This is a genomic window from Telluria mixta, assembly GCF_029223865.1.
Lineage (GTDB): Bacteria > Pseudomonadota > Gammaproteobacteria > Burkholderiales > Burkholderiaceae_D > Telluria > Telluria mixta.
The window spans coordinates 6231566-6288876 of sequence record NZ_CP119520.1 but is presented as its reverse complement, the minus strand read 5'-3'; the positions used below and the strand labels follow the sequence as shown (position 1 = coordinate 6288876).

The 57311-nt window shown below is 66.4% G+C and carries 48 protein-coding genes, 1 tRNA gene and 1 pseudogene (2 of these 50 running past the window's edge); 26 read left to right on the top strand and 24 right to left on the bottom strand.

Annotated features, from left to right (window positions below; all coding sequences use genetic code 11):
• On the bottom strand, window positions 1-242 hold the 5' end (the start) of the coding sequence (locus tag P0M04_RS27690) for a hypothetical protein (RefSeq protein WP_259451131.1). The gene continues 979 nt to the left of window position 1, outside the view; only the first 242 of its 1221 coding nucleotides appear in the window; the start codon lies at window positions 240-242; its stop codon lies beyond the left edge, outside the window.
• Between the two features lie 173 nt (window positions 243-415).
• Here P0M04_RS27690 and P0M04_RS27685 point away from each other — a divergent pair, with 173 nt between their 5' ends.
• The 9 genes and pseudogenes from P0M04_RS27685 to P0M04_RS27645 all read left to right on the top strand — a co-directional run bounded on the left by P0M04_RS27685 (window position 416) and on the right by P0M04_RS27645 (window position 15390).
• Window positions 416-1681, top strand: a complete 1266-nt coding sequence (locus P0M04_RS27685; protein ID WP_259451132.1) for a lipoprotein-releasing ABC transporter permease subunit — start codon at window positions 416-418, stop codon at window positions 1679-1681.
• 1 nt (window position 1682) lies between these two features.
• Window positions 1683-2369, top strand: a complete 687-nt coding sequence (gene lolD, locus P0M04_RS27680; protein ID WP_371877355.1) for a lipoprotein-releasing ABC transporter ATP-binding protein LolD — start codon at window positions 1683-1685, stop codon at window positions 2367-2369.
• A gap of 6 nt (window positions 2370-2375) precedes the next feature.
• Entirely contained in the window at window positions 2376-3176 is an 801-nt protein-coding gene (locus P0M04_RS27675) for a TatD family hydrolase (protein ID WP_259451134.1), read from the top strand.
• A gap of 159 nt (window positions 3177-3335) precedes the next feature.
• Window positions 3336-6248, top strand: a complete 2913-nt coding sequence (locus P0M04_RS27670; RefSeq protein ID WP_259451135.1) for a type VI secretion system Vgr family protein — start codon at window positions 3336-3338, stop codon at window positions 6246-6248.
• Window positions 6249-6290: 42 nt separating this feature from the next.
• Window positions 6291-7961, top strand: a complete 1671-nt coding sequence (locus P0M04_RS27665) for an esterase/lipase family protein (RefSeq protein ID WP_259451136.1) — start codon at window positions 6291-6293, stop codon at window positions 7959-7961.
• Window positions 7958-8857: pseudogene (locus P0M04_RS32975) on the top strand (T6SS immunity protein Tli4 family protein); the annotation flags it as partial. The gene P0M04_RS27665 and the pseudogene P0M04_RS32975, both read left to right, overlap by 4 nt.
• Window positions 8858-8964: 107 nt before the next feature.
• Complete coding sequence (locus P0M04_RS27655; RefSeq protein WP_281042117.1) at window positions 8965-9696, top strand: hypothetical protein; 732 nt, start codon at window positions 8965-8967, stop codon at window positions 9694-9696.
• Window positions 9697-9946: 250 nt separating this feature from the next.
• On the top strand, window positions 9947-12898 hold the full coding sequence (locus P0M04_RS27650) for a TonB-dependent receptor plug domain-containing protein (RefSeq protein WP_259451138.1): 2952 nt from the start codon (window positions 9947-9949) through the stop codon (window positions 12896-12898).
• A gap of 125 nt (window positions 12899-13023) precedes the next feature.
• Window positions 13024-15390 carry a DNA internalization-related competence protein ComEC/Rec2 gene (locus P0M04_RS27645; protein WP_259451139.1) on the top strand — a complete coding sequence of 789 codons (2367 nt, stop codon included), beginning with the start codon at window positions 13024-13026 and terminating at the stop codon, window positions 15388-15390.
• Here the strand turns inward: P0M04_RS27645 and P0M04_RS27640 are convergent, their stop codons facing one another.
• A complete protein-coding gene (locus P0M04_RS27640) occupies window positions 15391-16866 on the bottom strand; it encodes a sensor histidine kinase (protein ID WP_259451140.1) in 1476 nt (491 codons plus the stop codon).
• A 2-nt stretch (window positions 16867-16868) separates the two neighbouring features.
• Window positions 16869-17555 carry a response regulator transcription factor gene (locus tag P0M04_RS27635; RefSeq protein WP_259451141.1) on the bottom strand — a complete coding sequence of 229 codons (687 nt, stop codon included), beginning with the start codon at window positions 17553-17555 and terminating at the stop codon, window positions 16869-16871.
• A 134-nt stretch (window positions 17556-17689) separates the two neighbouring features.
• Between P0M04_RS27635 and P0M04_RS27630 the strand changes: the two genes are divergently transcribed.
• The 3 genes from P0M04_RS27630 to dcd all read left to right on the top strand — a co-directional run bounded on the left by P0M04_RS27630 (window position 17690) and on the right by dcd (window position 19714).
• Complete coding sequence (locus P0M04_RS27630; RefSeq protein WP_259451142.1) at window positions 17690-18181, top strand: Spy/CpxP family protein refolding chaperone; 492 nt, start codon at window positions 17690-17692, stop codon at window positions 18179-18181.
• 83 nt (window positions 18182-18264) lie between these two features.
• Entirely contained in the window at window positions 18265-19101 is an 837-nt protein-coding gene (locus P0M04_RS27625) for an alpha/beta fold hydrolase (protein WP_259451143.1), read from the top strand.
• A 46-nt stretch (window positions 19102-19147) separates the two neighbouring features.
• A complete protein-coding gene (gene dcd / locus P0M04_RS27620) occupies window positions 19148-19714 on the top strand; it encodes a dCTP deaminase (protein WP_259451144.1) in 567 nt (188 codons plus the stop codon).
• A 54-nt stretch (window positions 19715-19768) separates the two neighbouring features.
• Here dcd and P0M04_RS27615 read toward each other — a convergent pair whose 3' ends face one another.
• Window positions 19769-22024, bottom strand: a complete 2256-nt coding sequence (locus tag P0M04_RS27615) for an arginine/lysine/ornithine decarboxylase (RefSeq protein ID WP_259451145.1) — start codon at window positions 22022-22024, stop codon at window positions 19769-19771.
• A gap of 267 nt (window positions 22025-22291) precedes the next feature.
• Between P0M04_RS27615 and P0M04_RS27610 the strand changes: the two genes are divergently transcribed.
• The gene (locus P0M04_RS27610) at window positions 22292-22795 is read left to right on the top strand and encodes an Rv1443c family protein (protein WP_259451146.1); all 504 of its coding nucleotides are present in this window, start codon (window positions 22292-22294) and stop codon (window positions 22793-22795) included.
• Here the strand turns inward: P0M04_RS27610 and P0M04_RS27605 are convergent.
• The 12 genes from P0M04_RS27605 to wrbA all read right to left on the bottom strand — a co-directional run bounded on the left by P0M04_RS27605 (window position 22751) and on the right by wrbA (window position 36362).
• Window positions 22751-23365 carry a DUF4337 domain-containing protein gene (locus P0M04_RS27605; protein WP_259451147.1) on the bottom strand — a complete coding sequence of 205 codons (615 nt, stop codon included), beginning with the start codon at window positions 23363-23365 and terminating at the stop codon, window positions 22751-22753. The genes P0M04_RS27610 and P0M04_RS27605 overlap by 45 nt on opposite strands.
• Before the next feature lie 4 nt (window positions 23366-23369).
• Entirely contained in the window at window positions 23370-23858 is a 489-nt protein-coding gene (locus tag P0M04_RS27600) for a dihydrofolate reductase (protein ID WP_259451148.1), read from the bottom strand.
• A 14-nt stretch (window positions 23859-23872) separates the two neighbouring features.
• Entirely contained in the window at window positions 23873-24667 is a 795-nt protein-coding gene (thyA, locus tag P0M04_RS27595) for a thymidylate synthase (RefSeq protein WP_259451149.1), read from the bottom strand.
• A gap of 39 nt (window positions 24668-24706) precedes the next feature.
• The gene (locus P0M04_RS27590) at window positions 24707-25801 is read right to left on the bottom strand and encodes a threonine aldolase family protein (protein WP_259451150.1); all 1095 of its coding nucleotides are present in this window, start codon (window positions 25799-25801) and stop codon (window positions 24707-24709) included.
• A 52-nt stretch (window positions 25802-25853) separates the two neighbouring features.
• Window positions 25854-27866 (bottom strand): methyl-accepting chemotaxis protein, encoded by a 2013-nt coding sequence (locus P0M04_RS27585; protein WP_259451151.1) that lies wholly within the window; start codon window positions 27864-27866, stop codon window positions 25854-25856.
• A 154-nt stretch (window positions 27867-28020) separates the two neighbouring features.
• Entirely contained in the window at window positions 28021-29844 is a 1824-nt protein-coding gene (locus P0M04_RS27580) for an ABC transporter transmembrane domain-containing protein (protein ID WP_259451152.1), read from the bottom strand.
• A gap of 39 nt (window positions 29845-29883) precedes the next feature.
• Complete coding sequence (locus P0M04_RS27575) at window positions 29884-30951, bottom strand: lipocalin-like domain-containing protein (RefSeq protein WP_259451153.1); 1068 nt, start codon at window positions 30949-30951, stop codon at window positions 29884-29886.
• Window positions 30951-33512, bottom strand: a complete 2562-nt coding sequence (locus P0M04_RS27570) for an FtsX-like permease family protein (protein ID WP_259451154.1) — start codon at window positions 33510-33512, stop codon at window positions 30951-30953. Before P0M04_RS27570 ends, P0M04_RS27575 begins: the two co-directional genes overlap by 1 nt.
• The gene (locus P0M04_RS27565) at window positions 33500-33934 is read right to left on the bottom strand and encodes a DUF4124 domain-containing protein (RefSeq protein WP_259451155.1); all 435 of its coding nucleotides are present in this window, start codon (window positions 33932-33934) and stop codon (window positions 33500-33502) included. The genes P0M04_RS27570 and P0M04_RS27565 overlap by 13 nt, the downstream gene beginning before the upstream one ends.
• 12 nt (window positions 33935-33946) lie before the next feature.
• Window positions 33947-35356 (bottom strand): FAD-binding oxidoreductase, encoded by a 1410-nt coding sequence (locus P0M04_RS27560; protein ID WP_259451156.1) that lies wholly within the window; start codon window positions 35354-35356, stop codon window positions 33947-33949.
• Window positions 35349-35747: a DUF2069 domain-containing protein gene (locus P0M04_RS27555; protein ID WP_259451157.1), complete on the bottom strand. Its 399-nt coding sequence runs from the start codon at window positions 35745-35747 to the stop codon at window positions 35349-35351. The genes P0M04_RS27560 and P0M04_RS27555 overlap by 8 nt, the downstream gene beginning before the upstream one ends.
• 3 nt (window positions 35748-35750) lie before the next feature.
• Window positions 35751-36362 carry an NAD(P)H:quinone oxidoreductase gene (wrbA, locus tag P0M04_RS27550; protein ID WP_259451158.1) on the bottom strand — a complete coding sequence of 204 codons (612 nt, stop codon included), beginning with the start codon at window positions 36360-36362 and terminating at the stop codon, window positions 35751-35753.
• A 56-nt stretch (window positions 36363-36418) separates the two neighbouring features.
• Between wrbA and P0M04_RS27545 the strand changes: the two genes are divergently transcribed.
• On the top strand, window positions 36419-37783 hold the full coding sequence (locus P0M04_RS27545) for a YihY family inner membrane protein (protein ID WP_259451159.1): 1365 nt from the start codon (window positions 36419-36421) through the stop codon (window positions 37781-37783).
• On the opposite strand, the gene P0M04_RS27540 is transcribed toward P0M04_RS27545, so the two are convergent.
• The 3 genes from P0M04_RS27540 to P0M04_RS27530 are packed head-to-tail and all read right to left on the bottom strand — an operon-like array spanning window position 37773 to window position 40034.
• A complete protein-coding gene (locus P0M04_RS27540; RefSeq protein ID WP_259451160.1) occupies window positions 37773-38081 on the bottom strand; it encodes an Mpo1-like protein in 309 nt (102 codons plus the stop codon). The two genes, P0M04_RS27545 and P0M04_RS27540, sit on opposite strands and share 11 nt — an antisense overlap.
• Before the next feature lie 44 nt (window positions 38082-38125).
• Window positions 38126-38929 (bottom strand): alpha/beta fold hydrolase, encoded by an 804-nt coding sequence (locus P0M04_RS27535; RefSeq protein WP_259451161.1) that lies wholly within the window; start codon window positions 38927-38929, stop codon window positions 38126-38128.
• Window position 38930: 1 nt separating this feature from the next.
• Window positions 38931-40034 (bottom strand): PLP-dependent transferase, encoded by a 1104-nt coding sequence (locus P0M04_RS27530; protein WP_259451162.1) that lies wholly within the window; start codon window positions 40032-40034, stop codon window positions 38931-38933.
• Window positions 40035-40224: 190 nt separating this feature from the next.
• Here P0M04_RS27530 and P0M04_RS27525 point away from each other — a divergent pair, with 190 nt between their 5' ends.
• Window positions 40225-40680: a CBS domain-containing protein gene (locus P0M04_RS27525; protein WP_259451163.1), complete on the top strand. Its 456-nt coding sequence runs from the start codon at window positions 40225-40227 to the stop codon at window positions 40678-40680.
• Between the two features lie 9 nt (window positions 40681-40689).
• On the opposite strand, the gene P0M04_RS27520 is transcribed toward P0M04_RS27525, so the two are convergent.
• Window positions 40690-42933 (bottom strand): GGDEF/EAL domain-containing response regulator, encoded by a 2244-nt coding sequence (locus tag P0M04_RS27520; protein ID WP_259451164.1) that lies wholly within the window; start codon window positions 42931-42933, stop codon window positions 40690-40692.
• A gap of 176 nt (window positions 42934-43109) precedes the next feature.
• Between P0M04_RS27520 and aroC the strand changes: the two genes are divergently transcribed.
• Complete coding sequence (gene aroC, locus P0M04_RS27515) at window positions 43110-44204, top strand: chorismate synthase (RefSeq protein WP_259451165.1); 1095 nt, start codon at window positions 43110-43112, stop codon at window positions 44202-44204.
• Between the two features lie 57 nt (window positions 44205-44261).
• Here the strand turns inward: aroC and P0M04_RS27510 are convergent, their stop codons facing one another.
• Together P0M04_RS27510 and P0M04_RS27505 are read right to left on the bottom strand one after the other, a co-directional pair.
• Entirely contained in the window at window positions 44262-45755 is a 1494-nt protein-coding gene (locus tag P0M04_RS27510) for an HDOD domain-containing protein (RefSeq protein WP_259451166.1), read from the bottom strand.
• A complete protein-coding gene (locus tag P0M04_RS27505; protein ID WP_371877356.1) occupies window positions 45752-47485 on the bottom strand; it encodes a putative bifunctional diguanylate cyclase/phosphodiesterase in 1734 nt (577 codons plus the stop codon). The genes P0M04_RS27510 and P0M04_RS27505 overlap by 4 nt, the downstream gene beginning before the upstream one ends.
• A gap of 331 nt (window positions 47486-47816) precedes the next feature.
• On the opposite strand from P0M04_RS27505, the gene P0M04_RS27500 reads away from it, so the two are divergent.
• The 4 genes from P0M04_RS27500 to P0M04_RS27485 all read left to right on the top strand — a co-directional run bounded on the left by P0M04_RS27500 (window position 47817) and on the right by P0M04_RS27485 (window position 51166).
• Entirely contained in the window at window positions 47817-49523 is a 1707-nt protein-coding gene (locus P0M04_RS27500; RefSeq protein WP_259451167.1) for an isovaleryl-CoA dehydrogenase, read from the top strand.
• A gap of 107 nt (window positions 49524-49630) precedes the next feature.
• Window positions 49631-50281 (top strand): uracil phosphoribosyltransferase, encoded by a 651-nt coding sequence (gene upp, locus P0M04_RS27495; RefSeq protein ID WP_259451168.1) that lies wholly within the window; start codon window positions 49631-49633, stop codon window positions 50279-50281.
• A 10-nt stretch (window positions 50282-50291) separates the two neighbouring features.
• Entirely contained in the window at window positions 50292-50666 is a 375-nt protein-coding gene (locus tag P0M04_RS27490; protein ID WP_259451169.1) for an Hpt domain-containing protein, read from the top strand.
• A 296-nt stretch (window positions 50667-50962) separates the two neighbouring features.
• Window positions 50963-51166 carry a cold-shock protein gene (locus P0M04_RS27485; protein WP_036166698.1) on the top strand — a complete coding sequence of 68 codons (204 nt, stop codon included), beginning with the start codon at window positions 50963-50965 and terminating at the stop codon, window positions 51164-51166.
• Window positions 51167-51238: 72 nt separating this feature from the next.
• On the opposite strand, the gene P0M04_RS27480 is transcribed toward P0M04_RS27485, so the two are convergent.
• The gene (locus tag P0M04_RS27480; protein ID WP_259451170.1) at window positions 51239-52147 is read right to left on the bottom strand and encodes a LysR family transcriptional regulator; all 909 of its coding nucleotides are present in this window, start codon (window positions 52145-52147) and stop codon (window positions 51239-51241) included.
• A gap of 173 nt (window positions 52148-52320) precedes the next feature.
• Between P0M04_RS27480 and aceB the strand changes: the two genes are divergently transcribed.
• Window positions 52321-53910, top strand: a complete 1590-nt coding sequence (gene aceB / locus P0M04_RS27475) for a malate synthase A (protein ID WP_259451171.1) — start codon at window positions 52321-52323, stop codon at window positions 53908-53910.
• Window positions 53911-53990: 80 nt separating this feature from the next.
• Here aceB and gloB read toward each other — a convergent pair whose 3' ends face one another.
• Entirely contained in the window at window positions 53991-54788 is a 798-nt protein-coding gene (gene gloB, locus P0M04_RS27470) for a hydroxyacylglutathione hydrolase (protein ID WP_259451172.1), read from the bottom strand.
• Window positions 54789-54811: 23 nt separating this feature from the next.
• Between gloB and P0M04_RS27465 the strand changes: the two genes are divergently transcribed.
• The 5 genes from P0M04_RS27465 to P0M04_RS27445 all read left to right on the top strand — a co-directional run.
• Window positions 54812-55597, top strand: a complete 786-nt coding sequence (locus P0M04_RS27465) for a class I SAM-dependent methyltransferase (protein WP_259451173.1) — start codon at window positions 54812-54814, stop codon at window positions 55595-55597.
• Window positions 55598-55624: 27 nt separating this feature from the next.
• On the top strand, window positions 55625-56065 hold the full coding sequence (rnhA, locus tag P0M04_RS27460) for a ribonuclease HI (protein WP_259451174.1): 441 nt from the start codon (window positions 55625-55627) through the stop codon (window positions 56063-56065).
• Window positions 56066-56125: 60 nt separating this feature from the next.
• Entirely contained in the window at window positions 56126-56833 is a 708-nt protein-coding gene (gene dnaQ, locus P0M04_RS27455) for a DNA polymerase III subunit epsilon (protein WP_258852107.1), read from the top strand.
• A gap of 70 nt (window positions 56834-56903) precedes the next feature.
• A tRNA-Val gene (locus P0M04_RS27450) sits at window positions 56904-56978 on the top strand.
• Window positions 56979-57130: 152 nt separating this feature from the next.
• Window positions 57131-57311 carry the 5' end (the start) of an AMP-binding protein gene (locus tag P0M04_RS27445; protein WP_259451175.1) on the top strand. It continues 1436 nt past the right edge of the window, so the window shows 181 of its 1617 coding nt (coding positions 1-181); its start codon is at window positions 57131-57133; its stop codon lies beyond the right edge, outside the window.

Here is a 57311-nt window from a genome sequence, read left to right as displayed (position 1 = left end):
GTGGCCTGGTGCTGTTCGACCCGCCTCACGTCGGCCAGCGGCTGGCGCAGCGCCATGTTGCAGCGCGCGGCCATGTGCGAGAAGCGCACGGACTCCAGCTCGATGCCGTTCATGAGGATGATGCGCATGCGGGTAAAGGCATCGTCGTCCAGCTTGCTGATCGGATTGCGCACCATGTCGCGCCACGTGGTGTGCTGCCGGTCGAGCGGCGTGCCCTTCGAATCGAAGACGGAAAATGCCATGGTGAGCCTCCTGTCTGCGTTCGATAGTCTTGCAGTGCCCGGAGTTCCGGCCATTTTATGGTGTGTGCAAGATAGAAAAAGTACTTCCAATTGTGACAACGCCCCACACGGATGAGCGTTGTGTGGCAAACTGCGGAACCCTAGCGTTTACCCAGGAACTTACCCCGGAGCCCATGAGCCTCATCCACAAACTGCCGTACGAATGGCTGGTCGGTTTGCGCTATACGCGCGCCGGCAAGCGCAGCAGCCGCAACAGCTTCATTTCCTTCATCTCGCTGATTTCCGTGTCCGGCATCGCCCTTGGCGTGGCCGCCCTGATCGTCGTGCTGTCGGTGATGAACGGGTTCCAGAAGGAGGTCACGGACCGCATGCTGTCCGTGCTGGCCCACATCGAAGTGTTCGACGCGAGCGGCTCCATGCCGAACTGGCGCCAGGCCGAGCAGGAAGCTTTCCGCAACCCGGCCGTGCGCGGCGCCGCGCCGTTCGTCGAGACGCAGGGCCTGCTGGTGCGCGAGGACACGATGAAGCCGGCCATCATCCGCGGCATCCTGCCGTCGGAAGAGCACAAGGTATCGGACGTGGCGAAGCAGATCCGCCAGGGCAGCATCGACAGCCTCAAGTCCGGCGAGTACAACATCGTCATCGGCTACGCGCTGGCACGCTCGCTCGGCGTGGGCATCGGCGACAAGGTCAACATGCTGCTGGCGCAGGGCCAGACGACGCCGGCCGGCATGGTGCCGCGCTCGCGCGTGTTCACCGTCAGCGGCATCTTCGAGGCCGGCCACTACGAATTCGATTCGGCGCTCGCCTTCATCAACATCGAGGATGCGCAGCGCATGGTGCGCATCGACGCGCCGAACGGCCTGCGCCTGCGCATCGCCGACATGCACCAGGCCCCGTTCGTGGCGCAGGAACTCAAGCGCAGCATGTCCGGCGAACTGATGATGCGCGACTGGTCGCAGCTGAACGCCAACTGGTTCGCCGCCGTGCAGACGGAAAAGCGCATGATGTTCATCATCCTCACCTTGATCATCGCCGTGGCCGCGTTCAACCTCGTCTCGACGCTCGTCATGACGGTGACCGACAAGCAGCCCGACATCGCCATCCTCCGTACCCTCGGCGCATCGCCGCGCTCGATCACGAAGATCTTCATGATCCAGGGCGCCCTCGTCGGCATCATGGGCACGGCCGCCGGCGTGGGCCTCGGCGTGCTGGTGGCGCTGAACATCGACGTCATCGTGCCGTTCATCGAACGCCTGCTGGGCGTGCAGTTCCTGTCCAAGGACATTTATCTGATCAGCGAAATCCCGTCCGACCTGCGCTGGCCGGACGTCTTCAAAATCGGCGGCGTCTCGGTGCTGCTGGCCTTCGTCGCGACCATCTACCCCAGCTGGTCCGCGTCGCGCGTGAAACCGGCGGAGGCACTCCGCTATGAATGACATGAATGTGAATACATCCGTACTGGCCTGCCGCAACGTCGCCAAGACCTTCCGCCAGGGCGATTACTCGGTCCAGGTGCTGGACCATATCGATTTCTCCATCGCCCGCGGCGAGCGCGTGGCCATCGTGGGCGCGTCCGGTTCCGGCAAGTCGACCCTGCTGCATATCCTGGGCGGGCTGGACACCCCCAGCACGGGCAGCGTCACCCTGCAGGGCGAGGACTTCGCGACGCTGTCGGAGACGCGCCGCGGCGAGCTGCGCAACCGCTCGCTCGGCTTCGTCTACCAGTTTCACCACCTGCTGCCCGAGTTCACGGCGCTGGACAACGTCGCGATGCCCCTGCTGATCCGCCGTGTGAAGCGCGCGGATGCCGTCGCGCGCGCCGAGGCGATCCTGGCACGCGTGGGCCTGACGAAGCGCGCCATCCACCGGCCGGGCGAACTGTCCGGCGGCGAGCGCCAGCGCGTGGCCCTGGCCCGCGCCCTCGTCACGGAACCGGCCTGCGTGCTCGCCGATGAACCGACCGGTAACCTCGACCACTCGACGGCGCAGGGCATCTTTGACCTGATGCTCGAACTGGCGAAGACGCTCGGCACCGCCTTCGTCATCGTCACGCACGACCCGGAACTGGCGCGCCGCTGCGACCGCGTGCTGCGCATGACGGAGCACGGCCTGCAGCCGGCCTGATCTTCCATGTGGATCGACACCCACTGCCACCTCGATGCGCACGAATTCGGCGCCGAGTCGACGGACATCGCCCGGCGCGCGGAGGAACTCGGGGTCGGCATGATCGTGATACCGGCTGTCGCACGGGATAACTTCGACGTCGTGCGCAAGCTCGCCGGCGGCCTGCCCAACGCCAGCTACGCGCTGGGCATCCATCCGATCTACGTACCGCAGGCCACGGACGACGACCTCGCCGAACTGCGGCGCCAGGTCGAGGCGTCGTTGTCGGATCCGCGTTTCGTCGCCATCGGCGAGATTGGCCTCGACTTCTTCATTCCGATGCTGTGCGAGCCGGCGATGCGCGAGAAGCAGGAGCGCTTCCTGCGCGAGCAGCTGCGCATCGCGCGCGATTTCGATCTGCCCGTCCTGACGCACGTGCGTCGCTCGCAGGACCAGGTGCTGAAGCACGTGCGCCAGATCCGGCCCGCGGGCGGCATCGCGCACGCGTTCAACGGCAGCTTCCAGCAGGCGAAGGCCTTCATCGACGCGGGCTTCCACCTCGGCTTCGGCGGCGCCATGACCTTTACGCGCGCCCTGCAGATCCGGCGGCTGGCGGTGGACCTGCCGCTGGAATCCATCGTGCTGGAGACGGACGCGCCGGACATCTCGCCCGCGTGGGTCCACCCGGGCCGCAACAGTCCGGAGCAATTGCCCGCGATCGGTGCCGCGCTGGCCGAGATGCGCGCGCTCGATCCGGATGCCGTGCGCGCGGCCACGCATGCGAATGCGCTGGCGACAATGCCGCGCCTGGCCGCGCTGCTGGGCTGATGCCGGACTGGTGCCGGGCTGACTAAGCGGCGCGCATGAAGCACATGGGTCGTACCCGGCCCTCATGACGGCGCGACCGCGCCTGTCGTCTCCCGGTTCCATCGTGTCGCGCCAGCCCGTCGTGCGCACCCGCGCGGCGCGCCGCGTGGGACCATCCACATGCTCCGAAGTTCGCTCCTGTACACCCTGACGCACGTTAATCTCGCGCCGGTTGAAGCATGGAAGAATCCATTCTCGTGCCGCAGCTGCGGCGTGTTCACGGGAGAGACAGTGGAAAGCGCGAGCGAGTTCCTGCGGGTTCTGCAGCACGAAAAAGTCCTGAGCACCGCGCACCGGCCGTTGCGCCTGCGCCTGGCCCACGGCGGCCAGCTTGCGGAGGACGTGCTGCTGCCCCAGCGGGTCGTGGGCCACGAGGCGATCTGCGGCGGCATCGACTACCGCGTCGCCTGCGTCGCCAGCAGCCCGCACATCGCGCTGAAGGACCTGATCGCGCTGCCGGCCGAACTGCAGTTCGTCACCGACCGCGGACAACTGCGCAGCGTATGCGGCATCGTCACCGAGGCACGCGCGGGCGATGCGGACGGCGGCCTGGCCGGCTACGAGCTCGTCCTGCGCGACGTGTTCGCCGTGATGGAAAAGCGCACCAACAGCCGCGTGTTCCGCTACCAGAACGAACTGGAGATCGTGCGGGTGCTGTGCGACGAATGGCGCCAGTCGAACACGGTGCTGGCCAATGCGTTCGAGCTCGAACTGGATCCGCTGTTCGACATGCGCCAGTTCCCGCCGCGCGAACAGACCATGCAGTACAACGAATCGGATGCCGCCTTCGTGCGCCGCCTGCTCAAGCGGCGCGGCATCGCCTGGGTGTTCCGGCCGGGCCGCAGCCGCGGCAGCCCCGTCGACCCGGCACACGACCGCACGCCCGCGCACACGCTGGTGCTGTTCAACGACCCGAACGGCCTGCCGCAGAACGCGGCCGGGACCGTGCGCTACCACCGCGACAGCATGGCGGACGGCCGCGACACCATCACCTCGTGGCGCGCCGCCCGCCGCCTGCAGCCGGGTGTCGCGACACGCCACAGCTGGGATTACAAGAACCCCGACGCCGCGCAATTCATGACGGCCACCGCGCGCAGCAACGTCGACCAGGGCGCGAGCGGCAACACGCTTGCCGCGTCGCTGGACGACTACCTGATCGAGATGCCGCACGCCGGCAACGACGTCGAAGACCACTGGCGCCTGGGCCACGTGCGCATGAGCCGCCACGAATTCGAATCGAAGTGCTTCCAGGCGGAGGGCAGCGTACGCGACTTCTGCGCCGGCCAGTATTTTTCGCTCGACGGCCATCCGGAGGTCGACACGCACCCCGCCGCGGAGCGCGATTTCGTGATCACGGAACTGCATGTCGTGGCCGACAACAACCTGCCACGGGACCTTGACCGCCACGCCAGGCAGGTGTCGGCGGACGCGGCCTTAAGCGCGCTCCCGGCCCCGCGCGCGGGCGACGGGCAGGCACGCGTGCGCGTAACCTTTTCCGCCGTTCGGCGCGGCATTCCGATCGTCCCCGCCTACGACCCGCGCACGGACCTGCCGCAGCCGCAGCTGCAGAGTGCCATCGTCGTCGGGCCGGCCGGCGAGGACGTCCATTGCGACGCGCTGGGGCGCGTAAAAATCCGCTTCCCGGGCATGCGCGCCGCCGACCACCGCCACGCGCACGGCGCCGGCGCGTCCGACTCGCCGGCCGATTCGGCCTGGGTGCGCGTGGCGTCCAACTGGGCCGGGAACGGCAACGGCAGCCAGCAGCAGGCCGGCGCTTTATCCCTGCCGCGCGTCGGTTCCGAAGTACTGGTGGCCTTCCTCGGCGGCGACCCGGACCGCCCCATCATCCTCGCGCAGCTGTACAACCAGCGTACGGCGCCGCCCGCATTCAGCCAGGCGGGGGCGTTGCCGGGCAACCGGTACGTGTCCGGCACGCGTACGCACGAGATCCAGGGTGCGCGCGGCAACCAGCTGCGCTTCGACGACACGCGCGGCGAGATCAGCGCGCAACTGGCGAGCGACCACGGCACGTCGGAACTGAACCTCGGCTGGCTGACGCGCCCGCGCGCCGACGGCACCGGCACGCCGCGCGGGGAGGGCGCCGAGCTGCGCAGCGACCTGTCGGTCGCCGTGCGCGGGGCCCAAGGGGTGCTGATCAGCGCCGAGGCGAGTCCGCAGGGAGATGGCGGCCAACTCGACCGCGCCGGCCTCGCGGGCCTGGCCGACGTCATGCAGGGCATCCTTGACGAAGTGGGCAAGCTGGCGGCCGTCCACACGGACGACGAACCGACCGGCAAGCGTCTCGCCGTCCTCGTCGACAAGCTGAAACGCTGGCATGCGGGCAGCAATGTCGCGGAAGGCGCCGCCGGCGGCGGCGAGCCGATCCTGGCCGCGACGGCGCCGAACGGCATCATCGTCGCCAGCAACGACAACCTGGCACTGGGCGCGAGCGGCAAGGTGGACGTCGTCAGCGCGGGCGATGCCGAAGTCGCGGCCGGCGCCAACATCTTCGTGCGCGCCGCCCGTCGCCTGAGCCTGTTCGCCCACGAGCTGGGCGTGCGCCTCGTCGCGGGCCGCGGCGACATCGTCGTGCACACGCACGTGGGCAATATCCAGATCAAGTCGGCGGGCCGCATCAGCCTGATCGCCGCCGAACGCATCGAACTGGAAGCGCCGGCCGTGAAGATCATCGCGCCGGGCGCGCAGACCGACTGGGCGGACGGCACGGTCACCCAGCAGACGAGCGGCCGCCAGGTGTTCAAGGCGACGGAGCACGACCTGGTCGGACCAGGCGGCGCGACACCGGAAGGCGTGCGCATGCCGACGTCGCACCTGCGCACGGACGAATACGTGGTGCTGCGGCACCAGCAGACCGGCAAGCCGGTCCCGAACCAACGCTACAAGGCGACGTTCGAAGACGGCCGCACCGTCACCGGACGCACCGACGAACAGGGCCGGACGTCATTGCTGATCGGCGAAATGATCGGCGACGTGGACATGGCCTTCCTCCCCGACGACGACCCGGCCCGCTGACCCCGGGCTTGACGCAAACTCGACCCAGACCACGGAGCGCGCATGGCAGACCCGACCCGCCCCTTGCCGAACCTCGTCCCGCAGCCCGACGGCAGCTGGACCGGCCGGACCGTCCTGACCCCGACCTCGTTCACGACACGCGGGCTGTTCACGTTGCCGCCGTCGAAGGTCATTCCCGTCATCGTCGTGCCCGGGATCATGGGGAGCAATCTACGGGCGGCGACGAGTCCGGCGAAGCGGGCGAATGCGGTGTTGAATCCGGGTGAGGAAGCGTGGCGGGCGCCGAACGGTGCCATCAGTGGTATTACCGAGGCACGTTTATGGAAGGGGCGCAAGCCGGCTACCCGTCAGCAGATCCTGGACGGGAACACGTTGGAGGTCGATAAGCGTGGAGAAATCCATCTGCCGCTGGAGGCCCGAAACTACGGTATGACCGAGGGTGAAGTGCGGGATCGTTGGTGGGGCGAGGTGCATTGGGATTCGTACGGCAAGTTGCTGTATGGCCTGCATGTCGGCCTCAATCATACGTTCGAGATGGATCCAATCGACAACGTACGTGTCATCTGCAGCCATTGGAAGGACGTAATGAAGTGCGATCCGGCGAAATGGGGCGTGCGCGGCATCGATAAGGTCACGGAGCCGGAGCTGGAAAAGCATGCCGCCTATTACTATCCGGTTTATGCGTGCGGTTATAACTGGCTGGAATCGTGTGAGGACTCGGCCGCCTGGTTACGCCAGCGCATTGAACGCATCATCGCGTTTTGGACCGAGCGCAAGCGGGAATGCCGAAAAGTCATCCTCGTCACACATTCGATGGGTGGTCTCGTCGCCCGCGCTTGTGCAAAGCAAATTCCGGACACCATCCTGGGCGTCATCCACGGCGCCATGCCCGCTCTGGGCGCGCCCGTATGTTATCGGCGGATCGCCTGTGGTACCGAAAAATGGAGCCCAAGTAATGGTGGAATCGACAATAAAAAAGCTGAGTATGTCGCGGAAATTCTTGGCGAGCGTCCTGAATCGACGATGCCGGTCATGGCACGGTCACCGGGCGCTCTTGAGTTGTTGCCCAATCATTTGTACCCCCAGCCGTGGCTGCATATCTGTATGGTCAGCCGGGTCAATAACAAGGACGTACCGCGAGATGTTGTGCATTTACCCGTTGGGAATCCATACGAATTTTATCGTGACATGAAGTCCTGGTACCGATTGATCGACCCGGCGTTAGCCGACCCGGTCGGAAAACACCGCGAGGAAGATCAAGGGGTCGTCGAAGTCATCAGAAAAGCTGTCGCAAAGGCTGAGCATTTTCATCGCAATGTCCTGGATGCCTACTACCATCCAAACACCTATGCTTTTTACGGTGCCGATTCCGATCACCTGTCTTTCGGTGCAGTGCGTTGGGTAGCGCGCGATGCCGCCTCCGGTGCGGTGTTTACCGAAACGAACTTGCGTGGCGCATCTCAGACGGGTTATGGGCCTGCAGGTGGGCGCCGCGTGCGTGTGGAGGGACGCACCGATCTGCATTTTGTGCCGGCACGACAGGATGTTGCCGGGGACGGCACTGTGCCACATCAATCCGGCACTGGCCCACGTGGAAAAGTCGCACAGCTTTTCGATATTCGTGGCTTCGATCATCAGGGCGCGTTCAATCATGACGTTACCCTGCTGTTGACTCACCATCTTATCGTCAAGCTTGTACAGAAGATGCCATGACGCGAACGGGGACGCGCGGATGGCAAAAGCTCATCGTTTTGGTTGCAGCTTTGGCCTGTGCCGGAACATGGGCTGCCAGCCAAGTCCGCAGTATGCGGGACAGATCCGAGGTGGCGAAGATGACAGAGCAGATGAAGACGGTATGCATCGGGCGGTTTCTGATCGATATTCCGGCCCAGGCAGAGATCACCGTCTCCCGCGAGAGAATGGCCGGGTTCGAGATCCAGACCGTCGAAGAAGATGATGCCGCGTTCCAGAAACGGGTTGCCGAGCGTGAGGCAGATATCGACTCGCGCGGCCGCGAGCAGGACCACGAAGTAGGCATCGTCGATGCGCGTGATCTGCGCGTGCCGAACATGGTGGGACGTGTCTTCGTCTACGGGCGCAGCCGGGGTTACGTGATGGAGGGAGACCGCCGCGTGGACATGGAGTCGGTCGCCGTCGAAGCCCATGGACACATGAACGGGCTGAGTTTTTCACTCTCTGCGACAGAATCGAGTGAAGCAAGGGCCAGGACCGCGGAAGCGCTGTTGGCGCGGCTGCGCGTGCGTGGTGAAGGCGAAATACCTTCCGTCCCTGGCTTCTGTATCCGGCGCGCCGTCTTTGCGGATCCTTTACCTGCGCACAAGACCGAGCACATCGCCATGCATATTGGTTTCGCCGACCATCCGGACGTGGCCTTGGCGTTTGCCAGCTTTCCTGGTGGAGATACAAGTCGCAGTTTGCTGACCCGTTATCGTGATATGGATGCGGAGGCGAGTCCTGATGAGATGTTGCGAGTGTCAAGGCTACGATCGGGAAAGCGCACGATCAACGACCTCGCGGGTGAAGAAGTGCTCGAGCGCGTCCACGAGATGAATTTCGCGACGACATACGGCTTTGTGTGGGAAACCCAAGGTATGCCGGACGACCCGCAACAGCCATTCTTGTCGCTCGAACTTCACGGGGGATCAGCCCGCGCCCAGGTGGCAAGCCGATCGATACAAGCCTGCATGAAGACGCCGTGCTTTCGCTCTGGGATAGCATCTCGTCCAGCATCCGCCTGCGCAAGTCCGATCCGCCGCCGCCGACCGATCCGGCGCCGGAACCGCCCGGACCCAGGCTGGGTGCATTGGCGACGGCCGGAGAGGTCTGTCCACAGTCAGGCTGGTGGAAATGCCGCGAAGGCGGTCCCGGCGTGGACGTACAGGGCGGCTCGGTCCAGTGGATTCGCAAAGGCGACCGCATGCCGCAGGCACTGCTGCTACCACGACAGACGCTGTGGCAAAAGCTGCGCGGACTCCAGCCCAGCATCGAACCGTCGCAGCCGACCACGTGGAGGCTTGTCGACAAGCGGCTGCGTCCTCGTACGCCAACCCTGGTCACGCTTGCCCCGCCAGGGCCGGTCAGTGTCGCGCTGGAAGGCGACATCGCTCCCGTCCAGGTCGCGGCTCCCGGCACGAACGTCCGGACCGGTGAAGTCTGTCCGGCGAGCGGCTGGTGGCGCTGCGGCGAGACGCATGCGCTCGACGGGACGCGCTGGTTCCCGCGCGGGAGCACGCTGCCGGCCGCGACCTTCCAGGTACCGGTGGGCATGTTCGGTCGTTCCGCCGGTCCGGAAGTGATCCAGCGACGCAGTACGTGGCAACTGATGCGCATCGCCGAGGCGGAACGTGTCGCACTTCTCGTCGAGTCCGTACAGGAAGGACAGCCCGAGCCCGGGCCGTCGCCATTGGGGCCGTCGACGCTCGCCTGAGCCTTCGTTACTGGTGGCGTACGCCGGTATTTTATAAATGAAATCCATTTCATGCTGGCTGCATCCGTATGGGAGCGGAGAGAAACGGCGCTTCGTTACGATAGTCACGGAAGCGCGCGTCGGTTTTTTATAAATGATGTCCATTTATGTATCGGAGGCCGAAAAAAAGGAATTGGCTGGTAGCTTGTAACATCCCTAGGATGATTTTTCACACTCTTCAAGGTGTGATAAAAATCATAACGGAGATCTCATGACCATTCGACCCGCCAGGCGCAGCGAGGCCCAGCCTCCACGACCATTTCCTTTGAAGCTGTCCACCGCAGCATTGCTCGGAGCAGGCCTGATCAGCGCTGCAACCGTCTGCGCGCAGGAAGCAGCGCCCACCCCCAAGTCCGTCGACAATGTGGTGACGGTGACCGGTTCGCGCATCGCGGCGCGTGGCTTCAACCAGCCCACGCCGACGACCACGCTGACGGCCGACGACATCGAAAAATCGGCCGAGCCGAACATCTTCAACACCATCGCCCAGCTGCCTGCGCTGCAAGGCAGCACGGGCAGTCAGGTGCTGACGTACAGCACATCGAGCGGCCAACAGGGCCTGAGCGCGTTCAGCCTGCGCGGCCTGGGCGCGTTCCGCACGCTGACGCTGCTCGACGGCCAGCGCGTGGTGCCGGCCAACGTCACCGGCGTCACCGACATCAGCCAGTTTCCACAATTGCTGGTCAAGCGCGTCGACGTGGTCACCGGCGGCGCGTCGGCCTCGTATGGCTCGGATGCAGTCGGCGGCGTCGTCAACTTCATCACGGACAAGAAATTCAAGGGCTTCAAGGCCAATATCGAGGGTGGCGAGACCACCTACCACGATGACAGGAACGTCACGCTGCAGGCGGCATGGGGCCGCGGCTTCCTGGACGACAGGCTGCATGTCGTGGTCAGTGTGGAGCGCAGCAAGGAGGACGGCATACCGCCCAATGGGTTCGGCGCCGGCCCGGGCCCGAACGGCCGCACCGCCTTCAAGGCGCCCGCCTTTCAGACGCGCCCGTTTGCCCAGACCACCGACGGCAAACCGCAGATCTACGACATTCGTAACGCCCAGAATTACCAGTACAACCGCTACGGCCTGATTACCTCCGGCCCGCTGCAAGGCACGGCCTTCGGCGATGGCGGCGTGCCATACAAGTTCAACTACGGTTCCAACGGCGTGCCCGACGGTAAGGGCGGCGTGAGCGGCTGTATCAGCCCGTTCTGCGTGGGTGGCGACCTGTCCGGCGTGTCGGCCAATACCACGACCCTGGCCTCGGAGCTCGAGCGCGAGAACGCGTATACCCGTATCGGCTATGCGATCAATGACGACCATGAGATCTACATGACGATCAACGCGGCCGAGGTCAATTCGCAGAACCAGCCCAATGGCGGCGCGCCGAAAAACGCCAACCTGACCATCCAGTGCGACAACCCGTTCCTGCCCGCCTCGATCGCGGCAGCCTGCGCGGCCAACAACATCACCAGCTTCCAGTACGGCACCGGCAACGCCAATCTGCCGAAATACATCAGCGTCGAGCCGACCCGTCGCATGGCGCGCTATGTCATCGGCGCCGACGGCCGCTTCGATGCCGGCGGTACGACATGGTCGTACAACGGCTACTACCAGCGCGGGATCAACCGCACCGACCTGTACGTCAACAACATCACGCTGACGCCGCGCTATAACGCCGCGATCGACGCCATCCGTCTGCCCGACGGCAGCATCGTCTGCCGCAACGTCGTCGCGCGCAATTCGGGTTGCCAGCCCCTCAACATCATCGGCAACGTCCCGCAGAGCACCGGTGCGCTGGCCTATGTGATGCCGCCGAACGGCCCGGAGCAGCACGCCCGCCAGACCCAGGACGTGGCCAGCTTCAACGTCAGCGGCGAGCCGCTCGCGTTGTGGGCAGGTCCGCTGGCCGTCGCCACCGGTCTCGAGTACCGCAGGGAGGCCTATACCGTGCGCGCTGACCCGTACGGCAACGGCGTCACGGCGGACAGCCCGAATTCGCCTGCCTACCCGGCCGATCCGCTGCTGAACACCTCGTCCGGCGCGAACTGGTTCGCAGGCAATTACCACAACGGTTCGGGCGCCTACTCCGTGCGCGAAGCGTACCTGGAAGTCAACCTGCCCGTGTTCAAGTCGGCCGGGCTCGGCGAAGCCAACTTGAACGTGGCGGGACGCGGCACCAGCTACAGCACCGCCGGCAACGCCAAGACCTGGAAGATCGGGGGCACGTGGAAAACCGGTATCGACGGGGTGCGCCTGCGCGCCGTGACCTCGCGCGACGTGCGTGCGCCCAATCTGAGCGAACTGTTCGCGCCGGTCGTGATCACCAACAACGTTGTGAACCACAAAGGCACGACCTTGACGGTGCAGCAGCAGGTGACCGGCAACCCCGCGCTCAAGCCGGAGGTCGCGCGCAGCACGGAGCTGGGCATCGTCCTCGCGCAACCACGCTGGGCGCCGGGTTTCAGCGCCTCATTCGACTATTACACGATCAAGGTGAACGGCGTCATATCGACGCTGGGCCTCCAGCAGGAGGTCGACCTGTGCGACGCCGGTCACCAGGACCTGTGCGCGGCCATGGTGCTCGACAGCCCCGTGCCGACGAATAACTACGTGCGCCTGCAGCAATTCAACCTGGCTTCGCTCAAGCTCAAGGGATACGACATCGAGACCACGTACCGCGGCAGCATGGCCAACCTGGGACTGCCCGGCATGTTCACGCTGCGCGCGCTGGCCACGCATACGATCGACAACATCACCGACTCGGGCGTGCCCGGCACGATTCCGACGCAGGGGGCGGGCGTCAACATGGGCACCACGCCGCGCTGGAAGCTGCTGGCCTCGCAGGGCTGGTCGTCGGACAGCGGCAGCCTGACGCTGAGCGAGCGCTGGATCAGCAACGGTGTCTACAGCAATGAGTACATCGAGTGCCAGACCAACTGTCCGGTCTCGACGCCAATCCACCAGACCATCGACAACAACCACATGAAGGGCGTGTTGTATCTCGACCTGGGCGCGACCTACAAGGTTGCGGAAAACGTCATGGCCTATGCCAAGATCGACAACGTGGCCAACCGCAACGCGCCGACCTCGGGCAATGGCATCAACCCGTCGCTGTACGACCTGTTCGGCCGCATGTATCGCGGTGGGGTGCGTTTGACGTTCTAAGTCGGGTGGCGGCGCCGCAGCGCTCTTCAGCTGTGGCAGCTCAACAGAGGGTGTGGTAGCGTCGCTTCAGCCGTCCGCGCTGCGTAAGATATACGCTGGACAGTGCCAGACGAAAGGCAGGCGCCATGCGGATCGCGATATGCAGCTTTGTCGCCGGCGTCGCGTGGCTGCAATGCCGGGCTGCGCTTCCAACATGGAGTGCACTGGCATTCGGGGCGGCCTTGCTGCTGGCCTGCCTCGTGGTTCGTCGACCGCGGCGGCGGATCCCTCTGTTGATTGCCGGCGGCGCACTGTTGGGTTTTGGCTGGGCGGCGTTCCTCGCGCACGGCACGCTCGCGGACCGGTTGGCCGCAGTGGACGAGGGACGCGACGTCACCCTGGTCGGCACCATCGATAATCTGCCGTATCGCTTCGAAGGTGGCGTGCGCTTCAATTTCGTGGTCGAGCGAGTCATCGGTGTCACGATCAAGGTGCCGCGGCGCGTAGCGCTTTCCTGGTATTCGGGCTTGCGCAACAAGGTTGCCGCGGTCGGCGATGTCCAGCCGGGCCAGCGCTGGCAGCTGACGGTGCGCCTGCAGCGCCCCCACGGCAATGCGAATCCGGGCGGCTTCGACTACGAGGCATGGCTGCTGGAGCAGGGCGTGCGCGCCACCGGCTACGTGCGCGCCGACGACGGCAACGGGCAGCTGGATGCGTTCGTGGCGAGTCCCGGCGCGGTCGTCGAGCGTGTGCGTGCGGCGCTGCGTGCGCGCATCCAGGCGGCGCTCGCGGGGCGCACGTACGCGGGCGTGATCGTGGCGCTCGTGATTGGCGACCAGCGCGGCATCGACCAGGCCGACTGGCAGGTGTTCAACCGCACCGGGATCGGCCACCTCATCTCGATTTCGGGCCTGCACATCACGATGATCGCGGGGCTCGCCGCGTGGGCCGTGTCGGCCCTGTGGCGCCGCTCGTTCTTCACCGATGCGCGCCTGCCGCTGCGGCTGCCGGCGCAGAAGGTCGCGGCGTTGACCGGAGCCATCGTCGCCTTGCTGTATGTGCTGCTGGCGGGCTTCGGCGTGCCGGCGCAGCGTACCCTGTACATGCTGTCCGTCGTCGCGCTGGCGTTGTGGATGGGGCGTCTCGCCGCGGTGTCGCACGTGTTGTGCGCGGCGCTCGGCGTGGTCGTGCTGCTCGATCCGTGGGCCGTGCTGTGGCCGGGGTTCTGGCTGTCGTTCGGCGCCGTCGCCGCCATCCTGTTCGCGGGACATGGCCGCATCGGACCGCCACCCGCCGGTCCACGCGGTGCGCTGCTTCTGGCGGGACGGACGCAATGGGCCGTCACGGCGGGGCTCGTGCCGTTGACGCTGCTGTTGTTCGGCCAGGTGTCGATCGTGAGCCCGGTCGCGAATGCGGTGGCGATCCCGCTCGTCAGCTTCGTCGTGACGCCGCTCGCGCTGGCCGGCAGCCTGGTCCCGGGACCGCCGGGCGACTGGCTGCTCCTGCTCGCGCACTGGACCGTGGAGATGCTCGCGTGGCTGCTGCGCCAGATGGCGGCATGGCCCGGTGCCGTGTGGCGCGCGCCGGCACCGCAGGCGTGGGTGTTCGCGCTGGGCCTTGGCGGCACATTGTGGCTGCTGATGCCGCGCGGCTGGCCGCATCGCTGGGCGGGTGCCGTCGCGCTGTTGCCGATGCTGCTGCAACTGCCGGACCATCCGCCTGTGGGAGGCTTTCGCGTGACGGCATTCGACGTGGGGCAGGGTATGGCGCTGCTCGTCGAAACGGAACGGCACCGCCTGCTGTACGACACCGGCCCCGCCTACGCGCCCGGCGCGGATGGCGGCAGCCGTGTGATCCTTCCGTACCTGAGGATGCGGGGCATCGGCGCGCTCGACGGCATCGTCGTCAGCCACGGCGACACCGACCATTCTGGTGGCGCGCTGGCGGTGCTGGAGGGCGTCGATGCGGGTTGGCTCGCGTCGTCGCTGCCCGCGGATCACGCGATCGTCCGCGCAGCGCGCCGCCACGTGCGCTGCGGCGCGGGCCAGCACTGGGAGTGGGACGGCATCACGTTCGACATGCTGCATCCGACGCCGGCCAGCTATGACGACGGGCACCTGAAGACGAACGCGCGCAGCTGCACGCTCCGCATCAGCAATGGCCGGCGCACGGTGCTGCTGGCGGGCGACATCGAGGCGGCGCAGGAAGCGGCGCTCCTCGAGCGCGCGCCCGACCGCCTGCGCGCGGACGTGCTACTCGCACCGCACCACGGCAGCGGCACGTCGTCCACGCTGGCGTTCCTGCAGGCGGTGCGGCCCGGCATCGCAGTCTTCCAGGTCGGGTACCGCAACCGCTACCACCACCCCAAGCCCGAGGTCTACGCACGCTACGGGGCGATCGGTGTCGAGCGGCTGCGGACCGACGAAGCGGGCGCGCTGACGCTGGACTTCGACACGGACGTGGCGTGGCGCAGCTACCGCACGGCGCACGCGCGCTACTGGTACGTACGCTGATCAGCCCGCGCGCGGCAGCGTGATCGTGACGCGCAACCCGCCGTCGGGCCGGTTGGCGGCCGAGATCCGCCCGCCATGCGTCTCCACGACCCGCTTGGCGATCGCGAGACCGAGCCCGTGGCCATCGACGTTGTTGCGCGTCGGGTTGGAGCGGAAGAACGGTTCGAACACGTCGCCCAGGTGTTCCGGCGCGATGCCAGGGCCCTTGTCGAGGACTTCGATGTGAACGAGGTCGCCGTCCGGATGCAGGCAGACGTTCACGGGCCCGCCGGCGCCGTGCTTGACGGCGTTGCGCACGATGTTTTCGACGGCGCTCCACAACAGGTCCGGTGCGCCGTGTACCGTGACCGGTTCCGGCGCGTCGACGTCGACCACCGCGCCGGCTTCGAAGCGGGCATCGTCGGCGATCTGGTCGACCATCTCCACGAGGTCGACGGGCTCCGTCGCCGGCAGAGTCGTAGACGCTTCCAGTCGGGACAACGTCAGCAGTTCGCCGACGAGGCGGTCCATGCGCACGCTTTCCCGTTCGATGCGTTCGAGCGACGCCTGCAGGCGGTCCGGCTGCTGGTGCGCGAGGCCGATGGCGGCCTGCAGGCGCGCGAGCGGGGAGCGCAGTTCGTGCGAGACGTCGTGCAGCAGGCGGCGCTGGCCGTCCATCAGGGCGCGCAGCTGGGCGCTCATGCGGTCGAAGTCGTGGCCCAGTTCCGCGAGTTCGTCGCCGATCAGGCGCGGCGCCGCGTGGGCGAACCTGGGCGCCAGGTCGCCCGCGGCGGCGGCGTCGAAGGCGCGCTGCAGGGCGCGGATCGGACGCGAGAAATACCAGGCGAGGAGGGCAGCGAACAGCAGGCTGGCCAAGGTCGCGGCGACGATCGGCAGCCAGGGGCCCACGTGGCGGCTGAATTCCGGCGGCAGGCCGAACCAGCCGCCACCCGGGCCGCCAGGGCCGCCAGGGCCGCCGGGGCCGCCGTCCATGCGCGCGCCCGGGCCGCCGTCGCCCGGTCCGCCAACCGGCGGTCCGAAGCCAGGCCCGGTGCCGAAGCCGCGTGGGCCGGGACCGTCCGTGCCCGGCATATGCCATGCGCGCGATGCGAAAGCAGTGTAGCGGCGACCATCGGCGCTCGTCATGTGGGCGACGGCATGCGTGCGGCCGTCGCCGTTCAGGTTACGCTCGACTTCCTCGCGCAGCTTGGCGGGCACGGGCCGGTCGAGCAGCTCATGGCCCTGCTCGTCGAGCACGTACAAATGCATGCGGCGGCTGCCGGCGGCCAGGTCGCGCAACGCGTCGATGCCGCCGTGCTTCAGCGTCGCGGCGGCTGCGTCCAGCATGATCGTGGCGGGCGGACTCTTGTCGAGCGTGGGTTCGCCGCCGCGCTGGCGCGCCTGGTCGCGCAGCCACAAGGTGCCGCCGACACCGATCGTGGCGGCCACCTGGGCCAGCAGGATGGACAGGAAAAACTTCCAGAACAGCCGGCCCATCGCTACTCGCGGATCAGCTGGTAGCCGAGACGGTAGACGGTCTGCAGGCAGGAACGCCCGTCGGACAGCGTGCCCAGTTTGTGGCGCAGGCTCGAGAGGTGGACGTCGATGTTGCGGTCGAAGCGGGCCAGCGGGCGGCCCAGTCCCTGCTCGGACAGGTCGTTCTTGCTGACCGGGCGGCCGGCGTTGCGGGCGAGGACTTCGAGCAGGTTGAATTCGGTGCTGGTCAGCTCCAGCGGCCGACCTTCCCACGTGGCGCGGCGCTGCTCCGGCAGCATCGTGAGCTTGCCGACGGTGAGCGTGATGCCGGGGCCGTCGTTGGGCGAGCTTTGCGTGCGGCGCAGGATGGCGCGGACGCGGGCAGTCAGTTCGCGCGGGGTGCAGGGCTTCGTGACGTAGTCGTCGGCGCCCAGTTCGAGGCCGAGGATACGGTCGGCGTCGTCGCCGCGGCCCGTCAGCATCAGGATCGGCATGCGGCTGGCGGCGCGGATGCGGCGCAGCGTCTCGATGCCGTTCATGCGGGGCATCATCACGTCGAGAATGGCGATGGCGTACTGGCCGGACAGCGCTTCGCGCGCGCCGGTCTCGCCGTCGTGGGCGCAGGCGACACGAAAGCCTTCCTGTTCCAGGTATTCGGCAAACATGCCGACCAGTTCGGTGTCGTCGTCGATAAGCAGGACTTGGTTCATGCTCGCATCTTAGCGCAGGGCGGCCGTGCCGACCATGCGGGCCGGGCCTCTTTACGTCGTTTTACACGGCGATAACACTCCTTAACATCGAGACAACCGAGAATGGCGTCTCCGAACAAAAAAGGATGATACTCATGAAATTCTCGAGCCTTTCCGCGGCGGCCGTGCTGCTCGCCGCCTGCCTCGCCACCCCGGCTTTCGCGACCGGCGAGCCGGATGCGCCGCCGGCGGCCGGCCAGCGCGGTCCCGGTGGCGACCACGAACGCGGCCCGGACGGCCACGGCCCGGGCATGCCCTTCGGCCACGTCCCGCTGCACCGCCTGAAGCTGACGGAAGCCCAGCAGGACAAGGTGTTCGCGATCATGCACGCCCAGGAACCGCAGCGCCGCGACTACGACAAGGCGATCCGCAAGGCGCACGAGGCCTTGCGCGACCTGGGCCGGGCCGACAAGTTCGACGACGCCAGGGCCGGGGCACTGTCGCGCGATCTCGGCCAGGCCGTCGCCGCCCAGGCGCTGCTGCAGGCTCGAACGGACGCGCAGATCCAGGCCGTGCTGACGCCGGAGCAGCGGGAGCAGCTGCGCCAGCACCGTATGCGCGGGCATGACGCGAGCGAGCGGCCGTAGGCGTTTCCCTCTAACTACTTGGAGATAATGACATTACAATGGGTTTTGTCTTTACTACGCGCAGCCGCGTCATCCCATTCCCGATGTCCAAGCCATTACTCCATTTCACCCACGGGAACAGCTACCCCTCCGGTTCGTACGGCCGCCTGCTGGACGATTTACGACGCGACTTCGACGTGCGCACGACGGACATGCTGGGCCACGATCCACGCTTTCCCGTGCGCGACAACTGGCATACGCTGATCGACGAATTGATCGCCCAGCTGGAAACGTACGGCCGGCCGGCGATCCTCGTCGGTCACTCGCTGGGCGGCGCGGTCAGCATGCTGGCGGCGCACCGGCGGCCAGACCTGGCGCGCTGCGTGGTGATGCTGGATTCGCCCGTCGTCGCGGGCTGGCGTGCGTGGGTATGGCGCATCGCGAAGCTGCTCGGGCTGCGCATGCGCTTGTCCCCCGGCAACGTGGCCCAGCGGCGGCGCAACGTGTGGCCGTCGCGCGCGGCCGCGTTCGAGCATTTCATGGCGAAGCCCGTGTTCCAGGCGTGGGCGCCGGGTGCGCTGGACGACTATCTCGACCATGGCCTGGTCCCGCAACCGGACGGCGTCCGGCTGCGTTTCGACCGCGACGTCGAAGCCGCGATCTACAGCACGCTGCCGCACGACATGGACCGGGTACTGCGCGACCCGTTCCCCGTGCCGGTCGGCTTCATTGCGGGCACCGATTCCACGGAGCTGCGCCAGGCGGGCCTGGACGGCACGCGCCGGCTGGTCGGCGACAATCTCGTCACGATAGCAGGCACGCACCTCTATCCGATGGAGAAGCCGGCACTGACGGCGCAGCTGACACGCGAGATGATCGCGCGGCTGCTGGCGCAAGGCGAAGAAAAAAAGGCCGGTCGTCCGGCGGCGCTTTTCGCGTAAAATTGCGGGATTCATATCCCCATTTTTTTGGAAAAGAAGCCCAGCGATGAGTATCAAGAGCGACAAATGGATCCGCCGGATGGCGGAAGAACACGGCATGATCGAACCGTTCTCGCCGAAACAGGTGCGCGAGACGGACGGCCGCAAGATCATTTCGTGGGGCACGTCCTCGTACGGCTACGACATCCGCTGCGCCGACGAATTCAAGGTGTTCACGAACATCAACAGCACGATCGTCGATCCGAAGAACTTCGATTCGAATTCGTTCGTCGACGTGAAGAGCGACGTGTGCATCATCCCGCCGAACTCCTTTGCACTGGCCCGCACGATCGAGTACTTCAGGATCCCGCGCAACGTGCTGACCGTCTGCCTGGGCAAATCGACGTACGCCCGCTGCGGCATCATCGTCAACGTGACGCCGTTCGAGCCGGAATGGGAAGGCTACGTGACGCTGGAATTCTCGAACACGACGCCGCTGCCGGCCAAGATCTATGCGGGCGAAGGCTGCGCGCAGGTGCTGTTCTTCGAGAGCGACGAGGTCTGCGAAACGTCGTACAAGGACCGCGGCGGCAAGTACCAGGGGCAGCATGGCGTGACGCTGCCGAAGGCCTGATGTGTTGAAGACGTAAAAAAAGGAGGCCGCGGCCTCCTTTTTTTTCACGTTGCGTCAGTCCTGCTTTACGCAATCCACGAAATACCCCAGCTTCCCATCGATCTCGCGCTTGACGAGACCATGCACGTCGGTCTCGAAGCCCGGGAACCGTTCGTTGAAGTCGCGTGCGAAGCGCAGGTAGTCGACGATGGTCTTGTTGAAGCGCTCGCCCGGGATCAAGAGCGGGATGCCCGGCGGGTAAGGCGTCAGCAGGATCGCGGTGATGCGGCCCTCCAGGTCCTCGATCGCCACGCGCTCGATCTCGCGGTGCGCCATCTTCGCGAAAGCGTCCGACGGCTTCATGGCCGGAATCATGTCCGACAAATACATCTCGGTCGTCAGGCGAGCGACGTCGCGCGATTTGTAGAAGTCGTGGATCTGCTGGCACAGGTCGCGCAGGCCCCACGATTCGTAGCGCGGGTTCGCGGCCGAGAACTCGGGCATGACGCGCCACATCGGCTGGTTACGGTCGTAGTCGTCCTTGAACTGCTGCAGGGCGGTGACGAGCGTGTTCCAGCGGCCCTTGGTGATGCCGATCGTGAACATGATGAAGAACGAGTACAGGCCGCACTTCTCGATGATCACGCCGTGCTCGGCGAGGTACTTGGTGACGATCGATGCCGGAATGCCGGAGGTGCCGAACGAGCCGTCCAGCGACAGGCCCGGCGTGACGACCGTCGCCTTGATCGGGTCGAGCATGTTGAAGCCCGGCGCCAGCTTGCCGAAGCCATGCCAGTCGTCTTCCGCGTGGATCATCCAGTCGGCCTGCGTGCCGATGCCTTCCTCGCTCGTCACCTGCGGGCCCCAGACCTTGAACCACCAGTCCTGGCCCCATTCCTCGTCGACCTTCTGCATGGCGCGGCGGAAGTCCAGCGCTTCGTAGATCGATTCCTCGACGAGGGCCGTGCCGCCCGGCGCTTCCATCATCGCGGCGGCGACGTCGCACGAGGCGATGATCGAGTACTGCGGCGACGTCGACGTGTGCATCAGGTACGCTTCGTTGAACGCGTCCTGGTCGAGCGCGACGGTCTCGGATTCGCGCACGAGCACCTGCGAGGCCTGCGACAGGCCCGCCAGCAGCTTGTGCGTCGACTGCGTCGAGAAGATCATCGACTGCTTCGCGCGCGGGCGGTCGCGGCCGATCGCGTGCATGTTGCGGTAGAAGTCGTGGAACGTCGCGTGCGGCAGCCAGGCTTCGTCGAAGTGCAGCGTGTCGATCTCGCCGTCCAGCAGTTCGCGCAGCGTCTCGACGTTGTAGACGACGCCGTCGTAGGTCGATTGCGTGATCGTCAGGATGCGCGGCTTCTTGTTTTTCGCTTCGCGGGCGAAAGGGTTGGCCTCGATCTTCCGGCGGATCGACTCCGGCGAGAATTCTTCCAGCGGGATCGGGCCGATGATGCCGAGGTTGTTCCGGGTCGGCATCAGGAACACGGGGATCGCGCCGCACATGATGATCGAGTGCAGGATCGATTTATGGCAGTTGCGGTCGACGACGACGATGTCGCCCGGTGCCACGGTCGAATGCCATACCATCTTGTTCGACGTCGACGTGCCGTTGGTGACGAAGTAGCAGTGGTCGGCGTTGTAGATGCGCGCGGCGTTGCGCTCCGATTTGGCCACGGGACCCGTGTGGTCGAGCAGCTGGCCCAGTTCCTCGACGGCGTTGCAGACGTCGGCGCGCAGCATGTTCTCGCCAAAGAACTGGTGGAACATCTGGCCGATCGGCGACTTCAGGAACGCGACGCCGCCCGAGTGGCCGGGGCAGTGCCAGGAGTAGGAGCCGTCGTTCGCGTAGTTGACGAGCGCGCGGAAGAACGGCGGCGCCAGGCTGTCCAGGTAGGCTTTCGCTTCGCGGATGATGTGGCGCGCGACGAATTCCGGCGTGTCCTCGAACATGTGGATGAAGCCGTGCAGCTCCTTCAGGATGTCGTTCGGGATGTGCCGGCTCGTGCGGGTCTCGCCGTAGATGTAGATCGGGATGTCCGAGTTCTTGTGGCGGATCTCCTGCACGAACGCGCGCAGGCCGCTCAATGCGAAATTGGTCTCCTCGATGGTGCCGCCGCCGAATTCCTCGTCGTCGATCGACAGCACGAAGGCCGAAGCGCGCGACTGCTGCTGGGCGAACTGCGACAGGTCGCCATAGCTGGTCAGCCCGAGCACTTCCATGCCTTCTTTTTCCATCGCGGCGGCAAGCGCGCGAATGCCGAGACCGGACGTGTTCTCGGAACGGAAATCCTCGTCAATGATGACGATTGGGAAACGAAATTTCATGGACAGCTCCAAAGCGAAGCGCCGTGCGCGCCGTCTTCCGGAAAGTGGAAGGCGGCCGGGCACGGCACCGGAAAAATGAAGAAGCGGATTTTCGCAGAAATCGCGGGGTCCCGTGCAAAAATTTTTAATAGGTTAGCCACACGGGGCAGATTGTGGCGCACTCTTGTGTAAACAAGAAGACGGATGGTCGCTACGTTAATGGACTAACGGAAGCGGGCACGTGCAGGGCGTAGAGTCGAGCATGCCCCTTTCACCGTTGAGGTCACCATGTCCACCGTCCGCGTCCAGCTGGAAAGCAACGTCCCCCGTTCACCCGCAGAGCTGTGGGACTGGAGCACGTCGGTGCGCGGCGTCGAGGCCGAGATGGGGCCGGTGCTGAAGCTCGATTTTCCGAAGGGGATGACGCACATCCCGCGCGACGGCAGCGGGCTCGGTCGGCCGCTGGGCAACTGCCGCTTCCTGCTGTTCGGTGTCGTGCCGGTCGATCTGTCGCGGCTGACCTTCACGGAGATGGAGCCGGGCCGCCGCTTCGTCGAGCAGTCGCCGCTGCTGTCGATGAAGAGCTGGCGGCACGAACGTATCCTCACGCCCGGCCCGGACGGCACGCGCATCGTCGACCGCCTGGAGTTCACGCCGCGCTTCGCGGGCCCCGTCGTCGGCTGGATCATCGAGCGCTTCTTCCGCCACCGCCACGCGGTGCTGAAGAAGCAGTACCGGGAGCGCCGCTCAGTGGCCAGAGGCGAACAGGGCGCCCAGGGGATCCACGTGTAGCCACGCGAACGCGCCCAGCGCGAAGCCGACGATCGCGACGACGTAGGTGATCGACAGCAGCCAGCGCCGGCGCGTCAGCAGGGTGATGGCGGCCAGCGAAATGGCGATCTGCTCGGCCGTCGTCGCCAGCGCCCACTGGTGGTGGGTGTGCAGCGCGCGTTCCGACTTTTCGTTCCATTCGTCCGACTGGGCCTCGTACTTCTCGGCCTCTTTCTTGATGCCCGCCTTTTCCGATTCGTACCGCGCGACGTCGGCCTTGTACTTCGCCTGCATCTGCGCGTCCACACCCGGCAGGCTCGTCGCGAGTTCGGCCAGGTTCTGCTTGCTCGACTTGGCCTGGTAGTAGTTCCAGGAATTCGCGGCCGTCGTCTTGGCGATGGCCGCGTTGTTCTTGAAGAGGGCCGCGTCGTTCTGCGTGGCGCCGCCGAGGTAGCCGAACAGCGCGCCGACGGTGGCCAGGATGGCCGTCATCACCGCGATGTTGTTCGAGAAGGAATCGCTGCCGTGCTGGGCGGCGTGTTCGACCGCGTGATCGTGCGGCCCGTGTACGTGAAAACCGTGTCCGGACATGGTGTTACTTGACTTTGTCGTAGGTGACGATGGCGTAGTCGACGCCCGCCGTCGGTGAGTGCAGGGGTTCGTTCGCGACGGCGGCCCACTGCGCGCTGTCGATCTCCGGGAAGAACGTGTCGCAGCGGTAGACCTTGTCGATGTGCGTGACGATCAACCGGTCGGCGATGCGCATCGCCTCCGCGAAGATCTGCGCGCCGCCGATGATGCTGGCCGAGTCGTTGCCGACGAGGGCCACGGCGTCGTCCAGCGAATGGACGACGTCCACGCCGTCATGGTGCCAGTCGGAGTTGCGCGTGACGACGATGTTGCGGCGGCCCGGCAGCGGACGGCCGATCGATTCGAACGTCTTGCGGCCCATGATGATCGGGTGGCCGAGGGTCACGCGCTTGAAATGCGCGAGGTCCTCGGGCAGGTGCCAGGGCAGCTGGTTGTCGACGCCGATGCCGCGATTGGCATCCATCGCGACGACGAGGGACAGATGATGAGCCATGCGAACCTCCTTGCTTACACCGCGACCGGCGCCTTGATGGCCGGGTGCGGATCGTAGCCGACGATCTCGAAATCTTCGAATTTATAATCGAACAGCGAGTCCGGCTTGCGCTTGATGACCAGCTTCGGCAGCGGGCGTTCCTCGCGCGACAATTGGAGCTCGACCTGTTCCATGTGGTTCGAATACAGGTGGCAGTCGCCGCCGGTCCAGACGAAGTCGCCCACGTCCAGGCCGGCCTGCTGCGCCATCATGTGCGTGAGCAGCGCGTAGGACGCGATGTTGAACGGGACGCCGAGGAAGATGTCGGCGCTGCGCTGGTACAGCTGGCACGACAGCTTGCCGTCCGCGACGTAGAACTGGAACAGCGCGTGGCACGGGGGCAGCTTCATCTTCGGCACGTCGGCCACGTTCCAGGCCGAGACGATCATGCGGCGCGAATCCGGGTTGTTCCTGATCTGGTCCATGACCTGCGTGATCTGGTCGATGTGCTCGCCAGCCGGCGTGGGCCAGCTGCGCCACTGGTAGCCGTAGATGGGACCGAGCTCGCCGTCCGCGTCCGCCCACTCGTCCCAGATCGAGACGCCGTTTTCCTTCAGGTACGCAATGTTGGTGGAGCCGGCGAGGAACCAGATCAGTTCATGGATGATCGACCGCAGGTGCAGCTTCTTCGTGGTCACCAGCGGGAAACCGTCCTGCATGTTGAAGCGCATCTGGTGGCCGAACACGGAGCGGGTGCCGGTGCCGGTGCGGTCGGTTTTGACCGTGCCATGGTCCAGCACATGGCGCATCAGGTCGAGGTATTGGCGCATCGGTGTGGCTCGAATGGAAAGATTGAAAACCCGCGCATTTTACCCGATGCCGCGCTCCACCGCCGCTGCCAGCAGCGCCACCGCTTCGCGCACGCGGCCGTCGGGCGTGACCTGCAGGTTGTCGCCCACGTACAGCTCGAAGAACGAGGTGTCCGGCAGCACGCCGTGATTGACGCGGTTGAACGGCCAGATGCCGTGGTCGCGCGCCAGTTCGCGCCGGATCTCCAGCGCGCGCTCGCGGCTCACGGGCAGGTGGATGTGCAGCATGTTGGCCTGCGGCCGGGCGGGGTTCGTGCGCAGAACCGGGTGGTCGCGCAGCACGTCGAACAGGAAGCGTGTGCGCTCGAAGTACGCGGGCATCGCGGCCAGCCTCTGCTCGAACTGCATCGCGGCCGCGACGACGTACGGCGAGCGATGGATCACGTTGCCGCCCTGGCGCTTGAACCATTCGGCGGCCTGCGCGACGAATTCGCGGCTGCCGGCCAGCATGGCGCCACCGAGGCCGCCGATGCCCTTGTACAGCGACGTGTAGACGGTGTCGAAGCCCGCCGCGATCTCGGCCACCGGACGGCCATAGCCGGCCGCCGCTTCCCACAGGCGCGCGCCGTCCATGTGCAGGTGGATGCCGCGCGCGCGGCAGTGCGCCTTGATGTCCTGCAGGTCGTCCCAGGACGACAGCTGGCCGCCGATCTCGCGCATCGGAATCTCGAGCGCGACGGCGGACAGGCGGTCGGGGATGCCCACGATGTCGGCGGCCGTCCACGGGCGATACGGCTCGCCCGTGCGCAGCGCGTCGAAATGACCCAGCAGCTGGTAGTTCGAGCGCTCGTGGACGAAGATGTGCGCGGTCGGATGCAGCGCCACGGGGGCGCGCCCGCGCGCGTCGGCGGCGAGCCGGAGGGTGGTGACTTGCGCAAGCGTGCCGCTGATGCAGAAGACGGCGGCCTCGAAGCCGAGCAGTTCGGCCACGCGGGCCTCGAAGCCCTGGATCAGCGCGCCGTCGCCATACGTGTCGTGGGCGATGCCGTTGGCGTCGCACCAGGCGGCCATCGCGGCGAACATTTCCGCTGGAGGGCGGGCGCGGTGGCCGGGGAAGACGGTGGTGCAGCGGGCGAGCAGTTCGGTGTCGGTCAAGGGAGGCTCCAGTGTAGAGTCATATTACTCTACACCGAAGCCGCCCGTTCCGTCAGTACTGCGGGAGGGCAGGGCGGCCGGAAGCCTGCTGTTGGTCGAGCTTGAACAGGCGCACCGAGCGTGCCAGCTGGTCGGCCTGTTCCTGCATGGCCTGGGCGGCCGCGCTGGCTTCCTCGACGAGGGCCGCGTTCTGCTGGGTGACCTGGTCCATCTCGCCGATCGAGCGGTTGATGTGCTCGATGCCGCTGCTCTGCGCCGCGTTCGCGGTGCTGATGCGGGCCATGATGGCCGTGACTTTTTCCGCGCTGGCCAGCACTTCGTTCATCGTGACGCCCGCTTCCTGCACGATGCGGCTGCCCGCATCGACTTCGGCCGTCGAGGCGACGATCAGGCCCTTGATCTCCTTTGCCGCGGCGGCGCTACGCTGGGCAAGGTTGCGCACCTCGGTGGCGACGACGGCGAAGCCGCGGCCCTGTTCGCCGGCGCGGGCGGCTTCCACCGCCGCGTTCAGCGCGAGGATATTGGTCTGGAACGCGATGCCGTCGATGACGCCGATGATGTCGCCGATCTTGCCAGACGACGCCTTGATCGTGTCCATCGTATCGATCACTTCGCGCACCATGCGGCCGCCTTCCTGCGCCACCATCGACGTGTTGACGGCCAGCTGGTTCGCTTCGCGGGCGTCGCCGGCGTTGCGGCGCACGGTCTCCGTCAGGTCCTGCATCGAGTTCGCGGTGGAGGCCAGGTTCACGGCCTGCTGTTCCGTGCGCGAGCACAGGTCCAGGTTGCCGCTCGAGATTTCTCCGGACGCGTTGGCGATCTGCTCGGCGCCGCTGCGCACCTGGCCGACCACGTTCGACAGGCTGCCGCTGATGTTGTTCATCGCTTCGGCCAGCAGGCCGATCTCGTCGCTGCGGTCGACGGCCATGCGCACCGTGAGGTCGCCCTCGGCGATGCGCACGGCGGCGTCGCGGGCCCGCACGAGCGGACGGGTGACCGTGCGCTTCATCACCGTGTGCAGGATCGCCGCGAAGATCGCCAGCGCCGCGAGGCCGATGCCGATGTAGCGGTTGCGCAGGTGCGCCGCTTCCTTGGTGATCTCGTCCTCGTACGTGCCGCCGGCGATCATCCAGTTCCAGTCCTTGAACAGCGTGTAGGCGGCCACCTTCGTGCGCGGGCTCGTCTCGCCGGCTTCGGCGTTCATCCACGGATAGGTGATCAGGCCGTGCTTCGTTTCCAGCATCTCCCTGATGAACTCGCGGCCGCTGGCGTCCTTGCTGGCGAGGATGTTCCTGCCCTGCTTGACCGGGTGGACGATCAGGTCGCCGTAGGTCTTGCCCTGGGTCGCGTCGAGGACGTAGTAATAGCCGGTGTCGCCCACCTTCATCTTCTTGATGCGGTCGCGCAGCGCGGTGATGTTGGCGTCGACGTCGAGGCCGATGTACAGGATGCCGATCACCTTGCCGGATGCGTCGCGGATCGGTTCATAGTCGGTCATGAACTGCTTGCCGAACAGCTTCACCAGGCCGACGTAGGGCTTGCCGGCGCGGATTGCGGCATAGGCGGGGCTCTCGTGGGCGAGGATCGTGCCCACGGCGCGGTCGCCGTTTTCCTTCTTGACGGAGGTGCTGACGCGGACGAAGTCGTCGCCGCTGGCCACGAAGATCGTCGCGTTGCCGCCGGTCTGGTGCGTGAAGCGGTCGGGGAGGGTGAAGTCGAGGTTCAGAGGCTTGCCGTTCGATTTCAGCGTGGGCACCTGCTTGTCGCCGACGGCAACAATCGTATCGGCGTCCAGCGTGAACTCACCTTCGAAATGCGTGGCGAAGATGCGGCCGAAGCTCGTCGCCTGGCTCTTCATCACGTTGTCGAACATCTCGACGGCGTTGACGACGCTCTGCAGTTCCGAGTTGACGTTGGCGATGGCGCGGGCATGCAGCATCGACGACGTGGTCCACGTGATGGTGAAGACGAGGGCGGCGAGGATGACGGAGACGAGGGCGAACGTGAAGGCGGTGATCTTGGAGCCGACAGTCCAGTTCGCGATGCTGAACGATTTCTTGTTCATGGAAATAGGGATAAGCTGACGTTGCGCTATGGTACGTCAGGTATCCCATGGGAAACAAAACTGTGTCGTGTTCCCGATGTGTTCATGCAACAAATCCTTGCCGGGATGGCATGAATCGTTGTGTAAATAAGCTCGGCGTTGTCGCCCCGCTAACTCAATGTTCCACGTGGACGTTGTGGAACTGTAAAGCGGCCAGGTTCGCATAAATGCCGCCCAGCGCCACCAGCGACGCATGCGTGCCCGTCTCGACGATACGCCCGTCCTCCATCACGATGATGCGGTCGGCCCGCTGCACGGTGGCCAGGCGGTGCGCGATGATGAGGGTCGTGCGGCCCACCATCGCGGCCTCCAGGGCGCGCTGGACGAGGCGTTCCGACTCCGCGTCGAGGGCGCTCGTCGCTTCGTCCAGCAGCAGAAGCGGGGGATTCTTGAGGAGTGCCCGCGCGATGGCGATGCGCTGGCGCTGGCCGCCCGAGAGCCGCACGCCGCGTTCGCCCAGGTAGGACTGGTAGCCCTGCGGCAGGCGCTCGATGAATTCGTGGGCCGCGGCCAGCTTCGCGGCGGCGACCACTTCCGCGTCCGTCGCGTCGGCGCGGCCGTAGCGGATGTTTTCCAGCGCGTTGGCCGAGAAGATCACGGTGTCCTGCGGGACGATGCCGATGGCGCCGCGCAGCACGTGCAGGTCGAGGTCGCGGATGTCCACGCCGTCGAGGCGGATGCTGCCGGCCTGCGGGTCGTAGAAGCGCAGCAGCAGCTGGAACAGGGTCGTCTTGCCGGCGCCGGACGGGCCGACGACGGCCACCGTCTCGCCGGGTTTGACATCGAGGTTCACGTGGTCCAGTGCCGCGGTCTCGGGCCGCGACGGGTACGAGAACTGCACGTTCGCGAGCTGGAGCGCCGCGCCGCCGGCCGTCCGGTTCGGCAGCGGGGTCGGGTGGGCCGGGTTGCGGATGTCGGAGCGCACGGCGAGCAGTTCCAGCAGGCGCTCGGTGGCGCCGGCGGCGCGCTGCGCCTCGCCCATCACTTCGGACAGGGCGCCGATGGCGCCGGACACGATCGACGCATACAGGATGAACTGGCCCAGGTCGCCGCCCGTCATGCTGCCTTCCAGGACGGCGTGCGCGCCCAGCCACAGCACGAACACGATGGCCCCGAACACGAGCGCGATCGCGAGCATCGTGAGGACGGCGCGGGCGCGGATGCGGCGCATCGCCGTCGCGAACGCGCTTTCGACGGAGGACCCGAAGCGCTGCGCCTCGATCTTTTCGTGGGTGAAGGCCTGCACGGTCGGCATGGCGTTGAGGATCTCGCCGGCGATGGCCGACGCGTCGGCGATGCGGTCCTGCGAGTCGCGCGACAGCTTGCGTACGCGCCGGCCGAACAGCACGATCGGCACGACGACCAGCACGAGCAGGCCGAGGATGATCGACGTGAGCTTCGCGCTCGTCACGAACAGCATCGCGAGGCCGCCGACGAACAGCAGCGTATTGCGCAGCGCGAGCGAGATGCTCGTGCCGACGACGGTCTGGATCAGGGTCGTGTCGGTGGTGAGGCGCGACAGGACTTCGCCCGTGCGCGTCGTCTCGAAGAATTCGGGGCTCTGTTCGACGACGTGGCCGTAGACGGCGCTGCGGATGTCGGCCGTCACGCGTTCGCCCAGCCACGACACCGTGTAGTAGCGCGCCGCCGTCGCGACCGCAAGGACGGCGGCGACGCCGAACAGCGCGAGGAAGGTGGCGTTGACGCTGGCCGCGTTCGAGGCACCGCCCCTGGCCCCGAAGCCGTGGTCGATCATCTGCTTGAACGCGGCGGGGATCGCGAGCGTGGCGCCGGCCGCGACGAGCAGGGCGATGCCGGCGAACAGGAACTGGCGGCGGTACGGCCGCAGGAAGGGCAGCAGCCCTTTCAATGCGGCCAGGGCGCCCTTGCGCGAGGTGGAGTCGTTGGATGGGGTGTCGCTGGTGGAACCGTTGCTCATGTCGTCTTCGTTGTTCGTCGTTCGTATTCTTCTGGGTGCTTACAGTTTCATGGCCGATACGTAGCCGGTCAGCTCGAGGTAGCCCCGTCCGGCGGGGCGGCCGTCGCGCTGCACGGTCACGGCGCCTTCCCAGTACACGGCGCCGGTCGACCGGCGCGAATCCAGTTCCTGGTCCGGCTGCAGCGGCTCGATGCGCCATTGGGTCGTCCCGGTCGTCAGCAGCGTCGCCACCGGGTAGGCGGCGTTCGTGCGGGGCGATGTCCAGGTCCGCTGCGGTGCGAAGCGGACCTGGTCGGGACCGTATTGTGTCGTCGTGCCGGCACCGTCGCGCCAGGTCGCGTGGGCCCACAGTGTACTACCATCCTTCGCGCGGATCCGGAAGGCCATCAGCGCGCCTCCGTCGTCGAGGTTCACGCCGGTCCAGTCCCAGCCTGCCGCATTCGTATCGAGTACCTGGCTGGACCATTCGTGGTCGAGCCATGCGGTGCCCGTCACGGCCTGTTTGCGCCCGGCCCGCACGACGTCGCCGTCGACTTGCAGGTGCGGCTCGCTGTAGTAATAACTGGCGTGGCCCGCCTGCGATCCCTTTTGCGAAAAGCCCGCGACGCCCTGCAGCAGCACCGGTTGCGTGGGCGCGAGCCGCAAGGTGAACGACAGCTCGCCGGACCGCACGACGACGCGGTAGCGGCCGTCGGGCTCGCGCCGCATGCTCCAGTCGTCCAGCTTGACGTCCGTCGTCCCCGTGTTCGCATAGGCGAGGCCGAAGCCGGCGCGGGCGCTTTTCTGGTCGTGTACGAGGTGGCCCAGCGCAGGGTCGGACAGCGCCGCGTGGCCGATGATCAGCTGCTTCGCCGCGAACGCGCTCGGGTTGGCGGGATCCGTCTCCGTGCGGCTGCGGAAGAACGTGACCTGGAAACCGAGCGGCTTGCCGTCCGGTGTTTTCAGCCAGCCGGTCGCGTACCACCATTCCGTGCGGTAGTCCGGATGGGCGCCGTAATCGGCTGGGAAGGCCAGGGTGCGTCCCGGCGTGACCGGTGCGAACACGGGCGGCCCAGCGTGGACGCACGCCGCGACGAGCCACAGCAGTAGGATGCGCAACATGGTCATCACCAGTCCTCCCGCACGGCCCGCACCGGCCCGCCGGACAAGGCGTAGCGCCCCGACACGAGCGCCGTCGCGACGGACGCCGCCACGAGCACGGCCGCGACGCTGCCCAGCAAAGGCCACGGCAGGTGCAGCTGCATCGTCCAGTGGAACGATTGCGGATTCACGACGTAGACGAGGATCAGGCTGATGACGAGGCCGAGCACGAATCCCGTGACCACGCCGAGTGCCGTCAGCGCGCCGCCCTCGACGGCGAGGATGCCCAGCACCTGCCAGCGCGTGACGCCCACGTGGCGCAGCATGCCGAATTCCTTCGCGCGCGCCAGCGTCTGTGCGGAGAAGGTAGCCGCCACGCCGGACAGGCCGATGGCGATGGCGATCGCTTCCAGCAGATAGGTCACGGCGAAGCTGCGGTCGAAGATTCTCAGACTCATGGCGCGGATGTCGCCGGGCCGGGCCAGTTGGAGCGCGGCGCCGAACGGCAGCTTGCGGAGCGCGGCCTCGACGTGTGCGACGTCGGCACCGGGCGCGGCCCACAGCGCAGCATCCGTGACGGTCGCGTCGCCCGTCAGCGCGCGATAGTCGTTCAGGAGCACGACGGCGGAACCGGTCTGGTTGGCGTAGTCGCGCCACACGCCGGCGATGAAGAACGGTTGCGGGCGGCCGCCCAGCGGCAGGTTCAGGGTCTCGCCGGCCTTCACGCGGTACAGGTCCGTCATCGCTTCCGACACCCATACGGGACGGGCGCCGGCGGGCACCGGGGCCGAGTCGCCGACGAGGGCCAGCATGCGGCCCGGATCGGCGGCATCGAGGTCGCGCGCGACGAGCACGATATTCGGACGGGCAGCGTCGAGCGATAACGGCCGCGTGCGCAGGAACGCGGCGCGCGCGACACCGGGCACGCCGGCCAGCGCCGCCTGTTCCGGCGCGCCGAAGCCACCCGTATTCCCGCCGCCACTGCTGCGCACGTACAAGTCGGCCGGCAGGATGTGCAGGATCCAGTCGTCGACGGAGACGCGGAAGCTCGCGACCATGATGCCCATCGCGACCATCAGGCTGAAGCTGGCGAGCACGCCGCCCAGTGCGATCGACGCCTGGCCCGGCGCGTTGGCGAGGCGCGCCAGGGTCAGGGCCAGCACCGGCGAGTGATCTTCGCGCCGGCGCAGCAGCCGCTCCAGCACCCGGAACGCGGAGGCCGCCAGCCGGGGCATCAGGCCGATGCCGCCGATCAGCAGCAGGGCGACGGCGAAGTAGCCGAACAGCGGCAGCCCGAACACGGGCGGCGCGAATGCGCAGGCGCCGGCGAGCAGCAGGCACGTCAGGGCGGGCCAGATTCGGTTCAGGCGTTCCAGCGCGGTCTCGTCGTTGCCGGACTTGAGCGCGATGGCGGGTCGGGCACGCGCCGCTTCAAGGGCCGGTGCGGCGCAGCCGAGCAGCGCGACGCCGAGGCCCAGGCCGAAGTAGACGAGGGCGGCGCCGGGCGCGAACTGCACGCGCGGCTTCACGCCCGGAAAGTAGCCGGCACCGAGGTCACCGCCGAAAAGAGACAGGGCGGCCGCCGCGAGGCCATAGCCCGCCGCGATGCCGAGCAGGGCGCCGAGCACGCCCAGGGTGCCGCCTTCCAGCAGCACTTGCCGCAGCAGCGCGCGCCGTTCCAGCCCGAGCACGCGCAGCAGCGCGAACTGGCCGCGCCGGCGCAGCACGGACAGCGCCTGCGTGGAAAACACGAGGAATGCGCCGGTGAACAGCGCCACGAGCGCCAGCACGGTCAGGTTCACGCGGTACGCGCGGCTGAGGTTATTGCTGCGGCTTTCCTGGTTGGCGTCGCCGGGCCGGCCGACCGTGAAGCGGCCGGGATAATCGCGTTCCAGTGCCGCCGCCAGCGCCCGTTCGAACGTGGCGCGGTCGACGCCGTCGCGCAGTTTGATGTCGACGCGTGACAGCTTGCCGGTGAGGTTGAAGCGCCACTGCAGCGCGCCGATGTCCATCACGCCGAGGCGCTGGCCGCTGCGCGCGCGCAGGATCGGGCCCGCCACGCGCAGTGCCAGGTCGCGCGTGCCGGCGCGGACGACGATGGTGTCGCCGCGCGCCTTGCCCAGCCACGCCTGCGCGGCCGGCGACAGGAACACGGCGTCGTCGGCGAGGACGTCGTAGGGATGTGCCGCATCCGGCACGCCCATCAGGTCGGGCGCGATGTAGCCGGCGCGGAAGGCGTCGAGGCCGACGATTTTCAGCGAACCCGCATGTTGTCCACCCTTGTCCGCCAGCGCGGCGTCGACTTCCAGCACGGGCGAGGCGAGGGCGACGCCCTCGTGCGTGGCCAGGCGCGGATAGATGTCTTCGGCGAACAGCGCTTCGCGTCCGGTCACCTGGACGTCGGCCTGGCCCGACAGGCTTTGCACGGCCGCGTTGAATTCGTTGAATGCCGCGGCATTGATCAGGTGGATGGCGAAGCCCATCGCGACGCCGACGGCGATGGCGACGACGGCCAGCACCGCACGCATCGGATGCGCGCGCCACTCGCCGAACAGCAGCCAGCGCTGGAGCTGGCTTACGCCGGACATTCCACCGCCAGTGCTTCCGTCGCCCGTTTCGCGCGGCGCTGCGCGGCCACTTTCGCACGGCCCGTCAGCCGGGCAACGTCTTCCTCGGCCCAGCGCTTGCGCAGGTTCAGGCGCGCGCATTGCTTGCGGTGCGTGGCGGCGGCTCTAGCCTGGCGGGCGTCGGCCTTGGCGATGCGCTCCTGTTCCTTCTCCCGTGCGATGCGCAGCTTTTCCAGTTCGACGAGCGTGCGGGCGTCCTGCGTGGCTACCGATTCTGCGCCTTCGGGCCGGATGCCCACCGGCGGCGGCAGCTCGACCGATTTGCCGTGGACGCACGGGCGATCCGAGTAACTCGTCTTGCCGTCCTGCGTGCATTTGTAGACCGGGTCGGCGAGGGCGTTGGTCAGCAGGCAGGCGGCGAGCAGGGGGAGGAAGCGCATCATGATCGTGTCCGGTTAAAGGATTTTACCGGGGTTCATGATGCCCAGCGGGTCGAGCGCGGCCTTGACGGCCCGCATCAGCTGCAGCTCCACCTGCGACTTGTAGCGCGGGAGTTCGTCGCGCTTCAGCGCGCCGATCCCGTGCTCGGCCGAGATCGACCCGCCGTGCGCCGCCGCGCTGTCGTGCACGATGCGGTTGATGGGGCCTTGCTCGGCGAGGAAGTCGTCGTGATGGATGCCTTCCGGCGGCGCCACGTTGTAGTGCAGGTTGCCGTCGCCCAGGTGGCCGAAGCAGACGACCTGCACGCCGGGATAGTCCGCTTCCAGCTGCGCGTCCGTCGTCTCGATGAAGTCGGCGATGCGCGAGATCGGCACGGAGATGTCGTGCTTGATGTTCTTGCCGGCCGCTGCCTGCGCGAGCGGGATGTGCTCGCGGATCGCCCACAGTGCGCGCGACTGGGCGATGGACGTCGCCACGGCGGCATCCTGCGCGAGCCCGTCTTCCAGCGCCCGTTCGATCGCGCGTTCCAGCAGCGCCACGCCGTGCGCCTCCGATTCGTGGCTCGACAGTTCCAGCAGCGCGTATTGCGGGTAGCGTTCCGGGAACGGCTTCGGCAAATCGGGGAAGTGGCTGGCGACGAGGCGCAGGCTCACGTCGCTCATCAATTCATAGCCCGTCAGCGTGGGCCCGCATTCGCCTTCGACGAGCTTCAGCAGCGCCAGCGCGTCGCGCGGGGTGGCCAGCGCGACGAGCGCCGTGATCGCCGCTTTCGGCTGCGGGAACAGTTTCAGCACGGCCGCGGTGATGACGCCGAGCGTGCCTTCCGCGCCCACGTACAGGTCGCGCAGGTCGTAGCCCGTGTTGTCCTTGCGCAGGCCGCGCAACGCGTCCCACACCTCGCCCTGCGCCGTGACGACTTCCAGGCCCAGACACAATTCTCTCGTGTTCCCGTAGCGCAGGACGCCCGTGCCGCCCGCATTGGTCGACAGGTTGCCGCCGATGGTGCAGCTGCCTTCGGCCGCCAGCGACAGCGGGAACAGCATGCCGTGTTCGCCGGCCGCGTGCTGGATGTCCTGCAGGATGCAGCCGGCTTCCACGGTCATCGTGCGGTTGAACGTGTCGACGGTGCGGATGCGGTTCAGGCGCCGCAGCGACAGCACGATGGCGTCGCCCGCCGCATCCGGCACGCTGCCCAGCACGAGGCCCGTGCGGCCGCCCTGCGGCACGACCGGGACGCGCAGTTCCGCGCACAGGCGCACGACGGCGGCCACTTCCGCCGTGCTCGCGGGACGGACGACGGCGCGGGCGCGGCCCGTGAAGCGGCCGCGCCAGTCGGTCAGATAGGGGGCGGTGTCGTGCTCGTCGACGAGGACGTTGTTCGGTCCGACGATGGCGCTGCAGCGTTCAATAAAGCCGTCAGTCATGCGGCACTTTGACCTTGTCGAGCAATTCCTTGGCCAGCTTCTGCGCCTGCTTCTTGTACGGGCGGAGGTACAGCAGGGCGAACAGGAAGTACGAAACCACGAGCAGCACTTCGCCCAGCGCCATCATGCGCGAGATTTCCGTCCTGTCGCTCCAGGCGCGGACGACGCCTTCGACGAAGTAGATCAGGATCACCATCGACGACCACTGCAGCGTGTACAGGTCGCGCTTGAGGACGCCGCGCAGCGGCAGCAGCAGCGGCAGGGCCTTTAGCGCCAGCAGCGAGCCGCCCGGATGGAGCGGCGCGACGACGATTTCCCAGACCAGCAGCCAGGCGAACAGGATGACGAGACTCGTCACCGCGCCCGTATGAAACACCCTTTGCGTTTGCATCGCTTAATCCGTCCCCTGCAGTTTTCGGGCAGCCATCGCGAGGCGCCGGCCGAGCGCGATCGCGAGCCGCTTCTCGTCTTCGGTCACCGGGCGGTTGCCGTCCACGCCCGACCAGTGGGTCGCGCCGTAGGGACTGCCGCCGCTGGCGGTGGTCATCAATTCCGGCTCGGTGTAGGGCAGGCCCATCACCATCATGCCGTGGTGCAGCAGCGGGATCATCATCGACAGCAGCGTCGATTCCTGGCCGCCGTGCAGGCTGCCCGTCGACGTGAACACCGCGGCGGGCTTGCCAGCCAGGGTGCCGGACAGCCATTGCGCGGAGGTGCCGTCGAGGAAATATTTCATGGGCGCTGCCATATTGCCGAATCGCGTAGGCGAACCCAGCGCCAGTCCGGCACACTCCGCCAGGTCCTCGAGCTCGACATAGGGCGCGCCGGCACGCGGGATGTCGGGTTCCGTCGCTTCGGCCACCGTCGATACCGCGGGAACAGTCCGCAACCGGGCTTCCAGCCCCGGCACGCTGTCGATGCCCTGGCCGATCAGTTCGGCCAGCCGGCGGGTCTTTCCATGACGCGAGTAATACAACACGAGGATAATCTGATTGGTTGGGTTCATCGTTGGTATTATAGGGCGCTTTACAAGATGACACGCTCGCCATCGGCGCTTTTTCGATGCTTTCCAAGACCGTCACCAATCTTTCCCGCAGCACGACCGAGATGATCAATACGGGCGTCGACCGGGTGCGCGGACTGACGTGGAACGAGGCGCGCGACCTCGTGCGCTTCGCGCGCCGCCGCCTCACCGAGGAAAAGCTGCCGCAGGTGGCGGGCAGCCTCACGTTCACGACCACCCTGGCCATCGTCCCGCTGCTGACGATCGTGCTGGCCATCTTCACCACGTTCCCGATGTTCGGCAAGCTGCGCACCGCGCTGGACAATTATTTCGTCCAGATGCTGATGCCGAAGGCGATCGCGAACACCATCACGTCGAACCTGACGCAGTTCGCCAGCAAGGCGACGGGGCTGTCGGCCGTCGGCGGTATCGCCCTCGTGATCACGTCCGTGGCCATGATCAGCACCATCGAGCGGGCGTTCAACCAGATCTGGAAGGTGCGCCGTCCGCGGCCCCTCGTGCAGCGGGTGCTCGTGTACTGGGCGCTGGTCACGCTGGGCCCCCTCGCGTTCGGCCTGTCGCTGACGCTCACGTCGCAACTGTTTTCCGCCACCAACGGCCTGATGAGCCTCGTGCCGTTCCTGGGTGCCGTGTTTTATACAGTCGTGTCCGTTGCGCTGACGACGGGCGCCTACGTGCTGCTGTACATGACGGTGCCGAACCGCGACGTCGACTGGCGCGACGCCATGTGGGGCGGCCTCGTCGCCGCCATCGCGTTCGAGGTGGCGAAACGCGTGTTCGCCATCTTCATCCGCCAGTTTCCGACCTATGCCATCATCTACGGCGCGCTGGCCGCGTTGCCGTTGTTCCTCGTCTGGATGTACCTGTCGTGGATGATCACGCTGGTGGGCGCGCTGCTGACGGCCGCGCTGCCGATCGTCAAGTATGAGCGCTGGTGGTACGAACCGGTGCCGGGCGGCGCCTTTGTCGACGCGATGGCCGTGCTGAAGGTGCTGCATCGCGGGGCGCGGCTGACGGGGACCGCGATGGTGTCGAGCGCCCAGATCCGCACGTGCACGCGCATCGGCTACGACGAGATGTCGGAACTGCTGGAGCGGATGGTGGCGGCGGGCTGGGTCGGCCGCGTGCATGTCGAGGAGCAGGTGCCCCTGCGGTGGGGCAAAGGGGCGCGGGCCGGAACCGATTGCTGGGTGTTGCTGGTCGATCCGCGCCTCGTCAGGCTGGCGGACGTCTACCGGCTGTTCGTGTTCGGCGGCATCGGCAGCGAGGCCGGGCCGCCCGTGGACGGCGCGCAATCGCCGCTGGCGCTGGACACGGCCGCGCTCGCGCGCCAGGTCGAAGCGTCCGTCGAGCGAGGGCTGGACGAGACGCTCGCCGAGCATTTCGAAAAGGCTACCAGCTGAGCTTGCCCGTCAGCATCTGCCAGTACATCACCCAGTCCGCGCGGAACGAATACCACGGGTAGCCGAACGTGGCCGGACGGTTCTTCTCGAAAAAGAAGTGCCCGATCCAGGCGCCGCCGTAGCCCGTCACGACGGCGACGACGAGCCACCAGGGATTCAGGCTGTCGATGTATTGTGCGACGCCCGCGATGGCCGACGACGTGCCGAGGAAATGGGCGCGCCGGCACATCCGGTTCTCGTGCTGGGTCAGGTACCAGGGATAGAACTGCGCGAAGCTGTCGTAGCGGACGGCGGCCATGCTGGTCTCCTTTTGCCTTCTTTTTCCTTCCTGTCCAGTGTAGATCAATCCAGGCCGCGCACGAAGTCCGCCAGCGCGGCGTTCACCCCATCGGGCTGTTCCGTCATCAGCGCATGCCCGCAATCGAGCGCGACGACGCGCGCATGCGGGATCGCGGCCACGAGCGCCTGCGCCGAGCGGGGCGGCGTCATGACGTCGCGCCGGCCCTGCACGAACAAGGTCGGGCAGGCGATGGCCTGGGCGGCCACGCCGCCGCTCGCGTACGTATTGCACGCCACGAAGTCGGTGTGGAACAGCTGATCCGGGTTCTGCTGCGACAGCCGCTGCATCAGCCGGCGCGATGCGCCCGCCAGCCAAACGCCTTGCGGCCGGCTCGGCGCGGCCGGCGCGATGGCCGCGTGCGACCACAGGTTGACCATGTCGATGGCAGCAGCCTCGTCCGTGCGTGCCGTCTCCAGCAGCGCATCGGACACCTTCATCGGCCACGTGCTGCCGACGAGGGCCAGCGCGCGCACGCGGCCGGGCGCCCGGGACGCGGCTTCGAGGGCGACCAGCGACCCCATGCTGTGGCCGGCCAGCACGGCGCTGCCGATGCCGGCCGCATCGAGAAGGTCCAGCAGCCAGGCGGCCATGTCTTCCACCGCCGCCAGCGCGGGGCCGGCGCTGCGGCCGTGGCCGGGCAGGTCGACGGCCAGCACGTGATGGCCCTGGTGCGCGAGGGCGCGCGCCTGGGCCGTCCACACGGAATGGTCGTTCTGGGCACCGTGGATCAACACGATGGCGGAGCGCGCAGGGGCGCTGCCGGCCGTGTAGGCGTAGGCGGTCTTGCCGTTCACGTCGAGCAGCATGTCAGGCTCCTTTCTGCGCCAGTTTCAGGGCGCGGGCCATGTCGTCGAGCAGGTCGTCCGGGTCTTCCAGGCCCACGTACAGGCGCACGGTGCCCGCGCCGGCGTCCGCGGCGAACGAGCGGGGACCGCCGATGGCATCCGCCCGGCCGAACAATTTCAGCGCAGCGAGGAAGCGGCCGGCCGCGGCCGGGCCGCCCTGCAAGGTGAACGGGACGACGGCGCCGCAGCCGCGCGGCAGCAGGTCGTGTTCCGGATACACGACGTTCGAGACGGCCGGGTGGCCGGCGAGCGTGTCCGCGACCCTGCGCGCGCCGGCGACGTGGCGGTCCATGCGCATGCCCAGCGTCTCGAGTCCGCGCAGGATCACGGCCGCATCGTGCGCGCCCAGCGCGGTCCCGAAGTCGCGCAGGCCCACGTGGCGGGCGCACAGAGCGAAGGCGCCGACCGTCGATTCCTCGGCGAACACGCGGCCGCCGCAGGCGGGGTTCGGTTCGCACAGTCCGGCGTAGTGGCCCGTGCGCGCATGGGCGGCGTGCCAGTCGAACGTGCCGCCGTCGACGAGCAGGCCGCCCGGCGCGCCGGCCTGTCCCGCGAGGAAGCCGGCATCGTGGATCACGAGGTCGGCCCCGTGGTCGAAGGCGGACAGCAGGCGGGGCGTGGCGAGCGTCGCGTCGACGAGCAGCGGCAGCTCATGGTCGTGCGCGACGGCGGCCACGCGCGGGATGTCGAGGACGGTGCCATCCAGCCCGAGCGCCGCGCCCAGCAGCACCCGCGTCACGGGCCGGATCGCGGCACGCCAGGCGCCGGGATCGCGCGGGTCGACGAAGGTGGCCTCCACGCCGAAGCGACGCAGGCCGTGCGCGAGGAGGGCGCGCGCGTCGGCATGCAGGTTGTCCGCGGCGACGACGTGGTGGCCGCTGCCCGCCAGCGTGGCCAGCGCGAGGTGCAGTGCGGCCTGGCCGCTGGCCGTCGCGATGCCCGCGACACCGCCTTCCAGGGCGGTGCCGCGTTCCTCGAGCGTGGCAACGGCCGGGTCGGACATCGGGGCGCCGGCCGCGACGTGCAGCGCCAGCGTGGTGAAGCCGGGGTACCTGGGAGCGCTCATGGCGTGCTATTCCTGAAAACGAAGACGGCGCATGCTAGCATCCGATAGCGCTAACCGTTACATTTAATCATCAAGATGGTGCAGAGTGCACGGTTGCAAGGCAAAAAGGTGGATTTTTTGGGGAGCTTAGGCTAGAGTCAAATTTATGAAATACACAACGCAGCACGCATCTCCAATCAAGGGGGTCCAAATGAAGGTATCGGAAATCCTGCAGGTCAAGGGCGACATCCTGTACACGGTGTCGCCGGACACCGACCTGGCGAACGCCGCCGCCACGATGGCCGAGCGCGACATCGGTTCGCTCGTCGTGATGGAATACGGCGATCTGGTCGGCATGCTGACCTTCCGCGAGGTCATCAAGGCCTTGCACGCGCATGGCGGTTCGCTCGAACCCGCGGGCACCGTGCGCAAGCACATGGACGACAGCCCGATCACCGTCACTCCGGACACCGAAGTCAACGAAGTGCGCCGCATCATGCTGGAAAAGCACGCGCGCTACCTGCCCGTCATGAACGCGCGCACCCTGCTGGGCGTGATCTCGTTCTACGACGTCGCGAGGGCCGTGCTCGAGGCGCAGAGCTTCGAGAACCGCATGCTCAAGGCCTATATCCGCGACTGGCCCGCGGAGCAGATGGCCGAGGATTGATAAGCGGGGTCACGCGGCGCGCGTCAGCGCGTCGCTGCCCAGCCACTCGATGAGTGCCTCGGGTGCGAGCGGGCGCGCGAACAGGTAGCCCTGCGCGAGCGGGCAGCCGAGCGCCTGCAGGATCTGGGCCTGTACCTCGTCTTCCACACCCTCGGCGATGATCGACAGGCCCAGGTTGCGGCCCAGCTCGATGACCATCTCGGCGATGCTGCTGCCCCGTGCCGCGTCCGTGATTTCGGTGACGAACGCGCGGTCGATCTTGAGTCGGTCCACGCACAGCCGCTGCAGGTAGGAGAGCGACGAGAAACCCGTGCCGAAATCGTCGATGGCGATCGACACGCCCGTGCGTTTGATCTCGGCGAGGCGCTCGATCAGCAGGTCCGGCTCTTCCATCGCCATCGATTCCGTGATCTCCAGTTCGACACGTTCCGGCGGCGCGCCGGTGTCCGCCAGCGCCTGGCGCAGCATGTCGATGAAATGCGGGTGGCGGAACTGGACCTGCGACACGTTGATCGACATCGTGAAGTCGAGGTGGCCCGCCGCGCGCACGCGCACGAGTTCCGCGCACGCTTCGCGCAGCACCCACGCGCCGATGTCGATGATCAGGCCCGAGTATTCCGCGATCGGAATGAAACGGTCGGGCGGGACGAAGCGGCCGTCTTCCGTACGCCAGCGCAGCAGCGCCTCGGCGCCGAACGCGCGGCGCGCGGCGAGTTCGACCTGCGGCTGGTAGGCGAGGAACAGTTCGCCGCGTGCGAAGCCGCCGCGCAGCGCGTGCATCAGGCGCACCCGCTCGCGGATCTCGACGCCCATGCCGCGCGAAAAGTAAAAGTGGCCGCCGCGCCGCTGGCTCTTCGCGCGCTTCAGCGCGATGTCGGCATCCTTCAGCGCATCGGCCGCCGTGCCGTCGTGTTCCAGCAGGCGCACGAGACCCAGCGTCGCCGACACCTGCACGTCCTGGCCTTCGATCGAGAACGGCGCCGCGAACAGGTCCTGCACGGCGGCCGGGTCGATCAGGCCGGCCTCGCCCAGCAGGCAGAAGATGTCGCCGCCGATGCGTGCAAGCACCACCTGGGCATCCAGGCGCGTGCGCAGGCGCTGCGCCACCGCGACGAGCAACGCGTCGCCGAACTGGTGGCCGAGGGCGTCGTTCGTTTCCGCGAACTGGTCGATGTCGACGAGGCACAAGGTGGTGTCGACACGCGCCTGCAGGCTGTCGTCGATGAGCTCGACGAGGCGCGTCCGGTTCGGCAGGCTCGTGAGCCCATCGTAAAAGGCGGCGCGGTGCAGGGCGGTCATCAGCGCGACGTTGTCGAGCCCGACGGCGATGCTGCTCGTGAAGACGTCGATGAGGCCGCGGCGCAGGGCGTCCAGCGGACTCTTCAACTTCAGCCAGGCGGCGAAATGGCGATGCGCCTTGCCGCTGAAATACAGGGCCAGGTGGTCCGGTTCGTACAGGTTGCGGCCCTCGGCCAGCGCGCGGGCGATGGCGCCGGCCGGGCCCTGGCCGCCCGTCGCGAGCATGCCGTCGTGCGCGAGGTCCGCGCTGGGCCCGCAACTGGCCAGCACCTGCCAGCCGACGGCATCGAGGCCCGGCGGACAGGCGCACAGCAGGCCGTCTGCCGGCTGGCCGGCGAGGGCGGCCACTTCGCGCAGGATGCCGAGGGTCATCTCGCCGACCGTATGCAGGGCCATCAATTCCGTGTTCGCGCGCACGACTTCGGCGAGGCCGGTGCGGCTGTCTTCCAATGCGTGGATCTGCTGGTAGGCGCGGATGGCCGCGGCGACACTCGTGTAGAGCTTCGTGCGGGTGAGTTCGGACTTGGTGCGGTAGTCGTTGATGTCGTAGCCGCGGATCGCGTCCATCTCGGGCGCATAGCCGGGCTGGCCCGTGCGCAGGATGATGCGTACGTCGTGGCGGCCGAGCGTGTCGCGCACGTGGCGCACGAGGTGCAGGCCGGCGTCGGCCTGTTCCATCACCACGTCGAGCAGGATGACGGCAATGTCGCGCTCGCGTGCCAGCACGTCGATGGCCTCGGCGGCGGAGTAGGCATGCAGGAATTCCAGCGGCCGTCCGTGCATGTCGAGCGTACCGAGCGCGAAGGTCGTCGTCGAATGGACGTCGGCATCGTCGTCGACGATCAGCACGCGCCACGCCGCGCCGTCTTTCACAGCCGCGTCTGCCGGCGTCTCGTCTGCGAACACCAGGTCATCGTCCTGTGCGGCGCCCGGGGGCGTGTTCGATACGGGCATTGCTGCGTCTCCAGGTTAAGCTCGATGGTTGCGTACCAGTATATCTGGAATGGTATCAAGTCAGGTAAGAAAATTCCACGTGGAAACATTTTTATTGATGCAACCAGCCATTTCACCGCCCACTTGTCCATGCTGGTAAAATCTTTCATTCCATTCGCACAACCCAACGAGATTCCATGTCCGGCAACACATTTGGCAAGCTGTTTTCCGTAACCACTTTCGGCGAGTCGCACGGTCCCGCAATCGGCTGCGTGATCGATGGCTGTCCGCCGGGACTGGCGTTGTCCGAAGCCGACATCCAGCCGGAGCTGGACCGCCGCAAGCCGGGCACGTCGCGCCACGTGACGCAGCGGCAGGAAGCCGACCAGGTGAAGATCCTGTCCGGCGTCTACGAAGGTGTGACGACGGGCACGCCGATCGCGCTGCTGATCGAGAACACGGACCAGCGCAGCAAGGATTACGGCAACATCGTCGAGATGTTCCGTCCCGGCCACGCGGACTACACGTACTGGCACAAATACGGCGTGCGCGACCCGCGCGGCGGCGGCCGCTCGTCGGCGCGCCTGACGGCGCCCGTTGTCGGCGCCGGCGCCATCGCCAAGAAGTGGTTGCGCGAGAAGTACGGTACCGAATTCATGGGCTGCATGAGCCAGCTGGGCGACATTCCCGTGCCGTTCGAGGACTTCAAGCACGTGCACGACAACCCGTTCTTCGCCGCGACGTCCGACGCCGACCTGATTGCGCGCATGGAGACGGCGATGGACGACCTGCGCCGCGCCGGCGATTCCATCGGCGCCCGCATCGACGTGGTGGCGAAGAATGTCCCGGTGGGCCTGGGCCAGCCGATCTACGACAAGCTCGACGCCGACATCGCCTACGCCATGATGGGCATCAATGCGGTGAAAGGCGTGGAGATCGGCGCCGGTTTCGACTCGGTCGCGCAGAAGGGGTCGGAACATGGCGACGAACTGACGCCACAGGGCTTCGTGGGCAACAACGCGGGCGGTGTGCTGGGCGGGATTTCGACGGGCCAGGACATCACCGTGTCCATCGCCATCAAGCCGACGTCGTCGATCCGCACGCCGCGCCGCTCGATCGACAAGCAGGGCAACCCGGTCACCGTCGAGACGTTCGGCCGCCACGACCCGTGCGTGGGCATCCGCGCGACGCCGATCGCGGAAGCGATGCTGGCGCTTGTGCTGATCGATCACGCGCTGATGAATCGCGCCCAGTGCGGCGACGTGCACGTGGATACGCCGCGCCTGCGCTGAACCGGTACGTGATAAAAAAAGGCGCCGCAAGGCGCCTTTTTTGTTGGCCGGTCCGGATCAGGCCCGGCTCGCCACCGCTTCCACCGGCTGCCGCCGCTCGACGCTCTTCACGACGAGCGAACGCAATTCGTTCAGCAGCGAGAACTCCGTCTGGCTCAGGTAGACGGACGGGAAGCGGTCGTCCCAGTCGCCGTAGATGAAGCCGACCGGCTCGCCGCGCGTGCACAGCGGGATGATCACGAAGCAGCGCGCCTCCGACAGCGAGCCTTTCCACCAGCCCGGGAGCTTGCTCGAGAATTTCGGGTCGCGCGCGTTCTCGATGAAGATCACGCGGTCGCTGCCGAGGGCCGCGAAGAATACGTTCGGCTCGTACGCATCGTCGAACGCGAGCTGCGGCACGAGCGTCTTGGCGTTGTCGCCGAGGCCGATCTTTGCCGTATAGCGGCCGTCGCGGCGGTTGCGCAGGAAGCCGAACGCGCGCGTGAACGACAGGCCGTGGTAGGCCGTTTCGATCGCCATCGACACCATCTGGCCCGGCGTGGCCTGGGCAGCGGCGTCGCGCATGTCGGCCACGCCGTTCAGCAGGATCTTGTTGCCGGCCTCGCGCATGCGCGTGACGGCGGCGGCGCGGGCGCGTTTTTCCGGCGGATTCGCGAGCGGCGCGATCGACAGGTCCGCGGCCGCTTCGACCTTCGCCTTTTCGATGGCGCCGACGATGTTGTCCGGTTCGATGCCGATCAGCGGCGCGAAGCCGGCCGCCAGCACCTTGACCTGTTCGGCGCCCGCTTCGTCGCCGTGCCACAGGCTCTCGGCACACTGGGACGACATCGTGCCGACGGCGGCGAGCCAGTCGTCGTGGCCGAAGTCGGCGGCGCGCTCGCCCGGTTCCACGCGGCGCATGCCGGCGATCAGGTTGCGCGGCAGGCCCCAGTGTTCGGCCGTGGCGCGGCCGATCTGTTCGAGCGACAGGCCCAGTTGCGCGATGGCGATGGGATCGATGGCGCCGGCGCCGGCCGCCTGCTGCATCAAGGTCCAGTGTTCCGGCAGGTAGAACGTGACCATCATCCGGCCCAGCGAGTGCAGGATCGAGCACACGACGGCTTCTTCCGGATCGCGCGTGGCCGCTTCGGCCGCGACCTGGTGCGCCACCATCCCGGCCAGCACGGCCTTTTCCATTTCGATGTGGGCCTGCAGCGAGTCCGGCGTGGACTTGGACAGTTCCTCGATCAGTTTCAGACCCAGCGCCAGGTGGCCGATGGCTTCCGTGCCCAGCACGAGGATGGCCTTGGAGACGGTATTGATGCGCTGGCCGAAGGCCGAGTACATGCCGCTGTTCGCCAGGCGCAGCACCTTCTGGGTGAGCACGGGGTCGGACAGCACGGTCTGGGTCATGGAAAAGTCGCGCTCGTCCTCGCCACGCATGGAGGAGAGGATGGCGTTGATGGCCTTGGTGAAGCCGGGCATGTCGCCGCGCCGGCGGATCCGCTCCCACAACAGGGCGAGGGTGGCGTCGGCTTTCGGCGATCGTTCGATGGTAGCAGTCTGGTTCATGTGAGGCCCGCCCGTAATTCGTCCGGCAGCAGTTCCGTGTACAGGTTTTCCTTGAGCGCGGCCATGGCTACGTGGGCCGGCATCGGCTTCCCGGTCAGGTAGCCTTGTACGTAGTCGCATCCGCGCGACTCGACGTAGGCGAGTTGTTCTTCGGTCTCGACGCCTTCGGCCACGACCGACAGGTCGAGGTGCTTGGCGAGGTCGAGCACGGCGTTGCAGATCGCCGCGTCCTTGGTCGAGGCGGGCAAATCCTTGATGAAGGCGCGGTCGATCTTGAGCACCGAGATCGGGAACCGCTTCAGGTAGGCGAGGCTCGAATAGCCGGTGCCGAAGTCGTCGATCGCGATGCGCGCGTTGCGTTCGGCCATCTTGCCGAGGATCGCCTCGGCGTGCGCCGGGTCGACCATCAGCGTGCCTTCCGTGATCTCGAGCACGAGCTTGTCGCCGGGTGCGCCGGAAAAGGCGAGGGCGTCGTCCAGCACGCTGAGGAAGCGGTCGTTGCGGAACTGGCGCGGGCTGATGTTGACCGAGATGTACAGGTCGCGCTTGGCCACTTCCTCGAACTGGCGCAACTGCACCAGCGCCGCCTTCAACGCCCAGGCACCGAGCAGGTTGATGAGGCCGTTGGTCTCGGCGATGGGGATGAAGCGCACCGGCGGGACCATGCCCAGGGTCGGATGCTTCCAGCGCATCAGCGTCTCGAAGCCTTCGATCTGGCGCGTGCGGCTGGACACGATCGGCTGGTAGTACAGCAGGAACTCGCCTTCGCGCACGGCCTGGAACATGGCGGCTTCGAGCGAGATGTCGTGCTGCGGCGGGCCGTTCTCGCGCACGCTGTAGACGACGGCGCGGCCCTTGCCCGTTTCCTTGGCGCGGCCCATGGCGGCGTCGGCCAGCGCGATCAGGCGGATCTCGTCCTCGGCGTGGTCCGGGTAGATCGACACGCCCACGGACGCACCCAGGTACACGGTATGCCCGTCGACCTCGAACGCCGATTGCAGCGCGGCCAGCAGGCGGCCGCTCACGAGCTTGATCTGGTCCGGCGTGAACGTGCCCGGCAGGACGGCGACGAACTCGTCGCCGCCGACGCGGGCCAGTGTGTCGCTGTCGCGCAAGGTCTTGCGCAGGCGGCTTGACGCCTGGCGCAGCACGGCGTCGCCGACCGGGTGGCCGAGGCCGTCGTTGACCTTCTTGAAGCCGTCCAGGCCGATCGTGGCGACGCAGAAGCCCTGGCCCGAGCGGCGCGCGTTGGCGATCACCATGCGGATCCGGTCCGACAGCAGCAGGCGGTTCGGGAGTTCCGTCAGCGCGTCGTGCGTGGCCATGTGGCGCAGGCGCTGTTCGGTGGCGCGCTGGACCGACATGTCGCGGCCGACGGCCAGCAATTCATGGCTGCCGGGGAGCAGGCCGATGCGCAATTCGAACCAGACGTCCTTGCCGGCGCAGCGCAGCCGCACTTCGACGAGCACCGGGTCGCTGGCGGTGCCGGCATCGACGAGGGCATTGCGCAGGGCGGCCTGGTCCACGTCGACCGCGAGCGTCGTCAATACGGTGCCGGCCAGCACCTGCGTGCCGAACGCGCGCTGGGCACGCTGGCTCGCATGGTGGATCAGGCCGGAAGGGTCGAGACGGAACGCGACGTCGCCCACCGCCTCCATGTAGCCGTCCGGGCTCACTGCCGGGGCCGCATGGCGCGGATCGTTCGGTGCTGCGGGTGAACTGGCGCGCATTGTCGAAATATCTGCTTTCAAATCTTGGCAGGAACTGCCTTAATGCTGGAGTGTACCAAATCAACAAGCAATGTATCACCGAAAGATTCCAAGGGGCACTAAAAAGCACAATGCCCCGCCACTTTCCGGCGCTGCTTGATACGCCGCAGTGACAGGATCGGGATGGGTCGCGCTTGCCCGGCACAGGGCTTTACGCTAGCCTTGTTGCCTATCCGATAACCTGCGCATTGGGTGGAAGGGTTATTGTCGCCGATACAGTGCAAAGTAGAAACTTTCACGCTCATAATATGATGCTCAGTTGCAACAACTCAGCCGATCCGGAGGAGACGCCATGAACCGATTCGATACCCACGAGGTTTTCAACCAGGCGTCACCGTTCGGTGACGTCAACCTGTTCGCCTGCGATCCGGCCCTGCGCGAAGGGCTGGTGCGCGAAGGCGCGGGCTGGGCGGAGGACGAACTCGGGCGGCTGGGTGAGGCGCTGGGCGCGGCCGGCGTGCTCGACCTGGGCCGGCTGGCCAACGAATTCCCGCCGCGCCTCGTCAACTTCGACCGCGGCGGCCACCGTGTGGACGAAATCGAGTTCCACCCCGCCTGGCACGAACTGATGCGCCTGCTGATCGGGAACGGCGCGCACTCGCTGCCGTGGGAAGCGCCGCAGCCCGGCGCCCAGGTCGCGCGCGCGGCCGCCTACCTGCTGTTCGGCCAGGTCGAGAACGGCTCGCAATGTCCCGTGACGATGACGTACGCGTCCGTCCCGGCGCTGCGCCAGCATCCGGGCATCGCGGCGCACTGGCTGCCGAAGGTTCTTTCGCGCACCTACGACCCGCGCTCGCTGCCGGTCGAGCAGAAGCAGGGTGCCCTGATCGGCATGGGGATGACGGAAAAGCAGGGCGGCACCGACGTGCGCGCCAACACGACGCGGGCGATGCGCATGAACGCGTCCGTGGCGGAGTCACGTTTCGGCGCCGACTGGCGCGACGCGTGGAGCCTCGTCGGCCACAAATGGTTTTTCTCGGTCCCGCAGTCGGACGCGCATCTCGTGCTGGCGCAGGCAGATGAAGGCGGCAGCGCCGGCGAAGCGTCGCCCGGACTCTCGTGCTTCTTCGTACCGCGCTTCCTGCCCGACGGGACGCGCAACGCCATCCGCGTCCAGCGCCTGAAGAACAAGGTGGGCAATAAATCGAACGCGTCGTCCGAGGTGGAATTCTGCGACGCCGTCGGCTGGATGATCGGCAAGGAAGGGCGGGGCATTCCGACCATCCTCGAAATGGGCAGCCACACGCGCCTCGATTGCGTGCTGGGGTCGGCCGGCATCATGCGCGCCGCGCTGTGCCACGCACTGCACCATGCGCGCGCGCGCAGCGCGTTCGGCCGGCACCTGGCCGAGCAACCCCTGATGCAGAACGTGCTGGCCGACCTGGCGCTGGAATCGGAAGCGGCGACCGCGTTCGCCCTGCGCCTGGCGCGCTGCTTCGACCCGGGGCCCGATGGCGCCGTCGACCCGCGCGAGGCGCTGCTGGGCCGCATCCTGACGCCGGCCGGCAAGTACTGGCTGTGCAAGCGTGGCCCGGCGTTCGGCGCGGAGGCGATGGAAGTGATGGGCGGCAACGGCTACGTCGAAGACGGTCCGCTGGCGCGCCTGTACCGCGAATTCCCCGTCAATTCGATCTGGGAAGGATCCGGCAACGTGATGTGCCTGGACGTGTTGCGTGCCTTTTCCAGGGGGCCGGAAACCCGCGACGCGCTGGCGGCGGAACTGGCGCTGGCGTACGGCCGCGACAGCCGTTTCGACGCGTATTGCGCTCGCCTGCTGGACGGCCTGGCCACGCTTGCGGCCGACGAATTCGGCGCGCGCCGCCTGGCGGAGCACCTGGTCGTGGCCGTGCAGGCGGGCCTGCTGCTGCGCCATGCGCCGGCATGCGTCGCCGATGCGTTCGTCGCGTCCCGCATTGCCGTGGACGCGGGCGGCGCATTCGGCCGGCTGCCGGGTGGGGTCGACTGTGGCGCCATCCTCGCCCGCGCCCTGGTCGAATGAGCTTCGATAAAACTTCGACAAAGGACGGAACAAACTGGGATAATGCACGCCATTCACGAATAACCACGCCGCTGCCACAAGTGTCGGCCACCGTATTGAATTCAACAATGAAACAAGATCCGCGCTTCCCGAACCTGTTCATCCTGAACCATCCCCTGATCCAGCATAAGCTGTCGCACATGCGCGACCGCGGCACGTCCACGCGCACGTTCCGCGAACTGCTGCGGGAGATTACCTTGCTGATGGGTTACGAGATCACGCGCGACCTGCCGCTGACGACGCGCCAGATCGACACGCCGCTGATGACGATAGCCGCGCCCGTCATCGCGGGCAAGAAACTGGCCATCGTGCCGATCCTGCGTGCCGGCGTCGGCATGAGCGACGGCCTGCTGGAACTGGTGCCGTCGGCGAGGGTCGGCCATATCGGTGTGTTCCGCGACCCGGACACGCACCTGCCCGTCGAATACCTCGTGCGCCTGCCGGACACGACGGAGCGTACGTTCATCCTGTGCGATCCGATGGTCGCGACGGGCAATTCGGCCGTGTACGCCGTCGACGTGCTGAAGAAGCGCGGCGTGACGGACGACCAGATTATCTTCCTGGCCCTCGTCGCGGCACCGGAAGGCGTGGAAGTGTTCCACAAGGCCCATCCCGACGTGAAGCTGTATGTGGCCTCGCTCGACAGCAACCTGAACGACCACGCTTACATCGTGCCGGGCCTGGGCGATGCCGGCGACCGTATATTTGGTACGAAATGAGTGGTACGAAATGAGCACGACCGCGGATGCCGAGTTCTTCGCGCGCCTTGCGGAGCTGAACGATAAATTCGCGGCGAGCCTGCCGCAGACGCTCGGGCGCCTGTCGGCCGCACGCCACGCCTTCGACCCGAAACGGCCGCCCGCGGCGCTGGTCGAACAAATGCATGCGGTGCTGCACACGTTGGCGGGCTCGTCCGCCACGTTCGGTTTCCGTATCCTCGGGCAGCAGGCGCGCATGCTGGAACAGCGCCTGCGCGTGTTGACGACGTTCGACGCCGTCGCCCCGGAAGAGTGGGAGGCGTGGCTGTCCGAGCTGGACGTGTTCATTGCGTGGGGGAGCGTCGACCCGAAGGCGGCTTATCCGAACGACGAGTCTGGCGTATAGCGCTACGACAAAGCACCTGTCCCGAAATCGTTTGATTTAGGACAAACTTTATCCGCTTCCATGCCCTATATTTTGCGTACTGCCGACGCAAATGGGATCCGTAAAAAGGTTGGCTTCAGGAATCGTTACGGATCCCGGTTTTATTTTGCGAAAACCGTGTACATGTGGGTTTATTCGGTATAATTAGGGATCGTTGGATTCGCGGTTGCAGTGCAGTTAGTCTGTCATTTGTTTCTTGCTTCTTCAAACGATCGTAAACGGACTTCGGTCCACTTCAACTGAAATAGGAAATTGTAATGGCAACTGGCATCGTAAAATGGTTCAATGACTCCAAAGGCTTCGGGTTCATCACCCCGGACGAAGGCGGCGAAGATCTGTTCGCGCACTTCTCGGCGATTCAGAGCCAGGGCTTCAAGTCCCTGCAGGAGAACCAACGCGTCTCGTTCGACGTGACCTCCGGTCCGAAAGGCAAACAAGCATCGAACATTCAGCCGCTGTAATCTGCTGAATTGATGACAAAAAATCCTCGGAGTTTCCGAGGATTTTTTTTTGCCCAGCCGGTTCATGCCGGGTCATCCGCCTTTGCGCCAGTAATCCGGCTGAGAATACGCGTGGCGCAGGAAATCGACGAATACGCGGATCCGCAGCGGCAGGTGTCGGCGTTGCGCGAATACGGCATAGATATCGTTGCCGGGCGCGGCGAACTGCTCGAGCACGGGCACCAGCAGGCCCGCTTCGATCTCCGAATTCACTTCCCACATCGACCGCCATGCCAGGCCGCGCCCGGCCATCGCCCAGTCGTGCAGTACGGCCCCGTCGTTGCACACCATATTGCCGCTCACCTTTATCGTCACGATCTTGCCGTGGTCACGGAACGTCCAGCCCCGCTGGCTGCCCTGACTGCTGATCGCCAGACAATTGTGTTTGCCGAGGTCGTCGAGCGTTTGCGGCGTCCCGTAGCGTTTTAGATAGCCCGGCGTCGCCACGACGACGCGGTGATTGTCCGCGAGCTTCACGCCGACGAGGTTCGAGTCCGTCAGGCTCGCGATACGGATCGCGATGTCGACGCCTTCGCCGATGACGTCGACGACGCGGTCCGACAGGTTCAGGTTCACGCTCACTTCACGGTGCTCGGCCAGGAACGAGGGGACGAGCGGGGCCACGTGCTGCCGGCCGAACCCGGCCGGGGCGGACACGACGAGGTGTCCCGTGGCGCGCGCGCTCCGTTCCGATACCGCCGCTTCCGCCTCTTCCAGCTCTGCAAGAATCCGCTGGCAATCCTCAAGGAACGCGGCCCCTTCGTCCGTCAGCGCCAGCTTGCGCGTGGTACGCTGTAAGAGCTTCACGCCCAGCCGCGTCTCGAGCGCGTCCAGGCGCCGCCCGATCATGGCCGGCGCGATGCCCTCCGCGCGCGCGGCCGCGGACAGGCTGCCGCGGGCAATGACTTCAACGAAGGTAGATATTTGACGGAAATGGTCCAAAGGAATGCCTCGATTCTGTTCGTCACTTGTGACAAAAAAGCATAAATGAATATATTTTTTGTCTCGTTTAGGCGAGTAATAGTGAATATACTGGAAGCAATATCAAACGCCAAGCCGGCTTGTGCCAAGAACCGCGGCGTAGACCGAATTTCATACTAGAACAGGAGAATGCAATGACCATCGCCACCCCAGCCGGAATGGAAATCCGGGCCGAGATCAAGCCCGGCTACGAACAGATCCTGACGCCGGAAGCGCTCGCGCTGGTAGCGAAACTGAGCCGCGAATTCGAACCGCGCCGCCAGCAGCTGCTCGCCGCCCGCGTCGAGCGCGCGAAACGCCTGGACGCCGGCGAGCGCCCGGACTTCCTGCCCGAGACGGCCCACATCCGCAACGGCGACTGGAAAATCGCCCCGATCCCGAAGGCACTGGAATGCCGCCGCGTGGAGATCACCGGCCCGGTCGAGCGCAAGATGGTCATCAACGCGCTGAACTCGGGCGCGGACAGCTACATGACCGACTTCGAGGATTCGAACACCCCGAACTGGGACAACCAGATCACCGGCCAGATCAATATGCGCGACGCGGTGCGTAAAACGATCTCGCTGGAACAGAACGGCAAGCAGTACAAGCTGAACGACAAGGTCGCGACGCTGGTCGTCCGTCCGCGCGGCTGGCACCTGGACGAGAAGCACGTCCTCGTCGACGGCAAGCGCGTCTCGGGCGGCATCTTCGACTTCGCCCTGTTCATGTTCCACAACGCAAAAGAACAACTGGCCCGCGGCGCCGGTCCGTACTTCTATCTGCCGAAGATGGAATCGCACCTGGAAGCCCGCCTGTGGAACGACATCTTCGTCATGACCCAGAATGAACTGGGCCTGCCGCAGGGCACCATCAAGGCGACCGTGCTGATCGAGACGATCGTCGCCGCGTTCGAAATGGACGAGATCCTGTACGAACTGCGCGAGCACAGCGCCGGCCTGAACGCGGGCCGCTGGGACTACATCTTCTCGTGCATCAAGAAGTTCAAGCTGGACAAGGACTTCTGCCTGGCCGACCGTCCGAAGGTCACCATGACGGCGCCGTTCATGCGCGCCTACGCGCTGTTGCTGCTGAAGACCTGCCACAAGCGTAACGCACCCGCGATCGGCGGCATGGCGGCACTGATCCCGATCAAGAACGATCCGGAAAAGAACGAAGTCGCGATGGGCGGCGTGCGCAACGACAAGGCACGCGACGCGACCGACGGCTACGACGGCGGCTGGGTCGCGCACCCGGGCCTCGTCGAGCTGGCCATGACCGAGTTCAAGAAGGTGCTGGGCGACCGCCCGAACCAGATCGACAAGCAGCGTCCGGACGTCGACGTGACGGCCAAGGACCTGCTGGACTTCCGCCCGGAAGCGCCGATCACGGAAGCGGGCCTGCGCTACAACATCAACGTGGGCATCCACTACCTGGGCGCCTGGCTGGCCGGTAACGGCTGCGTGCCGATCCACAACCTGATGGAAGACGCGGCCACCGCCGAGATCAGCCGTTCGCAGGTGTGGCAGTGGATCCGCTCGCCGAAGGGCGTGCTGGATGACGGCCGCAAGGTCACGGCCGAGATGGTCCGTGCCATGATCCCGGAGGAGCTGGCCAACGCGAAGGCGGCCGCCCCGAACGGCGACAGCCCGACCTATGAGCGCGCCGCGCAGATCTTCGAACAGATGTCGACGTCGGAAGACTTCGCCGAGTTCCTGACCCTGCCGCTGTACGAAGAAATCTAATCCTCCCTCTCACGCAACCGCCATCGACTGGCGGTTGCGTCGTCACACCGCCGCGCGGCAGCGCAGGCGTCATCACACGCTCAAAACACGTTCTTCCACTCGCGCAGCGCCGCGAATACCGTGACCGGGTCCGCACCCGGCGCAAGGCGTCCGGCCGCCGTCAGGCTGCCGATGATGGCGGGCTCGCGTGTGCGCAGGAACGGGTTCGTCGCCTTTTCGATGGCGATCGTCGACGGGATCGTGGGCAGGTGCGTGCCGCGCAGCTGGCTGTCGTGGGCGATGCGCAGCTGCAGCGCGCGGTTGCCCGGTTCCAGCGCTTCCGCAAAGCGCAGGTTCGACAGCGTATATTCGTGGGCACAATAGACCAGCGTATCGTCGGGAAGGGCGGCCAGCTTCGCGAGCGAGGCCATCATCTGCGCCGGCGTTCCTTCGAACAGGCGGCCGCAACCGCCGCCGAACAGGGTGTCGCCGCAAAACAGCCAGTGCGCACCGGTGTCCTTGCGCACGTAGGCGATGTGACCCTTCGTGTGGCCGGGGACGTCCAGCACCGCCAGTTCGAGTGCGAGGCCCGGCACCTGGACGCGATCCCCTTCGCCCACCGGGTGGTTGACGACGGCGATGCCGTCGTTGCGCGGACCGTAGACGGGCACGTTGCTGTGTTCGAGCAAGCGCGTCACGCCGCCAATGTGGTCAGCATGGTGATGGGTGAGTAGAATGGCGGTCAGGGTCAGGCCGTTGGCCTGCAGGGCCGCGAGGATCGGTTCGGCGTCGCCCGGGTCGACCACTGCCGCATGCGCGCCGTCATGGATAATCCAGAGATAGTTATCCTTGAAGGCCGGCACGGTCAGCACTGCGAGTTCAGTGGGCACAGGAATCATATGGGTATCGATAAAGGTTGGGCATGGACAGCGCGGCATCCGAAAAATCCATTATAGCGCTCGACCACTGGCTGCAGTCGCCGGCGGGCGCGTACGTGCGCGCCTGGGAACAGGCGTGCCTGGACGAGTTGACCGTCGATATTTTCGGCTTCAACGCGATCCAGATCGGGGTGCCGCAGATCGATGCGCTGGCCGCCAACCGCATGCCGAATAAATGGCAGGCCGCGACGCGCACGTCGACGGCCGACGAACTGATTTATGCCGCCACCGGCAAGCAGATCGCGGTGGCGCTGGACTTCGCCGACCTGCCGTTCGCATCGCAAAGCCTGGACCTCGTCGTGCTGCCGCACGTGCTCGAGTTCGCGGCCGAGCCGCACCAGGTGCTGCGCGAAGTCGAGCGCGTGCTGATCCCGGAAGGGCAGGTGATCATCTGCGGCTTCAACCCGGCCAGCCTGTGGGGCGTGCGCCAGGGGATGGGGCGCATCACGAGCAGCGACTACCTGCCGGCGGCGGGGGAGTTCATCTCTATGCCCCGCCTGAAAGACTGGTTAAAATTGTTGAATCTCGGCGTGACGCGCAGCCATTTCGGCTGCTACGCGCCGCCGTTCCGGACCGCGCAATGGCTCAACCGCTTCGCCTTCGTCGAGGGGGCGGGGCGGCGCTGGTGGCCGTATCTCGGCGCGGTGTACATCGTCCACGCGATCAAGCGCGTGAAGGGCATGCACATCATCGGCCCGGCCTGGAACAAGAAGCCCGGCAAGGCGCCGCAGGCGGTGCCGGCCACGAACCGCAACGAACATCACAAGTAAGTTAAAGCAAAAGGAAGAAAGCGCAGCATGACCAAAGTTGAGATTTATACCGACGGCGCCTGCAAGGGAAACCCGGGCACCGGCGGCTGGGGCGCGCTGCTCGTGGCCGATGGCGGCCACGAAAAGGAAATCTTCGGCGGCGAGCCGAACACCACCAACAACCGCATGGAACTGCGCGCCGTGATCGAGGCGCTCACTGTCCTCAACCGCCCGTGCCAGGTCGTCCTGCACACCGACAGCCAGTATGTCCAGAAGGGGATCTCGGAATGGATCCACGGCTGGAAGGCGCGCGGCTGGAAGACGTCGACGAAGGAACCTGTCAAGAACGACGATCTGTGGAAGGCGCTGGACGCCGCCCAGCAGCAGCACGCCGTCGAATGGCGCTGGGTGCGCGGCCATAACGGGCATCCTGGCAACGAGCGCGCGGACGCCCTGGCGAACATGGGCGCCGCATCGGTAAAGCGCTGATTTTGCTCATTTTTGTTATACTGAGTGGTTCTTTCCAACGCTTTTTGAGTCAACACGCGCATGCGCCAAATCGTCCTCGATACCGAAACCACAGGCCTGAATCCGCGCACCGGCGACCGCATCATCGAGGTCGGCTGCGTCGAGATCTTCAACCGCAAGCTGACCGGCAACAACTTCCACCGCTACATCAATCCCGAGCGCGACTCGGACGAAGCGGCACTGGCGGTCCACGGCCTGACGACCGAGTTCCTCAGCGATAAGCCGAAATTCCACGAGATCGCCCACGAACTGCGCGAATTCGTGCAGGGCGCCGAGATCATCATCCACAACGCGCCGTTCGACCTGGCGTTCCTGAACCACGAGTTCGAGCGCATGGGCCTGCCGCCTTTCATCGAACACTGCTCGGGCGTCATCGACACCCTCGTGCACGCAAAGGAACTGCACCCGGGCAAGCGCAACTCGCTGGACGCGCTGTGCGACCGCTACGGCATCTCGAACGCGCACCGCAAGCTGCACGGCGCACTGCTGGACTCGGAGCTGCTGGCCGACGTCTACCTGGCAATGACGCGTGGCCAGAACACGTTGTCGATGGATGTCGAGGTCGAGGCGAGTGGTGGCGGCATCGTGCTGGAAGCCGGTCCGCTGGGCGAGATCCTCGTGCTGCCTGCTGCAGCCGACGAGCTCGCTGAGCACGAGAATGTCCTGGCCGCACTCGACAAAGGCGTGAAGGGAGAATGTGTTTGGAGAAAATATTCTCCGCAGGGGTGACAAAACGCAAAACTCCCCCTATAATGCTCGTCATTGCAGCGACGCAATCGCAGCAAAGCAGTAAAAAGTAGGGCGGTTAGCTCAGGGGTAGAGCACAGCATTCACACTGCTGGGGTCGCAAGTTCGAAACTTGCACCGCCCACCAGGATTCAGTCAAAAAGGCCAGCTTCCAGCTGGCCTTTTTGCGTTTGACGCCATGTTCTCGGAGTTGTCTATGCAACCCGGCTTGCACGCCCAGATACTTTAGGCTTAAAGTATCTCCCGGTTCCAGACCGATCTTTTCTCCGGGGGCGCTTCATGACGAGCTTGTCCGCTGCAGAATCAAGTCCTTCGGCCCACGTCGACACGTTCGCGCGGGACCACCTCCCGCCCGCCGACCTGTGGCCGGACCTCGTGTTCGACCTGCCCGCGCTCCGGTATCCTGCGCGGCTGAATTGCGTGACGGAACTGCTGGACCGCCACGTCGACGCCGGACGCG

Excerpts from the sequence above, each read along its gene's own strand:
- P0M04_RS27685 (WP_259451132.1), top strand. The coding sequence starts at position 416 with ATGAGCCTCATCCACAAACTGCCGTACGAATGGCTGGTCGGTTTGCGC.
- lolD (WP_371877355.1), top strand. The coding sequence starts at position 1,683 with ATGAATGTGAATACATCCGTACTGGCCTGCCGCAACGTCGCCAAGACC.
- P0M04_RS27675 (WP_259451134.1), top strand. The coding sequence starts at position 2,376 with ATGTGGATCGACACCCACTGCCACCTCGATGCGCACGAATTCGGCGCC.
- P0M04_RS27670 (WP_259451135.1), top strand. The coding sequence starts at position 3,336 with ATGCTCCGAAGTTCGCTCCTGTACACCCTGACGCACGTTAATCTCGCG.
- P0M04_RS27665 (WP_259451136.1), top strand. The coding sequence starts at position 6,291 with ATGGCAGACCCGACCCGCCCCTTGCCGAACCTCGTCCCGCAGCCCGAC.
- P0M04_RS27650 (WP_259451138.1), top strand. The coding sequence starts at position 9,947 with ATGACCATTCGACCCGCCAGGCGCAGCGAGGCCCAGCCTCCACGACCA.
- P0M04_RS27645 (WP_259451139.1), top strand. The coding sequence starts at position 13,024 with ATGCGGATCGCGATATGCAGCTTTGTCGCCGGCGTCGCGTGGCTGCAA.
- P0M04_RS27640 (WP_259451140.1), bottom strand. The coding sequence starts at position 16,866 with ATGGGCCGGCTGTTCTGGAAGTTTTTCCTGTCCATCCTGCTGGCCCAG.
- P0M04_RS27635 (WP_259451141.1), bottom strand. The coding sequence starts at position 17,555 with ATGAACCAAGTCCTGCTTATCGACGACGACACCGAACTGGTCGGCATG.
- P0M04_RS27630 (WP_259451142.1), top strand. The coding sequence starts at position 17,690 with ATGAAATTCTCGAGCCTTTCCGCGGCGGCCGTGCTGCTCGCCGCCTGC.
- P0M04_RS27625 (WP_259451143.1), top strand. The coding sequence starts at position 18,265 with ATGTCCAAGCCATTACTCCATTTCACCCACGGGAACAGCTACCCCTCC.
- dcd (WP_259451144.1), top strand. The coding sequence starts at position 19,148 with ATGAGTATCAAGAGCGACAAATGGATCCGCCGGATGGCGGAAGAACAC.
- P0M04_RS27615 (WP_259451145.1), bottom strand. The coding sequence starts at position 22,024 with ATGAAATTTCGTTTCCCAATCGTCATCATTGACGAGGATTTCCGTTCC.
- P0M04_RS27610 (WP_259451146.1), top strand. The coding sequence starts at position 22,292 with ATGTCCACCGTCCGCGTCCAGCTGGAAAGCAACGTCCCCCGTTCACCC.
- P0M04_RS27605 (WP_259451147.1), bottom strand. The coding sequence starts at position 23,365 with ATGTCCGGACACGGTTTTCACGTACACGGGCCGCACGATCACGCGGTC.
- P0M04_RS27600 (WP_259451148.1), bottom strand. The coding sequence starts at position 23,858 with ATGGCTCATCATCTGTCCCTCGTCGTCGCGATGGATGCCAATCGCGGC.
- thyA (WP_259451149.1), bottom strand. The coding sequence starts at position 24,667 with ATGCGCCAATACCTCGACCTGATGCGCCATGTGCTGGACCATGGCACG.
- P0M04_RS27585 (WP_259451151.1), bottom strand. The coding sequence starts at position 27,866 with ATGAACAAGAAATCGTTCAGCATCGCGAACTGGACTGTCGGCTCCAAG.
- P0M04_RS27580 (WP_259451152.1), bottom strand. The coding sequence starts at position 29,844 with ATGAGCAACGGTTCCACCAGCGACACCCCATCCAACGACTCCACCTCG.
- P0M04_RS27575 (WP_259451153.1), bottom strand. The coding sequence starts at position 30,951 with ATGACCATGTTGCGCATCCTACTGCTGTGGCTCGTCGCGGCGTGCGTC.
- P0M04_RS27570 (WP_259451154.1), bottom strand. The coding sequence starts at position 33,512 with ATGTCCGGCGTAAGCCAGCTCCAGCGCTGGCTGCTGTTCGGCGAGTGG.
- P0M04_RS27565 (WP_259451155.1), bottom strand. The coding sequence starts at position 33,934 with ATGATGCGCTTCCTCCCCCTGCTCGCCGCCTGCCTGCTGACCAACGCC.
- P0M04_RS27560 (WP_259451156.1), bottom strand. The coding sequence starts at position 35,356 with ATGACTGACGGCTTTATTGAACGCTGCAGCGCCATCGTCGGACCGAAC.
- P0M04_RS27555 (WP_259451157.1), bottom strand. The coding sequence starts at position 35,747 with ATGCAAACGCAAAGGGTGTTTCATACGGGCGCGGTGACGAGTCTCGTC.
- wrbA (WP_259451158.1), bottom strand. The coding sequence starts at position 36,362 with ATGAACCCAACCAATCAGATTATCCTCGTGTTGTATTACTCGCGTCAT.
- P0M04_RS27545 (WP_259451159.1), top strand. The coding sequence starts at position 36,419 with ATGCTTTCCAAGACCGTCACCAATCTTTCCCGCAGCACGACCGAGATG.
- P0M04_RS27540 (WP_259451160.1), bottom strand. The coding sequence starts at position 38,081 with ATGGCCGCCGTCCGCTACGACAGCTTCGCGCAGTTCTATCCCTGGTAC.
- P0M04_RS27535 (WP_259451161.1), bottom strand. The coding sequence starts at position 38,929 with ATGCTGCTCGACGTGAACGGCAAGACCGCCTACGCCTACACGGCCGGC.
- P0M04_RS27530 (WP_259451162.1), bottom strand. The coding sequence starts at position 40,034 with ATGAGCGCTCCCAGGTACCCCGGCTTCACCACGCTGGCGCTGCACGTC.
- P0M04_RS27525 (WP_259451163.1), top strand. The coding sequence starts at position 40,225 with ATGAAGGTATCGGAAATCCTGCAGGTCAAGGGCGACATCCTGTACACG.
- P0M04_RS27520 (WP_259451164.1), bottom strand. The coding sequence starts at position 42,933 with ATGCCCGTATCGAACACGCCCCCGGGCGCCGCACAGGACGATGACCTG.
- aroC (WP_259451165.1), top strand. The coding sequence starts at position 43,110 with ATGTCCGGCAACACATTTGGCAAGCTGTTTTCCGTAACCACTTTCGGC.
- P0M04_RS27510 (WP_259451166.1), bottom strand. The coding sequence starts at position 45,755 with ATGAACCAGACTGCTACCATCGAACGATCGCCGAAAGCCGACGCCACC.
- P0M04_RS27505 (WP_371877356.1), bottom strand. The coding sequence starts at position 47,485 with ATGCGCGCCAGTTCACCCGCAGCACCGAACGATCCGCGCCATGCGGCC.
- P0M04_RS27500 (WP_259451167.1), top strand. The coding sequence starts at position 47,817 with ATGAACCGATTCGATACCCACGAGGTTTTCAACCAGGCGTCACCGTTC.
- upp (WP_259451168.1), top strand. The coding sequence starts at position 49,631 with ATGAAACAAGATCCGCGCTTCCCGAACCTGTTCATCCTGAACCATCCC.
- P0M04_RS27490 (WP_259451169.1), top strand. The coding sequence starts at position 50,292 with ATGAGCACGACCGCGGATGCCGAGTTCTTCGCGCGCCTTGCGGAGCTG.
- P0M04_RS27485 (WP_036166698.1), top strand. The coding sequence starts at position 50,963 with ATGGCAACTGGCATCGTAAAATGGTTCAATGACTCCAAAGGCTTCGGG.
- aceB (WP_259451171.1), top strand. The coding sequence starts at position 52,321 with ATGACCATCGCCACCCCAGCCGGAATGGAAATCCGGGCCGAGATCAAG.
- gloB (WP_259451172.1), bottom strand. The coding sequence starts at position 54,788 with ATGATTCCTGTGCCCACTGAACTCGCAGTGCTGACCGTGCCGGCCTTC.
- P0M04_RS27465 (WP_259451173.1), top strand. The coding sequence starts at position 54,812 with ATGGACAGCGCGGCATCCGAAAAATCCATTATAGCGCTCGACCACTGG.
- rnhA (WP_259451174.1), top strand. The coding sequence starts at position 55,625 with ATGACCAAAGTTGAGATTTATACCGACGGCGCCTGCAAGGGAAACCCG.
- dnaQ (WP_258852107.1), top strand. The coding sequence starts at position 56,126 with ATGCGCCAAATCGTCCTCGATACCGAAACCACAGGCCTGAATCCGCGC.